Origin of the sequence: Nonomuraea sp. NPDC048881, from assembly GCF_040649795.1 — a bacterium.
Classification (GTDB): Bacteria; Actinomycetota; Actinomycetes; order Streptosporangiales; family Streptosporangiaceae; genus Nonomuraea.
In genome coordinates this window covers 393,213-448,750 of sequence record NZ_JBEZGC010000008.1, presented here as the reverse complement: position 1 = coordinate 448,750, position 55,538 = coordinate 393,213, and the positions used below count along the sequence as shown (strand labels likewise).

General features: G+C 73.6%; 53 protein-coding genes (2 of these 53 cut by a window edge). 26 read left to right on the top strand and 27 right to left on the bottom strand.

Features of this window, described 5'->3' with window-relative positions; translation table 11 throughout:
- Window positions 1-115, bottom strand: the 5' end (the start) of a protein-coding gene (locus AB0C33_RS29300) for an EamA family transporter (RefSeq protein ID WP_358293576.1). The gene continues 722 nt to the left of window position 1, outside the view; 115 of the gene's 837 nt are visible here — the first part of the coding sequence; its start codon is at window positions 113-115; its stop codon lies off the left edge, out of view.
- A gap of 117 nt (window positions 116-232) precedes the next feature.
- Here AB0C33_RS29300 and AB0C33_RS29295 point away from each other — a divergent pair, with 117 nt between their 5' ends.
- Complete coding sequence (locus AB0C33_RS29295; protein ID WP_358293575.1) at window positions 233-823, top strand: XRE family transcriptional regulator; 591 nt, start codon at window positions 233-235, stop codon at window positions 821-823.
- Window positions 824-836: 13 nt separating this feature from the next.
- On the opposite strand, the gene AB0C33_RS29290 is transcribed toward AB0C33_RS29295, so the two are convergent.
- Complete coding sequence (locus AB0C33_RS29290) at window positions 837-1,592, bottom strand: ZIP family zinc transporter (RefSeq protein ID WP_358293573.1); 756 nt, start codon at window positions 1,590-1,592, stop codon at window positions 837-839.
- A gap of 141 nt (window positions 1,593-1,733) precedes the next feature.
- Here AB0C33_RS29290 and AB0C33_RS29285 point away from each other — a divergent pair, with 141 nt between their 5' ends.
- From AB0C33_RS29285 to AB0C33_RS29275, 3 genes are all read left to right on the top strand, one after another.
- A complete protein-coding gene (locus AB0C33_RS29285; RefSeq protein WP_358293571.1) occupies window positions 1,734-1,961 on the top strand; it encodes a hypothetical protein in 228 nt (75 codons plus the stop codon).
- Window positions 1,958-2,674, top strand: coding sequence for a DUF2071 domain-containing protein (locus AB0C33_RS29280; protein ID WP_358293570.1), 717 nt, complete (start codon window positions 1,958-1,960; stop codon window positions 2,672-2,674). Before AB0C33_RS29285 ends, AB0C33_RS29280 begins: the two co-directional genes overlap by 4 nt.
- Before the next feature lie 157 nt (window positions 2,675-2,831).
- Window positions 2,832-4,370, top strand: coding sequence for an alpha/beta fold hydrolase (locus tag AB0C33_RS29275; RefSeq protein WP_358293569.1), 1,539 nt, complete (start codon window positions 2,832-2,834; stop codon window positions 4,368-4,370).
- Between the two features lie 47 nt (window positions 4,371-4,417).
- Here AB0C33_RS29275 and AB0C33_RS29270 read toward each other — a convergent pair whose 3' ends face one another.
- The gene (locus tag AB0C33_RS29270) at window positions 4,418-5,674 is read right to left on the bottom strand and encodes a cation:proton antiporter (protein ID WP_358293568.1); all 1,257 of its coding nucleotides are present in this window, start codon (window positions 5,672-5,674) and stop codon (window positions 4,418-4,420) included.
- A 189-nt stretch (window positions 5,675-5,863) separates the two neighbouring features.
- Between AB0C33_RS29270 and AB0C33_RS29265 the strand changes: the two genes are divergently transcribed.
- Both AB0C33_RS29265 and AB0C33_RS29260 read left to right on the top strand, forming a co-directional pair.
- Window positions 5,864-6,385 carry a snapalysin family zinc-dependent metalloprotease gene (locus tag AB0C33_RS29265; protein ID WP_358293566.1) on the top strand — a complete coding sequence of 174 codons (522 nt, stop codon included), beginning with the start codon at window positions 5,864-5,866 and terminating at the stop codon, window positions 6,383-6,385.
- A 124-nt stretch (window positions 6,386-6,509) separates the two neighbouring features.
- A complete protein-coding gene (locus tag AB0C33_RS29260) occupies window positions 6,510-7,931 on the top strand; it encodes a hypothetical protein (RefSeq protein ID WP_358293564.1) in 1,422 nt (473 codons plus the stop codon).
- Here the strand turns inward: AB0C33_RS29260 and AB0C33_RS29255 are convergent.
- Window positions 7,906-8,436, bottom strand: a complete 531-nt coding sequence (locus tag AB0C33_RS29255) for a GNAT family N-acetyltransferase (RefSeq protein ID WP_358293562.1) — start codon at window positions 8,434-8,436, stop codon at window positions 7,906-7,908. The genes AB0C33_RS29260 and AB0C33_RS29255 overlap by 26 nt on opposite strands.
- 64 nt (window positions 8,437-8,500) lie before the next feature.
- Window positions 8,501-9,100 carry a hypothetical protein gene (locus tag AB0C33_RS29250; protein ID WP_358293560.1) on the bottom strand — a complete coding sequence of 200 codons (600 nt, stop codon included), beginning with the start codon at window positions 9,098-9,100 and terminating at the stop codon, window positions 8,501-8,503.
- Between the two features lie 63 nt (window positions 9,101-9,163).
- On the opposite strand from AB0C33_RS29250, the gene AB0C33_RS29245 reads away from it, so the two are divergent.
- Window positions 9,164-9,778, top strand: coding sequence for a TetR/AcrR family transcriptional regulator (locus tag AB0C33_RS29245; RefSeq protein WP_358293559.1), 615 nt, complete (start codon window positions 9,164-9,166; stop codon window positions 9,776-9,778).
- A 110-nt stretch (window positions 9,779-9,888) separates the two neighbouring features.
- A complete protein-coding gene (locus AB0C33_RS29240; protein ID WP_358293557.1) occupies window positions 9,889-10,359 on the top strand; it encodes a nitroreductase family deazaflavin-dependent oxidoreductase in 471 nt (156 codons plus the stop codon).
- Window positions 10,360-10,468: 109 nt separating this feature from the next.
- Here the strand turns inward: AB0C33_RS29240 and AB0C33_RS29235 are convergent, their stop codons facing one another.
- Together AB0C33_RS29235 and AB0C33_RS29230 are read right to left on the bottom strand one after the other, a co-directional pair.
- Window positions 10,469-10,876, bottom strand: a complete 408-nt coding sequence (locus AB0C33_RS29235) for an ATP-binding protein (protein WP_358293555.1) — start codon at window positions 10,874-10,876, stop codon at window positions 10,469-10,471.
- Between the two features lie 184 nt (window positions 10,877-11,060).
- Window positions 11,061-11,612, bottom strand: coding sequence for a helix-turn-helix domain-containing protein (locus AB0C33_RS29230; protein ID WP_358293553.1), 552 nt, complete (start codon window positions 11,610-11,612; stop codon window positions 11,061-11,063).
- Between the two features lie 72 nt (window positions 11,613-11,684).
- On the opposite strand from AB0C33_RS29230, the gene AB0C33_RS29225 reads away from it, so the two are divergent.
- Complete coding sequence (locus AB0C33_RS29225) at window positions 11,685-12,521, top strand: alpha/beta hydrolase (RefSeq protein WP_358293552.1); 837 nt, start codon at window positions 11,685-11,687, stop codon at window positions 12,519-12,521.
- Here AB0C33_RS29225 and AB0C33_RS29220 read toward each other — a convergent pair.
- The 3 genes from AB0C33_RS29220 to AB0C33_RS29210 form a co-directional block, all read right to left on the bottom strand.
- Window positions 12,511-13,053: an isochorismatase family cysteine hydrolase gene (locus tag AB0C33_RS29220; RefSeq protein WP_358293550.1), complete on the bottom strand. Its 543-nt coding sequence runs from the start codon at window positions 13,051-13,053 to the stop codon at window positions 12,511-12,513. The two genes, AB0C33_RS29225 and AB0C33_RS29220, sit on opposite strands and share 11 nt — an antisense overlap.
- 64 nt (window positions 13,054-13,117) lie before the next feature.
- Window positions 13,118-14,866: a CBM35 domain-containing protein gene (locus AB0C33_RS29215; protein ID WP_358293548.1), complete on the bottom strand. Its 1,749-nt coding sequence runs from the start codon at window positions 14,864-14,866 to the stop codon at window positions 13,118-13,120.
- Window positions 14,867-14,882: 16 nt separating this feature from the next.
- A complete protein-coding gene (locus AB0C33_RS29210; protein WP_358293546.1) occupies window positions 14,883-17,291 on the bottom strand; it encodes a PQQ-dependent sugar dehydrogenase in 2,409 nt (802 codons plus the stop codon).
- Window positions 17,292-17,602: 311 nt separating this feature from the next.
- Here AB0C33_RS29210 and AB0C33_RS29205 point away from each other — a divergent pair, with 311 nt between their 5' ends.
- Window positions 17,603-18,076 (top strand): GNAT family N-acetyltransferase, encoded by a 474-nt coding sequence (locus tag AB0C33_RS29205; protein WP_358293544.1) that lies wholly within the window; start codon window positions 17,603-17,605, stop codon window positions 18,074-18,076.
- A 13-nt stretch (window positions 18,077-18,089) separates the two neighbouring features.
- Here AB0C33_RS29205 and AB0C33_RS29200 read toward each other — a convergent pair whose 3' ends face one another.
- Window positions 18,090-18,539 carry a DUF6789 family protein gene (locus tag AB0C33_RS29200; RefSeq protein ID WP_358293542.1) on the bottom strand — a complete coding sequence of 150 codons (450 nt, stop codon included), beginning with the start codon at window positions 18,537-18,539 and terminating at the stop codon, window positions 18,090-18,092.
- Window positions 18,540-18,661: 122 nt separating this feature from the next.
- Here AB0C33_RS29200 and AB0C33_RS29195 point away from each other — a divergent pair, with 122 nt between their 5' ends.
- On the top strand, window positions 18,662-20,299 hold the full coding sequence (locus tag AB0C33_RS29195; protein ID WP_358293540.1) for a RecQ family ATP-dependent DNA helicase: 1,638 nt from the start codon (window positions 18,662-18,664) through the stop codon (window positions 20,297-20,299).
- Here AB0C33_RS29195 and AB0C33_RS29190 read toward each other — a convergent pair.
- Together AB0C33_RS29190 and AB0C33_RS29185 are read right to left on the bottom strand one after the other, a co-directional pair.
- Window positions 20,296-20,772 carry a protein-tyrosine phosphatase family protein gene (locus tag AB0C33_RS29190; RefSeq protein ID WP_358293538.1) on the bottom strand — a complete coding sequence of 159 codons (477 nt, stop codon included), beginning with the start codon at window positions 20,770-20,772 and terminating at the stop codon, window positions 20,296-20,298. The genes AB0C33_RS29195 and AB0C33_RS29190 overlap by 4 nt on opposite strands.
- 29 nt (window positions 20,773-20,801) lie before the next feature.
- Window positions 20,802-21,866: a serine hydrolase domain-containing protein gene (locus AB0C33_RS29185; protein ID WP_358293536.1), complete on the bottom strand. Its 1,065-nt coding sequence runs from the start codon at window positions 21,864-21,866 to the stop codon at window positions 20,802-20,804.
- A 191-nt stretch (window positions 21,867-22,057) separates the two neighbouring features.
- On the opposite strand from AB0C33_RS29185, the gene AB0C33_RS29180 reads away from it, so the two are divergent.
- The 3 genes from AB0C33_RS29180 to AB0C33_RS29170 all read left to right on the top strand — a co-directional run bounded on the left by AB0C33_RS29180 (window position 22,058) and on the right by AB0C33_RS29170 (window position 25,553).
- Complete coding sequence (locus tag AB0C33_RS29180; RefSeq protein WP_358293535.1) at window positions 22,058-22,876, top strand: serine protease; 819 nt, start codon at window positions 22,058-22,060, stop codon at window positions 22,874-22,876.
- A gap of 188 nt (window positions 22,877-23,064) precedes the next feature.
- Window positions 23,065-24,507, top strand: a complete 1,443-nt coding sequence (locus AB0C33_RS29175) for an MFS transporter (protein WP_358293533.1) — start codon at window positions 23,065-23,067, stop codon at window positions 24,505-24,507.
- 62 nt (window positions 24,508-24,569) lie between these two features.
- The gene (locus AB0C33_RS29170; RefSeq protein WP_358293532.1) at window positions 24,570-25,553 is read left to right on the top strand and encodes a BtrH N-terminal domain-containing protein; all 984 of its coding nucleotides are present in this window, start codon (window positions 24,570-24,572) and stop codon (window positions 25,551-25,553) included.
- A 10-nt stretch (window positions 25,554-25,563) separates the two neighbouring features.
- Here the strand turns inward: AB0C33_RS29170 and AB0C33_RS29165 are convergent, their stop codons facing one another.
- Together AB0C33_RS29165 and AB0C33_RS29160 are read right to left on the bottom strand one after the other, a co-directional pair.
- Complete coding sequence (locus AB0C33_RS29165) at window positions 25,564-26,841, bottom strand: NAD(P)/FAD-dependent oxidoreductase (protein WP_358293530.1); 1,278 nt, start codon at window positions 26,839-26,841, stop codon at window positions 25,564-25,566.
- A gap of 111 nt (window positions 26,842-26,952) precedes the next feature.
- A complete protein-coding gene (locus AB0C33_RS29160) occupies window positions 26,953-28,806 on the bottom strand; it encodes a serine hydrolase domain-containing protein (protein ID WP_358293528.1) in 1,854 nt (617 codons plus the stop codon).
- A gap of 231 nt (window positions 28,807-29,037) precedes the next feature.
- Here AB0C33_RS29160 and AB0C33_RS29155 point away from each other — a divergent pair, with 231 nt between their 5' ends.
- Window positions 29,038-29,499, top strand: a complete 462-nt coding sequence (locus tag AB0C33_RS29155; protein ID WP_358293527.1) for a hypothetical protein — start codon at window positions 29,038-29,040, stop codon at window positions 29,497-29,499.
- A gap of 78 nt (window positions 29,500-29,577) precedes the next feature.
- Window positions 29,578-30,291: an SDR family NAD(P)-dependent oxidoreductase gene (locus tag AB0C33_RS29150; RefSeq protein ID WP_358293525.1), complete on the top strand. Its 714-nt coding sequence runs from the start codon at window positions 29,578-29,580 to the stop codon at window positions 30,289-30,291.
- A gap of 41 nt (window positions 30,292-30,332) precedes the next feature.
- Here the strand turns inward: AB0C33_RS29150 and AB0C33_RS29145 are convergent, their stop codons facing one another.
- From AB0C33_RS29145 to AB0C33_RS29110, 8 genes are all read right to left on the bottom strand, one after another.
- A complete protein-coding gene (locus AB0C33_RS29145) occupies window positions 30,333-31,310 on the bottom strand; it encodes a hypothetical protein (protein ID WP_358293523.1) in 978 nt (325 codons plus the stop codon).
- Window positions 31,307-31,867, bottom strand: a complete 561-nt coding sequence (locus tag AB0C33_RS29140) for an RNA polymerase sigma factor (protein WP_358293521.1) — start codon at window positions 31,865-31,867, stop codon at window positions 31,307-31,309. The genes AB0C33_RS29145 and AB0C33_RS29140 overlap by 4 nt, the downstream gene beginning before the upstream one ends.
- 119 nt (window positions 31,868-31,986) lie before the next feature.
- Window positions 31,987-32,874, bottom strand: a complete 888-nt coding sequence (locus AB0C33_RS29135; protein ID WP_358293520.1) for a hypothetical protein — start codon at window positions 32,872-32,874, stop codon at window positions 31,987-31,989.
- A complete protein-coding gene (locus AB0C33_RS29130) occupies window positions 32,867-33,466 on the bottom strand; it encodes an RNA polymerase sigma factor (protein WP_358293518.1) in 600 nt (199 codons plus the stop codon). Before AB0C33_RS29130 ends, AB0C33_RS29135 begins: the two co-directional genes overlap by 8 nt.
- A gap of 105 nt (window positions 33,467-33,571) precedes the next feature.
- Window positions 33,572-34,951 (bottom strand): amino acid adenylation domain-containing protein, encoded by a 1,380-nt coding sequence (locus tag AB0C33_RS29125; RefSeq protein WP_358293516.1) that lies wholly within the window; start codon window positions 34,949-34,951, stop codon window positions 33,572-33,574.
- Window positions 34,944-36,218 (bottom strand): condensation domain-containing protein, encoded by a 1,275-nt coding sequence (locus AB0C33_RS29120; protein WP_358293514.1) that lies wholly within the window; start codon window positions 36,216-36,218, stop codon window positions 34,944-34,946. Before AB0C33_RS29120 ends, AB0C33_RS29125 begins: the two co-directional genes overlap by 8 nt.
- Window positions 36,215-37,396, bottom strand: a complete 1,182-nt coding sequence (locus tag AB0C33_RS29115) for a cytochrome P450 (RefSeq protein ID WP_358293512.1) — start codon at window positions 37,394-37,396, stop codon at window positions 36,215-36,217. The genes AB0C33_RS29120 and AB0C33_RS29115 overlap by 4 nt, the downstream gene beginning before the upstream one ends.
- The gene (locus AB0C33_RS29110; RefSeq protein WP_352353844.1) at window positions 37,389-37,685 is read right to left on the bottom strand and encodes a phosphopantetheine-binding protein; all 297 of its coding nucleotides are present in this window, start codon (window positions 37,683-37,685) and stop codon (window positions 37,389-37,391) included. The genes AB0C33_RS29115 and AB0C33_RS29110 overlap by 8 nt, the downstream gene beginning before the upstream one ends.
- A 126-nt stretch (window positions 37,686-37,811) precedes the next feature.
- Between AB0C33_RS29110 and AB0C33_RS29105 the strand changes: the two genes are divergently transcribed.
- Together AB0C33_RS29105 and AB0C33_RS29100 are read left to right on the top strand one after the other, a co-directional pair.
- Entirely contained in the window at window positions 37,812-38,264 is a 453-nt protein-coding gene (locus AB0C33_RS29105; protein ID WP_358293510.1) for a hypothetical protein, read from the top strand.
- 280 nt (window positions 38,265-38,544) lie between these two features.
- On the top strand, window positions 38,545-40,044 hold the full coding sequence (locus AB0C33_RS29100) for an alpha-L-arabinofuranosidase B (protein WP_358293508.1): 1,500 nt from the start codon (window positions 38,545-38,547) through the stop codon (window positions 40,042-40,044).
- A gap of 40 nt (window positions 40,045-40,084) precedes the next feature.
- Here the strand turns inward: AB0C33_RS29100 and AB0C33_RS29095 are convergent, their stop codons facing one another.
- On the bottom strand, window positions 40,085-40,990 hold the full coding sequence (locus AB0C33_RS29095) for a polysaccharide deacetylase (RefSeq protein ID WP_358293507.1): 906 nt from the start codon (window positions 40,988-40,990) through the stop codon (window positions 40,085-40,087).
- A 107-nt stretch (window positions 40,991-41,097) separates the two neighbouring features.
- Between AB0C33_RS29095 and AB0C33_RS29090 the strand changes: the two genes are divergently transcribed.
- Window positions 41,098-41,655, top strand: coding sequence for a TIGR00730 family Rossman fold protein (locus AB0C33_RS29090; protein WP_358293506.1), 558 nt, complete (start codon window positions 41,098-41,100; stop codon window positions 41,653-41,655).
- An 80-nt stretch (window positions 41,656-41,735) separates the two neighbouring features.
- Window positions 41,736-43,787, top strand: a complete 2,052-nt coding sequence (locus AB0C33_RS29085; protein WP_358293505.1) for a SpoIIE family protein phosphatase — start codon at window positions 41,736-41,738, stop codon at window positions 43,785-43,787.
- On the opposite strand, the gene AB0C33_RS29080 is transcribed toward AB0C33_RS29085, so the two are convergent.
- Together AB0C33_RS29080 and AB0C33_RS29075 are read right to left on the bottom strand one after the other, a co-directional pair.
- Entirely contained in the window at window positions 43,788-46,487 is a 2,700-nt protein-coding gene (locus tag AB0C33_RS29080) for a M48 family metalloprotease (RefSeq protein ID WP_358293503.1), read from the bottom strand.
- 2 nt (window positions 46,488-46,489) lie between these two features.
- The gene (locus AB0C33_RS29075; RefSeq protein WP_358293502.1) at window positions 46,490-47,038 is read right to left on the bottom strand and encodes a hypothetical protein; all 549 of its coding nucleotides are present in this window, start codon (window positions 47,036-47,038) and stop codon (window positions 46,490-46,492) included.
- Window positions 47,039-47,223: 185 nt separating this feature from the next.
- On the opposite strand from AB0C33_RS29075, the gene AB0C33_RS29070 reads away from it, so the two are divergent.
- The 4 genes from AB0C33_RS29070 (at window position 47,224) to AB0C33_RS29055 (ending at window position 50,613) form a co-directional block, all read left to right on the top strand.
- Window positions 47,224-48,180, top strand: a complete 957-nt coding sequence (locus tag AB0C33_RS29070; protein WP_358293501.1) for an NAD-dependent epimerase/dehydratase family protein — start codon at window positions 47,224-47,226, stop codon at window positions 48,178-48,180.
- Window positions 48,181-48,232: 52 nt separating this feature from the next.
- Window positions 48,233-48,802 carry a hypothetical protein gene (locus tag AB0C33_RS29065; protein ID WP_358293500.1) on the top strand — a complete coding sequence of 190 codons (570 nt, stop codon included), beginning with the start codon at window positions 48,233-48,235 and terminating at the stop codon, window positions 48,800-48,802.
- 2 nt (window positions 48,803-48,804) lie between these two features.
- Window positions 48,805-49,263, top strand: coding sequence for a hypothetical protein (locus AB0C33_RS29060; RefSeq protein ID WP_358293499.1), 459 nt, complete (start codon window positions 48,805-48,807; stop codon window positions 49,261-49,263).
- Window positions 49,264-49,419: 156 nt separating this feature from the next.
- Entirely contained in the window at window positions 49,420-50,613 is a 1,194-nt protein-coding gene (locus tag AB0C33_RS29055; RefSeq protein ID WP_358293498.1) for an NAD(P)/FAD-dependent oxidoreductase, read from the top strand.
- A 169-nt stretch (window positions 50,614-50,782) separates the two neighbouring features.
- On the opposite strand, the gene AB0C33_RS29050 is transcribed toward AB0C33_RS29055, so the two are convergent.
- Complete coding sequence (locus tag AB0C33_RS29050) at window positions 50,783-52,630, bottom strand: S8 family serine peptidase (RefSeq protein WP_358293497.1); 1,848 nt, start codon at window positions 52,628-52,630, stop codon at window positions 50,783-50,785.
- Window positions 52,631-52,850: 220 nt separating this feature from the next.
- On the opposite strand from AB0C33_RS29050, the gene AB0C33_RS29045 reads away from it, so the two are divergent.
- Together AB0C33_RS29045 and AB0C33_RS29040 are read left to right on the top strand one after the other, a co-directional pair.
- Window positions 52,851-54,239, top strand: a complete 1,389-nt coding sequence (locus AB0C33_RS29045) for a serine hydrolase domain-containing protein (protein WP_358293495.1) — start codon at window positions 52,851-52,853, stop codon at window positions 54,237-54,239.
- 195 nt (window positions 54,240-54,434) lie between these two features.
- A protein-coding gene (locus AB0C33_RS29040; protein ID WP_358293493.1) for an ABC transporter ATP-binding protein crosses the window boundary here: on the top strand, window positions 54,435-55,538 show its 5' portion. 957 nt of this gene lie beyond the right edge of the window; only the first 1,104 of its 2,061 coding nucleotides appear in the window; the start codon lies at window positions 54,435-54,437; the stop codon falls past the right edge of the window.

Sequence of the window (55,538 nt, the reverse complement as noted above, 5' to 3'; positions counted from 1 at the left end):
GGGCCGCGACCATCACGGTACGCAGCACATGGGCCCTGCGGGCGCCCAGGCCGCCGAGGAAGTCGGCGCAGCCGTAGGCGAGCGAGCTGCCCAGGGCCAGCAGCAGAGCGATCACGACACCTCCCGGACATTCAGCGGAACGACCAAACAGTACATTAGAATGACTGCTGGAGGACAACGGACCGACCGCGCAGTACATTCCACCGGTCCGCCCCGCGAGGAAGGTGAACAGATGGCCGAGCCGGCCAGCGCCCTGCGCACGGTCGCCCACAACGTCAAGGCCGCCCGCACCCGCGCCGGCCTGTCCCTGGAGGAGCTCGGCCGGCGCGCCCAGGTCAGCAAGGGCGCGCTGGTGGCGCTGGAGAAGGCGCAGGGCAACCCCAACCTGGCCACGCTGGTCCGGCTGGCCGACACCCTCGGCATCTCGGTCTCCGCCCTGATGCAGGGGCCGCCGGAGGGCCGCCTGCGCGTGGTGGCCGCCGACGCCGTGGCCCCCTTGTGGACCGGGCCGCGCGGCGGCCAGGCCCGGCTCATGCTGACCACCACCGGCCCCGCCCCCGTCGAGGTCTGGCGCTGGCGGCTGGAACCCGGCGAGGAGTACCCCAGCCAGCCCCACCAGGCCGGGGTGGTGGAGACCCTCAGCGTCGTCTCCGGGCGGATGACGCTCGTCCTCGACGGCGCCGAGCACCCCGTCGAGGCGGGCCAGACCGCCACCTTCGACGGCGACGCCCCGCACGGCTACCGGGGCGAGGGCGACGGCGCCTGCGACATGATCATGACGGTCCACCTCCCTCCGGCCCCCTGGACCGCCGGCCGGCCGTGAGCTGCGCTCGCCGTCAGGAGGCCAGGCGCTCGATGGCGAAGGCGGACAGGAAGCCCACGGTGGTGATCAGCCCGGTGAGGACGTGCGCCTGCTCGAAGGCCTCCGGGATCATGGTGTCGGCCACCATGGCCAGGATGGCGCCGGCCGCGATCGCGGTGATCAGCGCGATCGCCTCGGGGGAGGCCGACCGGAGGGTCAGGTAGCCGATCATGGCCGCCACGCCGCTGACCACGGCGATGCCGCCCCAGACGCCGAACACGTACGCGGGGCTGCGCCCGGCCCGTCGCATGCCGGCGGCGCTGGACAGGCCCTCGGGGACGTTGGAGACGAACACCGCCGCCACGACGGCGAGGCCGATCTCGCCGCCGTGCAGCAGGGACAGCCCGAGCACCACCGACTCCGGGATGCCGTCGAGCAGCGCGCCGACGGCGATGGCGGCGCCGCTGCCCTGCGCGTCGGCCTCGCTGGGCTGCTGGTCGCCGGAGCGCTTGCGGTGCCGGGCGCCGTGCCGCGCCAGGATCGCGTTGGCCGCCACGTACGCGCAGGCTCCCGCCAGGAAGCCGACGGCGGTGGGCAGCAGCCCGCCGGACCGTTCGGCCTCGTCCAGCAGCTCGAAGGAGAGCGCGGAGATCAGCACCCCGGCACCGAAGGCCATGACGGCGGCGATCGCCCGCGCCGGGACCCGCACCAGCATCGCCACGGCCGCGCCGAGGACCAGCGCGCCTCCGGCGACCAGCCCCCACGTCCCCGCTTCCAGCCACTCAGGCATGTGCACCGATCCCTCTCGCGTCCTCGTCCCCAAGGTTCTCTCGCCCAAGCCCTTCCCGTCACGCGTTCCGGAGGCGGGGATTGGGGTGGAACGCCCCGGGTAGGGCAGGCGGCGGTCCGCCCCCGTCGTGAGGAGACTTGGATGGAGCACCGCCACACCCCCTGCACTCCGCGTCCGGCGCGACAGCTCTACGAGATCACCGTCCTGGACGCGGCGGGCGATCGCTGGCACACCATCGGCTGGGGGATCGACCAGGCGGAGGCCGAGTCGGCCGCGCGGGCGTGCGTCACCCGGCCGGTCCCGCCCTACCGGGCCGCCCGGATCCGGCGCGACGGCCGGGTCCTCGCCGAGCACCGCCGCAGCGCGTGAAGGCGCCGCCGTCGCCGCGCGTGGCGCTGCCGGTGATGTGCCACCGGTGGGCGCACATCACGTTCCTGCACTGGCGCTACCCCGTCGACGTGGTCCGTGAGCTGGTGCCGGACGAGCTCGCCGTCGAGACCATGGACGGGTCGGCGTGGGTGGGGGTGACGCCGTTCCTCATGGAGGACGTACGCGTGCCTGGCCTGCCCGCCGTGCCGTGGTTGTCGGCGTTCCCGGAGACCAACTGCCGCACGTACGTGCGGGACGCGCGCGGCCGTTCCGGCGTCTGGTTCCTGTCCCTGGACGCGGGACGGCTGCTGGCCGCGCTCGGCGGACGCTCCGGCTACCGGCTGCCCTACCACTGGTCCGACATGTCGGTCCGGATCGACCGGCGGCGCCGCCGCTACCGCTGCCGCCGGAGGTGGCCGGGGACGCGGGGCGTGCGGTGCGACGTCGAGGCGGAGGTGGGCGGCGTCCTGCGGGAGGACGAGCGGGACGAGCTCGCGCACTTCCTGACCGCCCGCCACCGGCTGTTCACCCGGGTGGCGGGCCGGCTGGCCGCGGCCGAGGTCGAGCACCCGCCGTGGCCGCTGCAGCACGTCGAGCTGACCGGCCTCGACCAGGACCTGCTGCGGGCCGCCGGCCTGCCCGGCCCGGCCGGCCCGCCCCTCCTGCACGCCTCCCCGGGCGTGGACGTCCGCGTCGGCATGTGGTCGCGGTGACCTGACGCGAGGCCCGCGCACGGGTCACCGGAAGAGGAAGCCGATCGCGGCGGCCGCGCGGAAGGTCCTCAGGGATGACTCCGGTCTCCTCCTCCAGTCGGATGGTCTTGTCGGAGGAACTGATCGATGATCAGGTCCCCGAACGATTGGAGTCGCGATGCGAAGACCAGTCCTGATCCTCACCCTCTTATCGGCCCTCGCGGCGCCGCTCGCGCCGGTCCCCGCGGCCGCCGCCACCGCCGGTGCCACAGCCGCCCCGGCCGTGCGGTGGGCGCCGTGCGCGGAGGACCCCGCGGCCGACTGCGGGACGCTGACCGTGCCGATCGACTGGAACGACCCGCGCGCCGGGACGTTCGAGCTGGCCCTGGCCCGGCGCCGGGCGAGCGACCCGGCCGCCCGCATCGGGTCGCTGGTGATCAACCCCGGCGGCCCCGGCGGCTCCGGCGTGGACGCCGTGGTGAACAACTGGCTCAGCTTCACCCCCGAGATCACCAGCCGCTTCGACGTGGTCGGCTTCGACCCGCGCGGCGTGGGCCGCAGCCATCCCGTCACCTGCTCGCTGGAGCTCGCCCAGCAGGCGCCCGACCCTCTGTCGATCAAGGACCAGGCCGGCTGGGACGCCCTGCTCGCCTTCAACCGGCGCTACGGCGAGGACTGCCGCCGGCGCACCGGCCCGCTGTTCGACAACGTCCACACCGGGTACGTGATCCGCGACCTCGACGCCCTGCGCGCCGCCCTCGGCGACGACAAGCTGACCTACTACGGCGTCTCGTACGGCACCCTGATCGGCCAGCTCTACGCCGAACGCTACCCGCGCCGCGTCCGCGCCCTCGCGCTGGACAGCAACATGGACCACAGCCTGGGCACCCAGGCGTTCCTGGACACCGAGGCCTGGACCTCCCAGGACTCCTTCAACGAGTTCGTGGCCTGGTGCGGCCGGACCGGCTCGTGCGCGCTGCACGGCAGGGACGTCCGCGCGGTGTGGCACGAGCTGCTGGCCAGGGCCGACCGGGGCGAGCTGACCTTCCCCGGGCAGCCGGACGTCAAGCTGCGCAGGCTCGACCTCATCGGCCTGGCCTTCGGCGCGTTCTACGGCCCGGCCTGGAGCCAGCTCGCCCAGCTGCTGGCCGCCATGGAGAGCGGCGCCGGCCCGGTCAGCCCGCTCTTCGCGCCGCCCGTCCGGGTCGCCGGGGAGACCGTCAACGACGCGAGCTTCGTCTTCTGCCAGGACTACGCGCTGCCCGTCCGCGGCTACCGCGACTGGGACCGGCTGCTCCGCAGGTCGGCGGCCGTCGCGCCGGACATGCTGGTCAGCGCCGCGGCGCACCCGCTCGCGCTGGCCTGCCAGGGCACGGCCACGCCCAACCGGCAGCACCGGCTCAGGGTGGACGGCTCGCCGGCGCTGCTGCTCGGCAACGCCCTGCACGACCCGGCCACGCCGTACGTGTGGGCGGCCTCCACGGCGCTGCAGGCCGGCCGGCAGGCCCGGCTGCTGACCTACGAAGGATGGGGGCACGGCATCTACGGGCGCGGCGAGTGCACGACGGCCGCCTTCGACCGCTACCTGCTCTCCCGCGACCTGCCCGCTCAGGGCGCTCGCTGCCCGGCCGTCCCGCCGGACGAGACGTCGCTCAGGCGGGTCCCGAGCCCGAGCCCGCTGCCCGGCCGCCCCGGGTGGACGTCCGTCCTGCGGTAGCCGGATGGTGACGCGGCCTCGCGGCCCCCTCTCCGCGAGGCCGCGTCCTACCCCCGCGCGCCCGTGGTCAGGCGCTCGCGGAGGGCGTCGAGGCGGGCCATGGCCGGGGTCGCGGTGATGCCGTGCAGGACGACCGAGAGCACCACGGTGAAGGCCGTCACCGCCCACAGCTCCTCGGGCGGCACGCCGAAGTCGGCGTGGCCGAGCGCGTACGCCAGGTAGAACAGCGACCCCACCCCCCGGATCCCGAACAGCGAGATGACCCGGCGCTCGCGGGGGCCGGCCGGGCCCCGGACCTGGGAGAGCCAGCCCGCCAGCGGCCGGATGACCAGGATCAGCAGCACCCCGACGAGGACGCCGCGCCAGGTGAGCGGGGCCAGGCCGCCGGCGGCGACGAATCCGCCGAGCAGGAGCAGCAGCCAGGAGGTGAAGAGCCGTTCGAGCTGCTCGACGAAGCCGTGCAGGACGTTGTTGTAGCCGTGTCCGTGCTCGACCCGGCGGATGGCGCAGGCGGCTACGAACACGGCGATGAAGCCGTAGCCGCTGACCAGCTCGGTGACCCCGTAGGCGAGCAGGGTGGCGCCCAGGGCGACGAAGCCGTCGCGGCGCTCGGCCAGGCGCAGCTCCTCGGCGGGGGAGTGGAAGAACAGCCGGCCGAGCAGGCGGCCGATCAGCAGGCCGCAGACGACCCCGGCGACGATCCGGTAGAGCACGTCCGTCAGCGCCCACTCGCCCGTCCAGCCCAGGCCGCCGGCGGTGGCCAGGGCGATGGCGGCGTACACGATGGGGAAGGCCAGCCCGTCGTTCAGGCCCGCCTCCGAGGTGAGGGCGAAGCGGACCTCGTCGTCGGCGTTCTCGGCGTCGGCGGGCTCGCCCACGCTGACGTCGGAGGCGAGCACCGGGTCGGTCGGCGCGAGCACGGCCCCCAGCAGCAGCGCGGCGGCGACGGGCCAGCCCAGCACGCCGGAGGCCGCCGCCGTGACCCCGGCGACGGTCAGCGGCATCGCCCAGCCGAGCAGCCGCCACGTCGTCGACCAGCTCCGTAACCCGATCCGCCGGTTGAGCGCCAGCCCCGCGCCCATGAGCGAGACCAGCACGCAGATCTCGGTGATGTGCTCGACGGCCGCCCGGTGGGCGACGGGATCGGGCTCGGGCAGCCCGATCGGCAGCAGGTACAGCCCCATGCCGCCGAGCAGGTAGACCAGGGGAGGGGAGAAGGCCCGGCGGGCGAGCAGGCCGGGCAGGACGGCGGCGAGCAGCGCGGCGGCGCCGCCGAGGGCCAGGACGAGATCGGGGGTGGACATCCCGGCCCCACTGCCCTGATCAACTCGGGACAATCTTCCTTTTATGCGCGCAACCCGCCCAGTATCGCTCGGATCGACAAGCCGGGGCCGTCGTCGGCATATCGCGGCAATATGCACTAATAGCTACTTTTCGCACCCCTGACTGCGCGCCTACCGTGACAGGACCCCCCAACTTCTGGAGGAGGATCCGTGTCAAGGTCTCTCCGTGTCACGCTCTCCGTCGTCCTCGCCCTCTCCTTCCTGCTGGTCACCTCCCCGGCCCAGGCCGCCGTGCTGGTCCGGGTGCTGCGGTACGACGCCTCCCGGTCGGCGGAGTTCGTCAACGTGATCGACCAGGCCGCCCAGGTCTGGAACGCGAACGTGGTGAACGTCCGGCTCATGCAGGGCACGCCCGCCAGCTTCGTCGTCCTGGCCGACAACAACTGGCCCAGGACGCTGCCCACCAGCCTCGGCCGCGGCACGATCTGGATGGGCCGCCAGGCGGTCAACCAGGGCTACTACCCGCTGCGGATCGCCACCCACGAGATCGGTCACATCCTCGGCCTGCCGGACCGGCGCACCGGGCTCTGCGGCGACCTGATGTCCGGCTCCAGCGCCCCCGTGAGCTGCACGAACGCCACCCCCAGCGTGGCCGAGCGGGCCGAGGTGGACCGCAACTTCGCCGGCAGCGCGCCCGCGGTCGAGTTCGGCCGCGTCCACGAGGACCGCTGACCTCCGACGCACCCGTCAGGCTGTCTCACTCCGCGCCGCCCCGCCGGTTCGTCCGGCGGGGTTGGCCGGAGGGCCGTGATCGTATTGTCTGGGAGCAATCGCCCCCCGACGTGAGGATCAGCGCATGCCCCGTTCGAGAGCCGTCCTGTCAGCCCTCGCCGCCGCGGCCTCGGTCCTGACGGCGGGCGGATCGGCCGAGGCGGCGGCGGACGTGCCGTTACCCTCGGCGGTCTTCCGCGCCACGCACAACAGCTACTCGGGCAACATCGCCGGCGCCAGGAACTCGATCGCCTACCAGCTCGACCACGGCGTCCGCTTCGTCGAGCTCGACGTGCACGACAACGGGTACGCCACCGCCCGCGACTACTCCGTCGGCCACGACGCCCCCGGCGACGAGGTGGACCACGCGGGCAACCCGGCCTCCAACCTCCTCGGCGACTGGCTCGCGGTGATCGCCGGCTGGTCGGCGGCCCATCCCGCGGCCGCGCCGATCGTCGTCGCCCTCGACCTCAAGGACGACCTGACCGACAACCCGTCCCACGCCGCGGGCAACCCGGCCGCGCTGAACGACGAGCTCGTCGCCGCCTTCGGGCCGCGGCTGCTGCGGGCCGAGGACTACCCCGCCGGCCCGCCCACCGTGGACGCGCTGCGCGGCCGCGTGCTCCCGGTGATCTCCGGCGACGGCACCACCCGCACGCTGTACAAGCGCGACCTCGGCTCGAACCCGGCCGTCGCGGCCAACGCCCGCGGCCAGGTCGTGGAGGTGCACGACTCGGGCGCCGGAGCGCTGTGGTACTGGACCGGCGCGTACGGCGCCGACGGCCGGGTGACCTGGCTGCGCCACGGCAGGTACGACAGCGGCGTCACCCCCGCCGTCGCCCTCAACGACAACGGCGACCTGGTCGAGGTCCACCAGTCGCAGAACGCCACCACCCTCTGGTACCGCGTGGGACGCCTGGACGCCGCCGGCGAGATCACCTGGTCCGCCGGCCGCCAGTACGACAACGGCGTCCTGCCGACCGTCCGCTTCACCGACGCGGGCGGGACCCGGCTCCGGGAGATCCACCGCAGCCAGAGCAACAGCCAGAACTGGGAGTGGTCCGGCACGCTCGACGCCGGCGCGGCGAGCGTCGCGTGGAGCGGCAACGCCAGGACCTCCGACGCCCGCCACGACAAGACCACCTCCTACGGCGGCGCGCCGCGCGTGCACGTGTGGACCGGCGCCGACGGCCCGACCCCGTCGCGGACCCTCCGGGTGGACACCGACGCGTTCACCGGCGACCGCATCCGCCACCGCCAGGTCGCCTTCGCCGAGTTCCAGCAGGGCGACAGCGCGGAGCTGCGGCAGGACGCGCTGTTCTACGCCGCGCCCGCCGGGCAGTCGTCGTTCATCACCGACGCGCGGCGGGCGGGCCGGCTCGTCCGCGGCTGGGACTTCGACTCGGCGGGCCAGGCGACCGATCCGCCGGCGAACTACCCGGCCACCAACCATCCCTACGACGCCTGGTACCAGGACCTGCTCACGCGGACGGGCGCGGTGGAGTGACCGGCGGACGGCGGCGGGTCAGCACGCGGGTGGTGCCGCCGTCGTCCTCGGTGATGTCGCGCACGTGCTCGAAGCCGAGTTTGCGCAGCACGGCCAGCGAGGCGAGGTTGTCCGGCGCGACGGTGGCGTGCACCTCGGTCAGGCCGAGGGCGTCGAAGCCGTGGCCGACGATCGCCTCGGCCAGCTCCCGGCCCAGGCCCGCCCCCCACACCGCGGGGACCAGCGCGTAGATGAGCTCGTGGCCCGACACGGTGTCGGTCGGCTTGATCTCGGCGTGCCCGACCAGTTCGCCGTCCCGGCGTACGGCCCAGACGGCGAACAGGTCCTGGGCGTAGACCTTGCTGAAGATGCGGCCGAACAGCGCGCGGTCCTCGGCCTCGGTGGCGGTGCCGTCCCCCATCCACCGCGTGACCCGTGGATCCTGGAACATGGCGACGAACGCGTCCTCGTCGGCGGGGACGTACGGCTCCAGCAGCAGCCGCTCGGTGCGCAGAGTAGGGGTCATGAACGGCGAACCTACTCGAACGCCGCGCGCCCCGACGACTCGTTTTCCGCCGGGGCGCCGCAGGTCACGCCTCCAGTTCGGCCGCCCGGCGCAGGTCCTTGGGCCGGCCCAGGGCGCGGCGCATCCGGATCAGGTCCTCCCGGGAGACGTAGTGGACCTCCAGGCCGCCGGGGCCGGTCGCGGTCAGCGCGCGGTCCAGGCACTCGCCGACCCGAAGCCCGCCCCAGGGGAGCGCCGGGGTGCAGCAGTCGCCGCCGGCCCCCGGCGAGGTGAATCGCGTCTTCGGGCGCAGCAGGGAGTCCGGGTGCAGGGGCAGCGGGCCGCCCGTCTCGTCGGCGAGCCGGGCGCCGACGGAGGCGAAGGCGGCGGCCAGGGCCGGGGCGTGGGCGGGGCGGCCGTCCCAGAGCAGGTCAAGGTCGCCGGTCAGCTCGGCGGAGCCGTGCATGATGCCGGCGACCTGCCCGATCACCACGGCCCGGACGCGATGCCGGTGCAGGGCTTCGAGCAGGGGGAACGGGTCGAAGCCGAGGGCGCCGTCGGTGCCGATCGTGCCGGCGTCGTCGTCGGCGTCCTCGTGGCCCACGCCGGTGGCCCCCCGGTCCAGGGCCAGTTCGCGGGTACGTCGTGCGGCGGCGCGGAGGCGGTCCAGCGGTTCGTCGATCATCCGGACATGCAACACCGGCCGCCGCCGTGGCGCACGCGATTTTCCCCGTGCTAACTTGGCCGTATGACCAACTTGGCCGATCGGCCAAATTCGGCGCGCGGCGACCGCCGTCGTGAGCAACTGGTGGAGACCGGGGTCGCGCTGCTGGGCGAGCACGGGTGGCCCGGCGTCACCACGCGGGCCGTCGCCGAGCGGGCCGGCACCAACCCCGGCCTGATCCACTACCACTTCGGCGGGCTGCCCGGCCTGCGTGAGGCGATCTTCCGCCACGCCACCGACCTCGTCGTCGGCCCGCTGGTCACCGAGCTGCTGGCCGCCGACGACGAGCGCGCCGCGCTGGCCCTGCTGCGCGGCCTGCCGGCCCAGGCGGCGGCCGACGGGCCGACGACCCGGCTGGCCGCCGAGCTGATCGTGGGCGCCACCCGCGATCCGGCCCTGGGCGCCGTCCTGCGCGACGAGCTCCGCCGGGCCCGCGGCCGCATCGCCGCCCGCCTCGGCCGCCTGCGCCCCGGCTGGCCGGCCGCCCGCCTCGACGGCGTCGCCACGCTCGTCACCGCCGCGATCGACGGGCTGATGCTGCACCACATGATCGACCCCGCCCTCCCCGTCGGCGCGGCGCTGTCGGCGGTGGAGGACCTGCTGGAGGCGGGCGAGCCGGCCGCGTCGCCGCCCGGCTGACGGAGACCGTCCTCGACCGGGCCGTCCGGGGCCCGTCACCCACCACGGAAGGAGACCGTCCTCGACCGGGCCGTCCGGGGCCCGCCACCCACCACGGAAGGAGACCGACCATGGAGATCGTCAGCAGACCGGACCCGCCGACCGGGCTGCGCCGCCGGCTGTGGCGGCTGCCCATCCTGCTGTACCGTCTCGGCCTCGGGCCGGTGCTCGGCGGCCGCGTCATGCTGCTCACCCACACCGGCCGCGTCTCGGGCCTGCCCCGCCGGGCCGTCATCGAGGTCGTCCAGCGCGACGGGCAGGGCTACGTGGCCGCCTCCGGCTTCGGCCCCAAAGCCGACTGGTACCGCAACGTCATGGCCACCCCGCAGGTGAGCCTGCAGGTCGGCGGCCGCCGCTGCCGTGCCACGGCGGTGCCGCTGGAGCCCGGCGAGGGCGCGGACATCATGGCCCGGTACGCCCCCCGCCACCCGGCCGCCGCCCGCCGGCTCTGCCGGATCATGGGCTTCGCCGTCGACGGCGGCGTGGACGACTACCGCGAGGTGGGCAGCCGCATCCCGTTCGTCCGGTTCGTTCCGGGGTGATCGGCGAAGCCGTCCAGGGCCTTCAGGATCTCGTCGCGGAAGGCGCCGCTCCCGGTGTGCCCGGAGTCCTCCACGACCACCAGTCGGGCATCGGGCCACGCCCAGGGGTTCACGGCTGCCCGTCCTGGTCCGCGGGGGCGCGGCGGATGAACAGCTCCAGCCGGGAGCGGCCGTCCGGGTGGTCGAGCGTCACCCGGTCGCACACGCGCTGCATCATCCACAGCCCCATGCCGCGCTGCGGCGGCCAGGCCGGGACGCGGTCGAGGTGGGCGTGCGTCAGGGTGCCGCGCTCGTCGATCACGTGCACCGTCACGCCGTCCTCGTCGCTGCGGGCGCTCACCGTGCCGGGCGCCTGGGCGTGTTCCAGGACGTTGCCGGCCGCCTCGCTGACCGCCAGCACCAGCCGTTCCACCCGCTGCCTGTCGAGCCCCGCCTCCAGGGCGAAAGCACTGACCAGGCCCCGCAGGTGAGCCAGGTTCGTACCGATCGGCACGTGCAGCCCGAAGGACTCGCCCATGGTCACCGCCTGATTCGTCCCGTTGGTCGGTACCGGCCCCCCGCCGCGAACGAGCGGAGTGTGTGCGGCCACTCATCCGTCAGTGAGCAAATCCTAGGCACCCTGATACGACATTCGGCCGGAAATCCCGTGAAACCCCTCCGGAAGGCGTGCCGCGCCTGCCCAGGATGGGGACGACCTCGGGCTAGAGGCCGGTTTCGGGCGCGGGCGGCTCGCCGGAGGGGAACAGGATCGCGCTGAGCAGGTAGGGGGCGCGGCCGGGGGCCGGGGCGTTGCCCAGCCGGTCGCCCAGCACCGCCAGCAGGTCGGTCAGCATCGCGGCGAGCTCGCCGGGACTGAGCCACACGGTGCCCTGCCGGTAGGAGACCGAGTCGGCGACCGGATCGACGCCCTCGCGGCGCAGGTAGGCGTCGAACTCGGCGATCAGGACGGCCATGGCGGCGGCGAACCCCCTGCGGTGGTCGTCGAGCGACATCGACGCGGCGGCCCCCGCGTCGATCGCGGGACGGTCCTGGCGCAGCCGGTAGCGGCGCTCGGTGGCCCCGCGTACGCGCTGCTCGCCCTCGACCTCCAGGAACCCGCCCTCGGTCAGATGCGCGACCTGGCGATAGACGGTGATCTTGGGAACCTCGGGCATACGGGCGCAGAGCTGCGCGATCGTCATCGTGCCCGCGGCCGCCACGGCGTGCACGATGCGCAGCCGTACGGGGTGCAGCAGCTGCTCGACAGGGTCCATGGCCTAACGATTTCATATGAGATACCGTTATCCAAAATGAAAACGTTAGGTTCGCGGAGCGGAGGAGGCGGCATGCGGGACGTCCCGGGGCGGACGGTGCCGGTGAACGGCCGGCACGTCTATGTCGAGGAGACCGGTGAAGGACCCTTACCGGTGGTGTTCGAGGCCGGCGGGGGCTGCGGGCGCACCTGCTGGGACGCGGTGACGCCGCTGCTGGCGAGCAGGGCGCGGCTGGTGACCTACGACCGGGCCGGGCGCGGGCGCAGCGGCCCCGCCACGGGGCCGCTCGGCATCGACGACCTGGCGGACGACCTGGTCGCGATGACCGAGGCCGTCGTGCCGGGGGAGTTCGTGCTGGTCGCGCACAGCATGGGCGGGCTGGTCGCGCGCCGTGCCGCCGAGCTGCTGGGGCCCCGGCTGCGGGGGCTGCTGCTGGCCGACGTCCTGCCGGAGACCTCGCCGGTGTACGACACCTGGGACCGGACCGCCGCGCAGGTCGACCGCGTGATGGCGGTGACGCAGGCGCTCAGCCGGTTCCGTCCGTCGGCGCGGCTGTTCAGCGGGAACGTCCGGCGGCTGTTCCCCGCCGACACCTACCGGACCATGCTCGCCGAGGACTTCACCCCCGCCGGGGTCGCCCGGACGCGCCAGGAGATCCGGGCCGTGGCCGCCGCCATCCCGGAGTTCCGGGCGCGACCCCCTCGGCCGCCGAGCTGCCCGACGATCGTGTTGTCGGTGACCCGGGCCGCCCGAGGGCGGGAGCGGCAGCACGCCGCCAACCGCGAGCACCAGCGCCGCTACGCCGACAGCCTGCCCGACGGGCGCCACGAGGACGTCCTCTCGGGCCATCTGGTCCAGGCCGAGCAGCCGCACCTCGTCGCCGACCGCACGGCCCGGCTCATCGGGTGAAGCAGTCGCCGGACGGGGTGAGCCGGGCGGACATGTTGCGTTCCATCATGTTCAGCGCGGCCTGCCCGAGATCGTGGTGGATGGCCGCCACGCAGTCGGGCGGCACGGTCAGCTCGTAGTGCCGCACGTACGCGTCCAGCGCGCTGTACAACACGCACTGCTCCGTCACCTGCCCGGCCAGGACGACCCGCTCGACCCCGCTGTGCGACAGCAGGTACTCCAGCGACGTGCCGAAGAACGCGCTGTGCCGCACCTTGGGCAGGAACGCGCACCCCGGCGGCGGCAGGACCGGCTGCACCAGGTCCGGCCGCCGGCCCTTCATCGCCCGCTCCTCGATCTCCCGCCGGTCGGCGGCGAAGTCGCCGTAGTTGTCGTTGACGTATACCAGCTCGACGTCGTCCCGCTCGCGGGCCCGCGCCACCAGGTCCGCGAGCGGCTCGACGATCGGCTCCACCTGCCGGACGAGCAGCTCGGCGTCCTGGTGCTCGTACGGGTTCAGCATGTCGATGACGACCAGCGCAGATCTTGCCATGACCCCTGTCCTGTCCAGCTACCTGCTGTTTTATCCAGGACAAATCAGGGCATGACGCGGTCGGTCAGTTGTCGTCGATGAACCGCTGGGCGAGGGTCCGGCCCAGCGTCACGGCCTGGGCGTGGTTCTCGATGGCGGCCACCTTCGTCCCGGAGCCGGTGAACGCGATGTACGTGACGCCGGAGTCGGTGCCGCCGTTGCTCGGGTCGGGGTTGATGCCCAGGTCGGCGGCGGTGCGGTAGGAGGCCTCGCCGATGATCCCCGACGGGCCCGTGTCGCCCGTGACCGCGTACTCGACCTGGCCGTTGTAGATGACCGCCACCACCGTCCCGCAGCCGATGCCCTTGGTCCGGTAGTCCCAGATCGAGCTCGGGCTCGGCACCACCACGTACGGGAGCTGCGCGGCGTTGAGCGGCGTGTCCGAGGTGGTGTGGCAGAACGTCTCGGCCTGGAAGCAGCAGTCGGTGCTCTCGTTGCACTGCGCGGTCCGGACGCCGTCGCAGTCGATGTCCAGGTCGCCCTTCCAGAACACGCCGCCGGTCTTGCCGCACACCGCGACGGTCCCGGCGGAGACGTCGGAGTCGGTCTTGTACTTGCCGTTGGAGATCTGGGCGCACGTGGTGAGCTCGGCGAGGAGCTGGTCGGCGGTGGGCCCGCCGGCGCCGCCGGTCGTGGTGCCGGTGACCGCGGCGCTGTGCCCGGACTCGTTGCCCGCGGCGTCCACCGCCGTGATCGTGTACGTGTGGGCGGACCCGGCGGCCAGCCCCGCCACCGTGGCGCTCGCGGTGGGCGAGGTCGCCACCACGGTCGTGCCCTCGTAGACGCGGTAGCCGGTGACGCCCACGTTGTCGGTGGAGTCCGTCCAGGCCAGGGAGATGCCGGTGGCCGAGACGCCGGTCACCCGCGGGCTCGCCGGCACGGTGGGCGCCTGACCGTCGGCGCCGCCGGCGCCGCTGACCGACAACCTGTCCACGTTCGGGCCGCCCTCGGCGCCGGTCCCGGTCGCGCGGACGGTGTTGACGCCGGCGTTCAGCGTCACCGTGGCGCGGACGTCGGCCCAGGTGTCCCAGCCGCCGGTGCCGGGGAAGGCCAGGCCGGTCACCGCCGTGACGCCGTTGACGGCGACGTCCATCGGGCGGCCGGCGGCGGTGCCGTTGGCGTAGCGGAAGGTCAGCGTGTGGCTGCCGGCCTCGGCCACGTTGACCGACCATTCGACCGAGCCGCCGGGGGCGTTGACGTAGTCGACGAACCCGGCGCCGGTGTAGCCGGTGTGGTTGGTGGCCACGCTCGCCCCCGTCAGCGTCGCGGCCTCGGCCTGGTACTCCGTGGCCGGGGCCTCGGCGGTCGTGGCCTCCAGGAAGTCGAGGTTGGGGTTGCCGCCCGCGGACGCCGCGGTGACCCGGATCTTGTTGTCGCCCCGGTTCAGGGCGGCGGTGAGGGTGGAGGTCGCCCAGGTGTCCCAGTTCGCGGTCGCGCCGAACGAACGCCCGGCGGACACGACCGTGCCGTTGACGGAGACGTCGGCGACGCGGGCCGAGCCGGTGCCGTTGGCGTACCTGATGGCCAGGGTGGCGGTGCCGGCCGCCGGGGCGTCCACGGTCCACTCCGTGTACGGGCCGGCCGCGTTGACGCTGTTGACGAAGCCGGTGCCGGAGAACCCGGCGTGGTTCGCCTCGACGGCGCCCTGGACGTTGGCGGCGTTCTCGGCCTCGTAGCGCACGGTCGCCGCGCGCGCGGGCAGCGCCACGAGCGCGGAGACGGCCAGGCACGCGGCGGCGACCGGGACGAGGGTGCGTAAGCGGGTTGCGAGCACGGTCACTCCCTCTGGGCTATTGGATGGCGGAGCGGCGGATCGTGTCGGCGCTGCCGTCGCCGTTGTTGTCGGAGTTGGTCGAGCCGAACCAGATGGCGGCGGCGCCCGGCACCTTCTCGACCAGGCGCAGCCTGCCGTACGTGCCGTTGAAGTAGGAGTTGACCGTCGAGACGTTCTCGCCGTTCAGGACGATGCGCCACAGCCGCTGCCCGCGCAGCGCCGCCATGAAGACGGTGTTGCCGACGATCGCGATGCCGCTCGGCGAGGCCTCGGCGACGCCCCAGGTGTACTTGGGGTTGGTCATGCCGGAGGCGGTGCAGGTGCCCTCGCAGGTGGGCCAGCCGTAGTTCTTGCCGGGCTGGATCAGGTTGAGCTCGTCGCGCGCGGAATTGCCCAGCTCCGACGACCACAGCCGGCCGGCGGAGTCCCAGGCCAGGCCCTGCGGGTTGCGGTGGCCGTAGCTGTAGACGCGGGTGCCGAACGGGTTGCCGGGCGCGGCGGCGCCGGTCCTGGTCAGGCGCAGGATCTTGCCGTTGAGCGAGTTCAGGTTGGGCGCGTTGGCCGACTGCTGGGCGTCGCCGGTGGTGGCGTACAGGTAGCCGTCGGGGCCGAAGCGGATGCGGCCGCCGTTGTGGTACCGGTTCTTGTCGATGCCCTGGAGGATCGTGGTGTAGCCGCTGAGCGTGCTGCCGTTGAAGTTCATCTTCGCGATGCGGTTGCCCTCGGCGGCGGTGTGCATGAAGAACACCTCCTGGTCGGTCGTGCCGTTCCAGGTGGGGGAGAGGTCCAGGCCCATCAGGCCGCCCTCGCCGTCGGTGGTCTGCACGTTCGGCACGGTCCCGACCTGCGTCTTCGTGCCCGACGGTGTCACCTTGAACACCTTGAACGTGTCCCGCTCGGTGACCAGCGCGAACGAGCCGTCCGGCGTCCAGGAGGCGTCCCAGGGCACGTCCCAGCCGCCCGCGACGGAGGTCGGCGTCTGGGGCACGGTCCCGCACCCGCCCGTGGTGAACGCGGTCGACGCCGCGCTCGGCGCGGAGAGCTGGCCGGCGGTGTCGCGGGCGACGACGTCGAGCTGGTAGGTGCGCGCGCACTCCAGCGGCACGCTCGTGCTGGTGGCGGGCGGCGCGCCGGTGACGGTGGCCAGCACGGCGCCGGAGGCGTGGTCGCGGACCAGGTAGGCCCGCACGCCGCCGTCGTCGGTGGAGGCGGCCCAGGTGACGGTCGCCGACGTGGGCTGGACGCCGCTGACCGCGGGCGTGCCGGGCGGCGAGGGCGGGTCGTCCGGCGGCGCGGGCAGCGTGTGGCAGGCGGCCTCGGGGCTGCTCAGCGAGACGTTGCCGGAGGCGTCCCTGGCGAACACCGACAGCTGGTAGCCGAAGTCGGGGGTCAGCCCGGTCAGCGTGGCCGGCGGCGCGGGGGCGGTGGCGATGAGCTGGCCCTGCTGGTAGATGTCGTAGGCGACGACGCCGATGTCGTCCGTGGCGGGCGGCCAGTCCAGCTTCAGGCTGTTGTGGGTGATCTCGCCGCACACCGGCTGGCCGGGCGCGGTCGGCTTCTGGGTGTCGGCCGGTCCGCTGACGCGCAGCCGGTCGAGGTTGGGGCCGCCGTCCGCGGTGGTCGCGGTGGCCCGTACGGTGTTGGCGCCCGCGTTCAGGGCGGCGTTGAGCGTGACCTCGTTCCAGGTGGTCCACGCGCCGGTGCCGGGGAAGGAACGGGTGCTCGCGGCGCCGTTCACCGAGATGCTCAGCGGCCGGTCGATCGTGGTGCCGTTGGCGTAGCGGAAGGTCAGGCTCTGCGGGCCGGTGGCCGCCGCGCTGACCTGGAACTCGACGTACGAGCCGGTCGCGTTGTCGTAGTTGACGAAGCCGGAGCCGGTGTAGCCGGCGTGGTTGGACTCCACGACGCCCCGCGCGATCGTGGCGGTCTCGGCCTGGTAGTCGGTGAAGCCGCTGACCTGGACGTCGGCGTCGAGGTAGTCCCAGTTGGGGTTGCCTCCGGCGGTGGCGGCGGTGGCCCTGATCGTGTTGGGGCCCGCCTTGACCTGGGCGGTCAGCGTGACCGTGGCCCAGGTGTCCCAGTTCGCGGTGGGGGCGAAGGCGCGGGAGGCGGCCACGACCGAGCCGTTGACGGCGAGGTCGGCGGGCCGGTCGCCGGTGGTGCCGTTGGCGTAGCGCAGGGCCAGCGTGGCGGTTCCGGCGCCGGGCGCGTTGACGGTCCACTCCGTGTAGGAGCCGGCGACGTTGTCGCCGTTCACGAAGCCGCTGCCGGAGTAGCCGGTGTGGTTGGACTCGACGGCTCCCTGCGAGAGCGTCGCGTTCTCGGCCTCGTACCTGGTGGGGGCGGCGTCGGCGGGGCCGGCGGGCACGGCCAGCGCGCCCGCGACCAGCGCGAGGACGCATAACCGGGGCTTCCACGAGTTCATCGGGTGGCTCCTGGGGGGTGAGCGGCTTTTCATCGTGTTCCCACAGGGAGTCACACCCGTCAACAAGTTGTCGATCTTGGAACGCTCCAACTTTAGGAAACTTTACTAACTCGGCCCGGAGGAGACATCGGAGGTGCGGACGGCCGTGGACAGACATCCGTGCGAGATGTATGCCTGAAGCAGATGGGAGGTCGGATCTGTGATCGTCACCCTTCGGCGGGAGCCCCGCGCCATGCGGCCCGGAAACCGACGTCAACGCTCACCCCCGGCGGCTGGACAGCCGCGCGGTGCTGCCGGGACGATACGTGATCATGGACCAGAACGACCCCGGGAAGCCGCGCCTGCGGCCGGCCGAGCCCGATGACCACGGCCGCATCGTCGCCGTGCTGGACGACTGGTGGGGACGGCCGATCAGCGCCGGGCTGCCGCGCCTGTTCCTCGACCACTTCCACCGCACCAGCCTGGTGGCGGAGGACGACGACGGCCTGGCCGGGTTCCTCGTCGGGATCCTGTCGCCCTCGACGCCCGGCCTCGCCTACGTGCACTTCGTCGGCGTCGCGCCGCGCCTGCGCGGCGGCGGCCTGGCCCGCCGCCTCTACCGGCGCTTCTTCGCGCTCGCCACGGCCGACGGGCGCGACCGGGTCAGGGCGATCACCTCCCCGGTCAACGGCGCGTCCATCGCCTTCCACGCCGCGATGGGCTTCACGGTCACCGGGCCCGTCCCGGACTACGACGGCCCCGGCGTCGACCGCGTCGTCTTCGAGCTGTGGCTCCCGCCCCGATGACGGCCGCGCCCGCTCATCCGGGGTCCGTACGGGCGTTGAGCCGGTTCAGGGTCGTCGCGAGGGCCGATCCGTAGACCACGTGCCCGAGGGCCATCACCGCGGGACGGCCGGGCCGGTCGCGGGAGACCGGCGGCAGGATGTCCAGGCTCGGGATCCAGCCCTCGTAACTGGCGATCCAGATCGTCAGCGCGTACCCGACGCCCAGCGCGGACGGGGTGCGGCGCCCGCGGGTGAGCAGGCCGTACAGGGCTCCGGCGGTGACGCCGAACCCCAGGTGGGCCAGCGCCCCCACGACGCCCTCGCCCGTCTTGGGGCGGTGCCGGTGGCCGGGCAGCAACGCCCGCGCGATGCGTTTCGGCGGCTGGTCCTCCATCAGGCCCGCCCGGCTGCCGGCGAGCATCACCACGCTCATCGCCGCGGTCGCCACGGCGCCGCCCGCGGCGCCTTTCATGAGGTTGCGCATGCGAAGCCGGTGCCCGGGACGGAACGCCGGAAACCGGCCATGACCCAGAACACGGCCGGCGGCTGACATGCCGGCCGGCCGGCGGGGCAGAAGGAACGGTCTTCCCGACCAGAGAGGACCGGATGGGCGACACGGCGGCGGAATGCGAGCGGGTGGCCAGGCAGGCGCTCGGCCTGACCGACCTGCGGCCCGGCCAGCTCCGGGCGATGACGGCCCTGGCCGAGGGCAGGGACACGCTGGTGGTGATGCCCACCGGGAGCGGCAAGTCGGCGATCTACCAGGTGCCGGCCCTGCTGCTGCGCGGCCCGACCCTGGTGGTCTCGCCGCTCATCGCCCTGCAGCGCGACCAGGTCGAGGCCCTGCGCGACCGCGACGAGGAGGCCGTCAGCCTGGACGCGGGAACGCGGGCCGCCGAGCGGGCCGAGACGTTCCAGGCGCTGCGGGCGGGTGAGACGGAGTTCCTGTTCTGCGCGCCCGAGCAGCTCGCCCGTCCCGACGTCCTGCGCGAGCTGGCCGCCGCGGCCCCCTCGCTCATGGTGGTGGACGAGGCCCACTGCGTCTCGGCCTGGGGGCACGACTTCCGCCCCGACTACCTGCGGCTCGGCGCGGTGGCCGACGCGCTCGGCCGTCCGGTCGTCGCGGCGCTGACGGCGACCGCCGCCCCGCCGGTACGGGCGGAGATCGCCGAGCGGCTGGGCATGCGGACGCCGGTGGAGATCGTCCAGGGGTTCGACCGGCCCAACATCTCGCTGGAGGTGCGCCGGGCGCTCGACGACCCCGCCGGCGACATCGTCACGACCGTCGCGGCGGCGAAGAAGCCCGGCATCGTCTACACGAGCTCGCGCAGGCAGACCGGACGGCTGAGCGGGCTGCTGGCCGAGGCCGGCGTACGGGCCGCCGCCTACCACGCCGGGCTGCGCCGGGCCGAACGGGACGCGGTGCACGACCGGTTCATGGCCGGTGACCTGGACGTCGTGGTCGCGACCAACGCCTTCGGCATGGGCATCGACAAACCGGACGTGCGTTTCGTCCTGCACGCCGAGATCCCCGGTTCGCCGGACGCGTACTACCAGGAGATCGGCCGGGCGGGCCGGGACGGCGAGCCGGCCGACGCCCTGCTGTTCTACCGGCCCGAGGACCTGGGGCTGCAGCGGTTCTTCACCGGCGGGACGCCCGACGAGGAACGGCTGGCGCGGGTCGCCGAGGCGGTCGCCGAGTCCGGCCCCGGCAGCGACCGCAAGGGCCTGGCCGAACGCGCCGGACTGTCGGCGCGACGCCTCACGGCGTTGCTGGACCTGCTGGAGAGAGCCGGCGCGGTACGCCTCGGCACCCGCAAGGTCGATCCCGTGCCCGGCCTCGACCCCAGGGCGGCGGCGAGCCGCGCCAGGGAGCTGGCCGAGCGCCGCCGGGACGTCGACCGCAGCCGCCTGGAGATGATGCGCCGCTACGCCGAGACCACCGACTGCCGCCGGCGTTTCCTGCTCGGCTACTTCGGTGAGGAGCTCGCCGACAACTGTGGCAACTGCGACGCCTGCCGCGCCGGGACCGCCGGGCAGGCGTCCCCGGAGAGCGGCCCCTTCCCGCTGCACGCCCGGGTGGAACACCGCGCGTGGGGGCCTGGCCAGGTCATCCAGCGCGGCGAGGACCGCCTGACGGTCCTGTTCGAGGACGCCGGATACCGCGAGCTCCAGCTCGACGTGGTCCTCGAAGAGGGCCTACTCACCGAGCCCCGGACCGGCGAGACACGCGGACCGGCCTAGCGCCGCGCCGGGCCCGGGAAGCGCAGGATCCAGCGGCGCTGCCACGGGGTCTCGACCGCCCGGGGATGGTGGTGCTCGCGCGTCCAGGCGACGGCGTCGGCCGGGTCGAGACCGGACAGGACGGCCAGGCAGGCGACGACGGTGCCGGTGCGGCCCACGCCGCCCCCGCACGCCACCTCGACCGCCTCGCCCGCCCGCGCCCGCCGGTGCAGGTCGCCGATCCGCTCCACGGCCGCGTCGCGGTCGCGGGGCAGCAGGAAGTCGGGCCACTCGATCCACTCGTGCGGCCAGCGCAGCCCGTCCTCGTGGCGGCGGGTGAGCCGCGCCGACCCCAGGTAGAGGCCGAAGCCGGGCGCCGGGCCGTCCGGCAGCGGGTGGCGCAGGCCCCGGCCGCGGATCCAGGAGCCGTCCGGGAGCCGGAAGGCGCCCGCGAGCGGCGGCTCGCCCGGCGGGCCGTCCGTCGGAGTCGTCACGGGTCCTCCTCGTGGTCTCGGGGGCCTGCTCAGCCCGCGGTCCCGCAGAATACCTTGACGGCCATGCCCATGATCTCCGCCGTGGACGGGTTCCTGGTCGAGGGGTTGAGCGACAGGGTCAGCGACTTGCCCGAGTCCGAGCGGAACGCGAACGTCAGGTAGCCGATCAGCTCCCCGCTGTGCCCCCACACCGTGCCGCACGGCAGCGCGTACGCCTGAAGCCCGAGGCCGTAGCGGAACCCGGCGCCCGTCTCGACGGTCGTGCGCATGGCCTTCAGGGACGCGGCGCTGGTGAGCCTGCCGCCCAGCAGGGCGGACATGAACCGCTCCAGGTCCGCGGCGGTCGAGATCATCTCCCCCGCGGCCCAGTCCAGCGAGGGGTTCATCCGGGTGGCGTCCACGAGGCCGGGCATCGGCTCGTACCCCTTGGCGTGGGGGGACGGCAGGCCCGCCCGGTCGCCGGGGACCAGCGTGTGGCGCAGGCCCAGCGGGCGCAGGATCCGGCGGGCGACCTCCTCGCCGTACGTGTGGCCGGTCAGCTTCTCCACCAGCAGGCCGAGCACCACGTAGTTGGTGTTGGAGTAGTGCCACTTGCCGTCGTCGGGGAGCTTCTTGGCGAAGGCCACCTTGAGCAGCTCGCCCGGCCGGTAGGAGCGGAAGCGGGCCTCGCCGCGCCAGCGGTTGGTGGAGTAGCCGGGCTCGCTCATGTAGTCGTACAGGTGGCTGGTGTGGTCGAGGAGGCCGCGGACCGTGATCCGGTCGCCGCCTGGGACCAGGCCGGGCAGGTGGTCGCCGATCGGGTCGTCCAGCTTCAGCTTCCCCTCGTCCACGAGCTGGAGCACCACGGTGGCGACGAAGGTCTTGGTCACGCTGCCGATCCGGAAGTAGCCGCCCGGCGAGGGGCGTCCGCCGCGCCCGACGTCGCGGACGCCCGCCGCGCCCGTCCAGGTGCCGCGCTCGTCGGTGACCCGGGCCAGGGCCGCCGTCGCGCCCTGTCCCGCCACGATCCCGGCCAGCTCCTTGCCCACTCCGGCGCCCGGCGCGCCCGCCGCCATCGTCGCCGCCACCAGCACGTTCATCATCGTCTGCATCATGCGGTCAACGTTAGGAAGATCGGCCGCACGGCGGAATGCGGTGCTCCGTCCAGTCCTGCTGCGGAAAACCACAGCACGTCGTGAGGGGGGTTGTCCCTACCGCGGGTTGGCGTGCTGGCGTACTGATGCGGGCGAATTCTTCGCAGATAGCGTGTTTTCATCGTAATCACGCACTGAAATGGATAAATCCGTTGTTTAGTGGTAAATCGCTGGGTCGTGTCCTGGGCCGTTCCGCCGTCGTCGCCGTGGCGGGCGCCGCCTGTCTCGCCGTCACCGCCGGCGGCGCCGGGGCGATCGTCAACGGCGGGAAGGCCACGGAGGCGTACCCGTTCATGGCCTCGATCCCGATCAAGGCCCCGGCCATGGGGCTCACGGACGGCGTGTGCGGAGCGGCGCTGATCGCGCCGCAGTGGGTGGTGACCGCGGCCCACTGCCTGGACATGGAGATCGGGTCGATCCCGAAGGGAACCGTCCGCGTCGGCAGCGACCAGCGCAAGTCCGGCGGGGAGGTGCGCGAGATCGCCCAGGCCGTGCTCCACCCCCGCTACTCCCAGAACACGCCCAACAGGAACGACATCGCCCTGGTCCGCCTCGACCGTCCGGTCACCCAGAAGCCCGTGCCGATCGCCGCGCGGCCGGGACGGCCCGGCACCCCGACCCGGATCATCGGCTTCGGCGTCACCGAGTCCAAGCCCGACCCGGCCGACTGGAAGATGTCCCCGCGGCTCAACCAGCTCGACACGCGCCGCGGCGCTCCGTCCGAGTGCGGGCCCGGATACGCGAGCGGCACCCGCCTGTGCACGGTCAGCCGGGTGCCCAAGGCGATGGCGTGCAACGGCGACTCCGGCTCCCCGCAGTTGCAGCGGGGCAGGAACGGCCGATGGGAGCTCATCGGGGTCACCTCGGGACCCGGCGCCAAGAGCCCGTCCTGCGCGGAAGGCCCCGGTCTGTACACCAGCGTGCCGGCGTACGCGGAGTGGCTCGACCGGACGATCCGCGCCTACAGCTGACCGGCGGGGCTGCACCGGCGGTTGAGGGCGCGCCGCCCGGCGGCCCAGCGCCGCCCGCCGCACCCGGCGCGAAGCTTCCGGGAGCGGTTCAACGACAGCCTTGAAGTCATGAGAACCGAAACCGAGCCCGCGCACGGGACGCCGGTCCCGCCGCCGCCCCCGCCCGCCCGCACGGCCGAGGCACGCGGATGAGCCGCGCGCAGGAGGCCCCCGCCACCTGGCGGGAGCTGCTGGGACGGGAGCATCTCGGGGCCGCCGTCGTGCCGGCCGGGGGAGTGCTCGCCGGCGCGATCAACATCTACCTGGCGGCCGGGCTGCTGCCGACCGCGGTGGCCGAGCTCGGCGGGGCGAGCTTCTACGCCTGGAACATGACCGTCTACCTGGTCGCCATGGTGATCGCCACCATGCTCACCGCCCGGTCGCTGTCGGCGTGGGGGACCGTCGGCTCCTACCTCGCCGGGTTCGCCACGTTCACCGCGGGCTCGCTGGCCTGCGCGGTGAGCCCGGCGATGGCGGTGCTGCTGGTGTCGCGCGGGGTGCAGGGGCTCGGCGCCGGGCTGCTGTCGGGGCTCGGGTTCGCCGTCGTCCGGTCGGCCATGCCGGCCCGGCTCTGGACGCGCGGCACCGCGCTCATGTCGGCGATGTACGGCGTCGGCAACTTCGCCGGACCGGCGCTCGGCGGGCTGTTCGCGCAGTTCGGGGCGTGGCGGCCGGCGTTCGCGGCGATGGCGGTGATCGGGGCCGGCTGCGGCCTGGTCGTCCCGCGGGCCCTGCGCGGCCGGGGCGACGCGTCGCGCGACGGCGGTGCCGGCCGGGTGCGGGTGCCGGTGGGCTCGTCGATGCTGGTGACGGCGGTCGCGGGGGCGGTGAGCGTGGCGGCGGTGGTCGCCGGCACGCTCGCCAAGACCGCCGTCCTCGCAGTGGCGCTGCTGGCGGCCGTGGGGTTCGTCGTCCACGAGCGGCGCAGCGAGCACAGGGTCCTCCCGGCGGAGACCTACCGGCCGGGTTCGCCGCTGAAGTGGGTCTACCTGACGATCGGGGTGCTGACCTTCGGCGTCGCGGTCGAGTCGTTCCTGCCGCTGTTCGCGCAGCGGCTGGCCGGGCTGCCGCCGCTGGTGGCCGGGTTCTTCGCCGCGGCCGTCTCGTTCGGCTGGTCGGCGACCCAGATCGGCAGCTCGTCCGTGGGCGGGCGGCGCGCGGTGCGGCGGCTGCGGGTGGTCGGCCCGCTGCTGCTCGCGGCCGGTCTGCTCGTCCAGGGGCTGGTGCAGCGTACGGACCCGCCGGGATGGCTGGTGCTGGTCTGGGTGCCGGTGCTGTTCGCGGCCGGCGCGGGGATCGGCCTGGCCTACCCGCACCTGTCCGTGGCCGTGCTGACCGGCACGCCGGACCCGGCCGAAGGCGGCCGGGCGGCCGCGGCGATCGCCACCGTGACCAGCCTGTCCGTCGCGTTCGGCACGGCGGTCGCCGGCATCCTGGTCAACCTCGGCGGCGCCTCCATGCTCGACTCGGCCCGGTACGTGCTGTTCGGCTTCGCGGCCCTCTGCGCGACCGGCGCCCTCACCGCCCACCGGGCCGCGCGGCGGGAGCGGGACGATGGACTCTCCCCCCGTGGGAGGCCGCAGGCTGCCTGACGGGACCGGACCGGCCGGCGGCCCCGCGCCCGATGATCGAACCGGCCAGAGGAGAGCGACGCATGACCATCGTGGAAGGCATCGAGGCTCGCGGCATGGAGCACTGCGAGACGACGGCGCTGGGGGTGCTGCTCCGCCACCAGGGGCTCGACCTGTCCGAGCCCATGCTGTTCGGGCTCGGCTCGGGCCTGTCCTTCGTCTACTGGGACGCCAAGGGCATGGACGTCCCGTTCCTGGGCGGCCGGGTCAAGCCCTTCGAGCTCACCAGGAACCTGGCCGCCAGGCTCGGGCTGACCCTGGACGTGGCCGAGACCGGCTCGGCCCGCAGGGCCTGGGACGACGTGGCCGCCCGCATCGACGACGGCCTGCCGGTCGGCCTCCAGCTCGACAGCCACCACCTGGACTACTTCGGCTCGAAGGTGCACTTCGGCGGCCACGTCGTCGCGATGTACGGCTACGACGAGCGGCAGGCGTACCTGGTGGACACCGCGCAACAGGGCGGCGCGGTGCGGACGAGCCGGGACAGCCTGGCGGCGGCGCGGTCCGAACGCGGCCCGATGACCGCCAGGAACCGGTCCTTCACCCTCACCCTGCCGGGCGGCCCGCCCGCCTGGCGGGAGCGGGCTGTCCCGGCGATCAGGGCGTGCGCGGAGGCGTTCCTCGCCGCGCCCATCGCCAACCTGGGCCACCGCGGCATCGACAAGGCCGCCCGCCTGGTGCCCAAGTGGCTGGACCGCGTGGCCGAGCCCGCGCGTGACCTGTCGACGGCCGCCCTCCTCATGGAGAGGGGCGGCACCGGCGGCGGCCTGTTCCGCGCCCTCTACCGGGACTTCCTCGGCGAGTGCGCCGGATTCGTCGACGACGACCGCCTGCGCGCCGGCCACCGCCTGTACGCCGAGGCCGCCGCCCTGTGGACGGACGTGGCCGCCCTGATCGCCAAGGCCGGCGAGGGGCGCGAGGCGGCGTACCTGGAACAGGCCGGGACCGTCCTGCACGACCTCGCGCGCATCGAACGCGAGGCCATGCAGGCCCTGCGCGAGCTGTGAGCGCGGGCCGCTAGAGCGCCGCCCGGTCGAGGGCGGCCAGGCTTTCGGCGCGCAGCGACCGAAGGTCGTCGAGCACGGCGTCGGCCGCGCGCCGGCCGGACACCAGCGCCCCCTGCAGGGAGCCGGTGTCGCGGTGGTCGCCGCACACGTACAGGCCGGCCCGCAGCCGCACGGGCCTGCGCAGCGGGTACGGCGGCCGCATCGCCGGCAGCGCCGCCGGCACCTGGTACGTCGCCACGTGCTCCCAGCCGGAGGTGTCGCCGTAGATCTCGGTCAGGCGGCGGCGGACCGCGCGTTCGTCGTCGGCCAGGCCCAGGACCGACGTGGACACCAGCGCCCGCCCGTCGGCGGAGTACCCGGGGGCCGCGTCGGTGAGCACCAGGGTGTCGGTGACGGCCCCGGTGGCGTCCACGACCTGGATCGGCTCGCGCATGGGGGAGCGGGGCGCGGCGTGGTAGAAGGTGGTCACCGCGCGCATCTCCGGCGTCTCGATCCCGCTCAGCAGGCGGCCCGCGGCAGCCGGGTCGGCGGCCACCACCACGGCCCGGCCCCCGACCGTGGCGCCGTCGGCGAGCCGCACGCCGCTGGGGCTCACCTCGATGACACGGGCGCCGAGCGTGACGGTGCCCGGCGGCAGCCGGTCGGCGAGCCGGCGCGGGATCTCGCCCATGCCCAGGGCGGGCACCGCGATGGTGCCGCGGGCGAACGACCGCCAGAACAGGTGGAAGATCCGGCTGGAGGTCTCCAGGTCGCGTTCCAGGAGCACCCCGGCCAGGAAGGGACGCATCAGGCAGTCGATCATCTTCTCCGACATGCCCCAGGCGCGCAGCTCGTCGTCGGTGCGCCGGTCGGGCCCGCCGCGCAGCCGGGACGCGGGCAGCACCAGGTCACGGGCTGTGAGGGCGGCGAGCACGGCGTCGTCGCGCGGCGTGCCGAGGCCGGTCAGCAGCCCGCTCAGCGCGTGCCGGGGATGCCGCCACGGCAGCATCACCCTGGCCCTGGCCCGCGTCCCCTGGACGATCACGCCCGAGGCGAACGGGCGCAGGTCGAGCGCGTCCAGGTCGAGCAGCCGGCGGGCCTCGGGGTAGGCGGTGTTGAACACCTGGTAGCCGCGGTCCAGCCGGAACCCGTCCACGACGTCGGTGCGCACCCGGCCGCCCACCCCGTCGGACGCCTCCAGCACCCGTACCGGCACACCGGCCTCGTGCAGCCGCACCGCGCAGGCCAGCCCCGCCATCCCGGCCCCCACGACGATGACGGTCCCAGCCGTTCTCCGCTCGTTGTCCATGCCAGGGGCCCTACCCGCGACCTCGCAGCTCAGACGCGGCGAGTCGTGATCGGCCTGGGCGTGGCCCAGGCCGACGACTGCTGAGGGACGCCCTCGCCGCCTCGCCGTGCCCTACGCCCAGCCGTAGACCGACCTGACGGCCGCGGCGACCTCGTTGACCAGCGCCGTGTCGTTGCCGTTGGCCAGCACGGCGTAGCCCGCGCCGAGCTCCGGATAGCCCTTGAACACCGATCTGAAGCCGTAGTTGGAGCCGTCGTGGGTGTAGGAGAAGTTCTGGGTGCCGGAGCCGGCGACGAACAGGCCGCGTCCCATCCCGGGCTGCGGGCCCTCGGTGAGCAGCGAGCGCACCGACGCGCGGGTGAGCGGCCCGGCGATGTCGCCGGTGGCGGTCCAGGCCCGGTTGAGGTACGACACCAGGCGGCACAGGTCGAGCACGTTCGTGTAGAGGCCGGCGGCGGCGGACTCGGGATACCGGTTGTGGCCGCCCGGGATGACCGTCCCGGTGGAGGTGTGGCCGGAGGCGAGCTCGAAGGCGGGGGAGAGCGCGTACGAGCTGCCCGCCATGCCCAGCGGGGCGAACACCTCCTGGCCCATGTAGTCGGCCAGCGACCTGCCGGTCAGCTCCTCCACCATGCGCTGCAGCAGCACGTACCCGGCGCCGGAGTAGTGGTACTCGGCGCCCGGCTCCGTGGACAGCTCGATCCTGGGGGAGTTGCCCTCGCCGTTCATGACCTGGAGCAGTGACGGGATAGTGGCGGCGGCGCCGTACCCGGCGAAGCCGCCGCCGCCGGCGTCGAAGCCGGAGCAGGCTCCGGCGGGCGAGGTGGAGCCGCGCCCGACGACCCCGGCCCGGTGCGTCAGCAGCTGCTCGACGGTCGGCACCGCCGTCGGTGACACGCACGAGCGGGCCGGCAGCGTCCAGCCGAGATGCGGGCGGACGTCGGCGGTGAGCGCGATCTTGCGCGTCTGGAGCAGCCGCAGCACGCCCACCGCGGCCACGGCCTTGCTGATGGAGGCGGCCTGGAACGCGCTCTCCGGATGCGCGGCGGGGGCGCCGCCGGCGGCGAGCCGCCCGTAGCCGGTGGACCAGGCGATCTTGTTGCCGACGACCACCGCGACCGCCACGCCCGGCGTCTTGTACGCGCTCATCCGCTGCCAGATGGTCGAGCCGCCGACCGCGTTCTCGAACTGGCGCACCCGGTCGGCGGGCAGCGCGGGCGCCTTCCCCCGGGAGCACAGCGCCCAGCCGCCGCCCGGCCGGAAGGCCACGTTGTGCAGCTGCCAGCCGCCGCCGGCCAGGCTCTTCATCTTCGCGAAGCAGGCGTCGTCGATGCCGCGGGCGTGGAACTCGTCCTGCGCGACCAGGGCCCAGCCGCCCGCCTTGGGGAAGGCGACGCGGGTCAGCCGGCGGCCGCCCTGGGTCAGGTTGCGCATCATCTGGTAGCACTCGTCGTCCACGCCGTTGGCCTGGAAGGCGCCGGACGCGACGACCGTCCAGCGGTCGCCCCCGGCGGGCGGGAAGGCCACGTCCACGACCTGCTGCCCGGCGGTGTAGTACGCCTTGATCCGGCTGAGGCACGCCGCGGGCAGGCCGCGGGACGACACGCCCTTGTCGGTGGTGATCACCCAGCGGTCGCCGCCCTCCGGCGGGAAGGCGATGGCGTTGACCTTCCGGCCGGCCTTGACCAGCGCCCCCAACTCCGTGAAGCAGGCGTCGGGGATGCCGCGGGCGAAGTACCGCCCGTCCTGCGTGACCATGACCCAGCCGCCGGACGGCGTGAAGGCGAGCGCCGTGACGCCGTAGGGAGCCAGCTCGGCCAGCTTGGCGTGCGCCTCGGCGGTCAGCCCGGCGTCCGCGGACGGGTAGGCCGCCGCGAAGGCGGGCGCGGCGGGCACTGCGGCGGGCACTGTGGCGGCCGCCAGTCCGGCGACACCGGTCAGGGTGAGAAAACGTCTCCTGTCCACAGGGCTCCTCGGTCAAGGCGGGGGCGAAACACGGTGATCTTGGCAGAGATGTCCGGCCAGGGCCAACCGCGACCGGCTCCGGCGGGGGCCGGGGGTGTATCCGAATCGGGTCAATTCCATGCGATGAGGGTCGATCTGATGGATCATGATCAGCGCATCGGAACAGGCGGAGGAGATCGATGACGCCCTCTCCCCGCATTCGGCCGTAGGAGCGGGAAGGACGAGGGGTTGATGATGAGAAAGCTGCTCGCGACGCTGGCCGCCCTGCTCCTGGTGTGCTGTGGTGCGGGCTGTTCCACCTGCTCCGTCGCGCAGGGGCCGCCGGTCACCATGCCGAAGAGGGACGCGGCCGCCGATGTGGTGGTGCGCGCGTATCTGGCGGCCATCGCCGCCCGTGACGACGAAGCGGTCCGTCTTCTGTCGGCGCCGGCTCATTACCGGCGTGTCCACAGCTGGCCCGACGACCCGCTGGACGCATGGGCCGACGTGCAGGTTTCCGACGTCGGCGAGCCGACACCTGACGAGTACGGCCCCGGCGGGTATCGGCAGGTACGAAGCGTCGCCGTCGTCCTCGAGGTGCGCCGGTGCGATGAGGACCCGCCGAACGACGACAGGCACTGGCCGCGCATGTTTCTCATGGGCCGGCAGTCGGACGACGCTCCCTGGAAGGTCATCGGGTTCGGCGCGGGCTGAGGGCCGCCGGAGCGCCCGTGCCAAGGACCATCAGGGCGAATTGACTTCGAGCGCGCTCGAATTCCTAGCGTCGCGTCCATGACGACGACACTGATCACAGGGGCCAACAAGGGGCTCGGGTTCGAGACCGCGCGGCGGCTCGTCGGCGCGGGGCACACCGTCTACGTCGCGAGCCGGGACGCCGGACGTGGACGGCTGGCCGCCGAGCGGCTGGGCGCGCGGGCGGTGGCGCTGGACGTCACCGACGACGCGTCCGTGGCGGCGGCGGCGCGGGCCGTCGAGGCGGACGGAGGGCTGGACGTGCTGGTCAACAACGCCGGCATCCAGGTGGAGTCGGGGGACGACGGCCAGGTGGTGGCCGGGGCGGCGGAGGTGACCGCCGAGATGATGCGGCGCACGTTCGAGACGAACGTGTTCGGCATGGTGCGCGTGCTCCACGCCTTCCTGCCGCTGCTGCGGCGATCCGGCGCGCCGGTCGTCGTCAACGTGAGCAGCGGCCTGGCCTCGCTGTCCCGGATGACCGACCCCGGCAGGCCCGGCCATCCCTACGCGGGCGTCGCCTACCCGGCCTCGAAGGCGGCCGTCAACATGGTCACCGTCCAGTACGCGAAGGCGTTCCCGCAGATGCGGATCAACGCGGTCGAACCCGGCTTCACCCGTACCGACCTGAACGGCAACAGCGGCCGGCAGACCGTCGAGCAGGGCGCCGAGATCATCGTGCGCATGGCCCAGGTGGGACCGGACGGCCCCACCGGCGGCTACTTCGACGCCGAGGGGCCGCTCGCCTGGTGACCGTCCCGCGCGCCTCCCCGGGAGGCGCGCGGGACCGCCGGTCAGTCCTTGATGACCGCGTCGCGGGGGCCGCCGTAGACCGGGTTCTTGTCCAGGCGCTCCTCCGTCACGAGCAGCTGGATCACCCCCTTGGCGTTCTCCTCCGCCTCCCAGACCACCCAGTTGTCGCCGACGGGCGTGCTCTGGGTGCGGTCGATGCCGTACCCTCCCGGGTTGCCGGGCGGGACGGAGATGACGGCGAAGATCACCTTCTTGCCGCGCTTCCGCAGCTCGGGCAGCACCTCGCCGACCGTCTTCTCGTCCACCCGCAGGCCCGCCAGCGAGCGGCCCTTGTCGGTGGCGACGCGGAACTCCGGCTCGATCTGCCGCGGCGTGGGCGCGGGCACCGGCTCGCAGGGCGACACCGGGCCCTCCATCAGGTACGTCGTGGTCAGGCCGGTCTTGCCGCTGATGGTCCAGACGAACGTCTGGCCCGGACCGAACAGCTTGCTGTTGATGCGCATCTGCCAGCCCTCGGTCTCGCCCGGGATGTTCTCCGGCACGCTGTAGAGACCGCGTGGGATGTTCTCCACGTGCTTCCCGCGCGGTTCGCGGCACATCATGCCCGTGGGGACGTGGTCCACCATCGCGGGCACACCCAGCTCCTTCAGCCGCCGCTCCAGCTCCGGCGCGTCGTCGAAGTCGCGGATCTGGATCGTCACCGTCCCGTCGTCCAGGTTGACGGCCCACGAGGTGGGCGCGCCGTCCTTCAGCGCGATCGGGACCGTCACCACACCCGCGGCCAGCGCGACCGAGGCGGCCAGCCCGAACGCCAGCCGCCTCGGCCTGACGCCCCGCCGCACCCGTGGGGCCGGGCCCGGCCCCGGCCCCGGCTCTTCGGCGGTGATCGCGGCCAGCAGCGCCCGCGCCCCCGCGCCGGACGGCTCACCTCCCCGCTCGCCCGGCGCGACCCGGGCCAACGCCCTGATCGCCGCGATCTCGTCGACCTTCTTCACGGTGTCCTTCTCGGTGTCCTTCACAGCGCTCCCCCCAACGGCCTCTCCGCCGGGACCAGCCGGCTCTCTGCGGTGACGTGCACGCCCGCCGACGTCAGAGCGCGCGACAGGCGCTTGCGGGCGCGGTGCAGCCTGATGCGCACGGCGTTGCGGGACAGCCCCAGCGCCTTCGCGATCTCCTCGCGCTCCAGCCCCTCCCAGGCGACCAGGGACAGCAGCTCCCGGTCGTCGTCGGGCAGGCTGCGGAACGCCCGGCCGATCGCGTCCAGCTCGACCTGGGTGTCGGGCGAGTGGCCGTACCGGTCGGCCAGTTCGGCGTCGAGCTCGGCCGTGCGCTCCCTGCGGAGGTTGTCGCCCCGGAAGTGGTTGGCCAGCACCTTGCGCGCCACCCCGTACAGCCAGAGGGTGGCCTCCGGGCCCTCCGGCAGCTCGTCCACCCGCCGCCAGGCGACGGTGAAGGTCTCGGCCACCACGTCGGCGGCGTCCTGAGGCGAGTCGCACCGGCGTACGGCGTAGGCGGTGATCTGGCCGTAGGCCCGGTCGTAGGCGGCCTCGAACCTGGCCGACCGCTCGTCATCCACGGGCGGTTCCCATGGCGGATCTCCTCATCGAATCATTTGTTCGGACACCTCTGCCTATGTGCGCTCATGGGCCATCATTTCGCCGGAAATAGCGGAGAGGTGTGAGAGGAGACGCGAGGTCACTCGCCGCTCACCGGGTTCCTCGGCACGCGCTTCTCCGACACCAGGAGCCGCACCGCGCCCTGCCGTTGCGGCTCGGCGGCCCACACCACCCAGTGGCCGCCCACCTTCGCCGACTGCTCGCGCGGGTTCACCGAGAAGCCGTTCCCGTCGGGAGCGGGTTCGATGATCTGGAACGTCACCTCCAGCCCCCGCCTGCGCGTCTCGGCCAGGACCTCGGCGACCGTGCGGCCGTCCGCGACGTACCCCTCCAGGGCCTCGCCCTTCCGGCCGGCGTCTCCGTTGTTCTGGTACGGCTCGCCGGGCCTGGCGGGGCGGCCCAGGTAGAGCACGCCCTTGCCGCCGAAGCCCTTGGAGACGGTGACGGTGAGAGCGCAGCCGGGCCGTCCGGGGGTGCAGCCCTTCGGACGCAGGGTGCCGCCGATGCGGTCGCTCTCGGTCGTGCCGCTGAAGCCGAGCCGGAAGACCTCGCCGACCGCCGTGGGGGACGCGGGCCGCAGGTCGAGGGCGACGTCCAGGCCCATCGCCCGGAACGCCTCGTTGTAGAGGGCGTGGTCGGCGAACGGGTCCTTGATCGTGGCCACGTACTCGTCGCCGCGCAGCTCGATGTCGATGGCGGCGTTGGCGTACGCGGCGGGACGGGCGTCGCGACCGGCCACCACCGGCCCCAGCACGGCCACGGCGGCAAGCACGGCGGCGAGCACGGCGGCCGCCAGCAGCCCCGCGAGCAGGAAGCGGCCGCGCCGGGGAACGCGCGGCGCGGCCGGGGAGCGGTCCCCCTCCGCGGCCAGCGCGGCCAGGAAGCGGCCCTCCTGCGCGGCCAGCGCGTCCGCGGCGGGCGCGGGCACCTCGGAGCGGAGGCGTTCGAGCTCGGTCATCTCATTCATGGACGGGCTCCTCGCTGACGATGGCCATGGGGTTGACTCCGCCGAGCTCCCCGCGCAACTTCTCCCTGGCCCGGTTGATCCGCGACCGCACGGTTCCGACGCGTACGTCCAGCGCCTCGGCGGCCTCGGGGTACGTCAGCCCGGCCCAGACGACCAGGAGCAGCGCGTCCCGGTGCCCCCGGGGCAGCGTCGCCAGCGCCCCGGCCAGGCGGCGGCGGGCCGCCGCGGCGCTGACCCGGTCGTCGCTGCGGTCGGTGAAGGAGGCCGTGACCGGGTCGGTGCCGGTGCGTTCGAGCACGCGCAGCTGGTGCACCTCGGTGCGCACGTGGCGGCCCATCAGGTTGGTGGCGATGCCGTACAGCCAGGGACGGGCGTGCGGGCGGGACAGGTCGTAACGGCCGCGCTGCCGGAACGCCGTCAGGAACGTCTCCGCCACGACGTCGTCCGCGGCGTCGGCCCCCAGCCTTCTGGTGACGTACCGGGTGATGCCGGAGGCGTGCCGGCGGAACAGCTCGGCGAAGGCTTCCGGTTCGTGCAGGGAGCGTTGGACATGGGAGGCGTCATCACCTTCCGTAGGGTTCGGGGCGCTCACTTCGTGGCCTTTCGGCGATGAATCAGGACAACTGTTGTTGCCTGACCGGCCGCGAGCGGTTCCCGGCGACCGCGTACGGAACGCCCCCATCATCCCGGGAGGCGGTCAGCCGCCGTCGAGGGCGTTGTAGTCGACCTTGCCGTTGGGCAGCCGCGGCAGCGCGTCCAGCCGCTGGAACACCGTCGGGACGGCCACGATCGGCAGCCGGTCCAGCAGGTGGGCGCGCAGGGCCCGGCGGTCGATCCGGTCCTCGCCGGTGACGAGGTAGCCCTTCAGCCGGGCCGGTCCGGAACCGGCCCGCGCGACCCCGACGGCGGCGGCCAGCACGCCGGGGAAGCCCGCCATGGCGTGCTCGATCTCCGCCCGTTCCAGCCGCGCGCCGCCCAGCTTGAGCTGGTGGTCGGCGCGGCCGTGGAACAGCAGCTCGCCGTCCTGGCGCAGGGAGACCAGGTCGCCGGTACGGTAGGCGTCCCCGATGCCCTCGGCCAGGCCGGGGCCGGAGATCACCAGCTCCCCGACGCCGTCCGGGCCGGGATCGGCGATCGACACCCGCGCCCCCGGGACCGGGCGGCCGATCGGCACCCGGGCCGCCGCCGCGTCCTCGGGGACGCAGCGGTGGACCGTGCTCCAGACGGTGCACTCGGTGGGGCCGTACTCGTTGTGCAGCACCGCGCCGGGCAGCGCCGCGTAGTGCTCCCCGACCAGCGCGGGCGGGCACGTCTCGCCCGCGACGATCACCGTGCCGAGCGACCCGAACGCGTCGGCCAGGCCGTTGCGGAGCGCCAGCCCGTAGAACGACGGCACCATGAGCAGGTGCGAGGGCCGGTGCTCGACGGCGAAGCGCGCGACGGCGGCCAGGTCGGACGGGCGCTGGCTCGGGATGACCAGCCTGCCGCCGCAGGCCAGCGTCCAGTAGATGCCGGCGACCGAGCTGTCGAACGAGATGGACGAGCACAGCAGGAACCCGGTGACCGGCGCCGCGTAGTGGGCCAGCCGGGCCCGGGTCGACCAGGCCAGGGCGGCGCGCGAGACGGTGACGGGCTTCGGCGTGCCCGTCGAGCCGCTGGTGAAGCAGGTGTAGGCGAGCCGCGCCGAGGTCGCGGGCAGCGGCCCGTCCGGCAGTTCCGTGCCGGACATCTCCACGCGACGGGCCGGGCCGGTCAGCGGGACGATCATGTCGGGCTCGATGAGCGCGATCCGGGCCCCGCACGCCTGCGCGACGTCCTGCTGGCGCTGGAAGGGGAAGGCGGCGTCGATGGCCACGTAACGGCCGCCGGCCCGCAGGACGGCGAGCATGCCGATCACCGCCCACCGGGACAGATGCGCGTGGATCACCACGGGCTCGTCGGGGCGCAGGCCCGCGTCCAGCAACACCCTGGCCAGCCCGGCGCTGATCCGGTCCAGGTCCCGGTAGGACAGCTCGCCCTCGCGGTCGGCGATCGCCGTGGCCGCGCCGCCCAGGTGCGGCTCGATGAGCTCAAGCATCGGCCAGCCGCTCCAGCACGCGCAGGAACCCGGCGACCTTCGCCTCCACCCAGTCCCGGCCGAACATCGCGGCCTCGTAGGCGACGATGCCGACCACCTCCTCGTCCACCCGCATCGACCACAGCAGGTGCACCGGCATCACGGGCGCGGGCTGCCGCTCCTCCGGCACGGGCGTCAGCACCAGCGCCGGGTCCTCGGCGGTGGGGGCGAACGGCGTCCTGGGGATGAGCTGGAACACCGGGAAGGTGCGCTCGACGACCTCCGACGGGTCGAACATCACGGCCGCCAGCTCCGGCGCCTCGGGCAGCACCCGCAGCAGCGGCACGTCGTGCCGGTAGGCCGCCCGGCACGCCTCGTCGGCGCGGCGGCTCAGCTCGTCCAGGTCGGCGGGGTCGCCGGTGGTGATCCGCAGCCACAACATGTTGAGCATGAACCCGGCCGTGTACCACTCCGACGGCTTGCGCCCCGCGGTGATGACCGGCACGACCGCGTCGTGGCGCCCGGCCCAGACCGACGCGGTGAACGCCGTCAGCAGCAGGGTGAACGGCGTGGTCCGGCGGCGGCGGGCCACCCGGCCCAGGTCCCGCCACAGCGGGCCGGGCACGGGGAAGCGGCACGTCCGCTGGTCGCCGCGCCTGCCGGGCGTCGGCACCGGCATGGCGAGCTCCGCCACGCCGTCCAGCCGCTCCTTCCAGTACGGCAGCGCGTCGGTGATCGTCCGCTCCCAGGCGGGCGAGAAGTCGTCGGCGGCGACCTCGGCGTACCCCATGACGGCGGAGCCGGGCGGCGGCCCGCCGCGCAGCCGGGCGGTGTAGGCGTCCGACAGGTCGCGCGCCAGCAGCGGCAGCGACCAGGCGTCGGAGGTGAGGTGGTGGGCGACGATCACCAGCAGGCTCGTGCCGTCCGCGCACCGGCCCAGGTGCACCCACAACAACGGCGGCTCCTCCGGCGGGTACGCCGATCCGGTGGCCATCGCGAGGAAGGCGTCCTCGTCGTCCACGTCGTGCACCAGCAGGCGGCCCGGCGCGCTCTCGTGCACCCGCGCCCGGACCTCGCCGTCCGGGTCGCGCGACACGGCCGTGCGCAGCGCGTCGTGCCTGGCCACGACGTCGTCCACGGCCAGGCGCAGCACGCCGGCGTCCACCTCGTGCGCCACCCGGTAGGCCGCCCGCACGATGAACGTCGAGTTGACGACGCTCCCCGGCACGGCCTGCTCCAGCCCGAGCAGCAGCTGCTGGGCGTAGGTGAACGGGATCTCTGTCGTCATTGGCCTCTCCTGGGCGTCCCCGAGATGATCAGCTTCTTGAAACCGGTGAGGAAGGTCGATCGCACCCGGACCGGTTCGCCGGCCACCTCGACGTCGGCGAAGGTCGCGAAGAGCGTCGCGAAGAACAGCCGCAGCGTCAGCCGGGCCAGGTGGGATCCGATGCAGTAGTGGTGTCCGCTGCCGAAGGCGAGGTGGCGGTTGGGCGTGCGGGCCGGGTCGAACGTGTCGGGGTCGGCGAAGACGGCGGGGTCGCGGTTGGCCGAGCCGATCCAGGCGACCACGGGCTCGCCCGCCGCGAGCTCCACGCCCGACAGCCGCACCGGCCGGGTCGTGTGCCGCATGAAGTGACTGCCGGGCGACGCCCAGCGCAACGCCTCCTCGACCCCGTCGCGCAGCAGGTCCGGACGGCCGGCCCAATCGCGGTAGCCGCCGCCCCTGGCCAGCTCGAACACCGTCGAACTGGCCACGTTCGGCAGGGTGACGCTCGCTCCCAGCAGCAGGCTGTAGCAGTTCGAGACGGCGGTGCCGGGGTCCATCCGGCCGCCGTCCTGCGACACCATCAGGCTGATCAGGTCGTCGCCCGGTTTGCGGGCGCGCTCCCGCACCAGGTGCAGGAAGTAGGCGAACAGCTCGCGGTGCGCCCGGCGCAGCGTCCCGGACGCGTCGCCGGCGAGCTGGTAGTCGGGGTCGTCCTCGGCGCTGGCCGCCATGACCAGCGTCAGCAGGCGCGGACGGTCGTCGCGGGGCAGCTCCAGCAGCGGCCCGACCAGCGCCAGCGGCAGCCCCCGTACGGCGGCGGCCAGGTCGAACTCCGGCCCGTCCAGGCCGGGGGCGAGCAGGGCGGTGATCGCCGCGATGACGGACGGCTCGTAGGCCGCGGCCGAGCGCATGCCCATGACCTTCTGCAGCGGGGCGCGCATCCGGTCGTGCTCGGGCGGGTCGGTGGCGGCGAGCTGCCGCCCGGCGGCCGGGTCGGCGCGGCCCAGGAGGTTGAGCAGGGTGCCGCGCTCGCTGGTGAAGCACGTGTGGTCGCGCAGGACGCGGTCCACGTCGGCGTACCGGGTGACCGACCAGAAGCCCCGGTCGTGCCGGTGCACCGGGTCGTTCTCGCGCAACCACCGCCAGGTCTCGTGCTGCCCGCCCGCCTCGAACAGGCCGGGGTCGGCGAGGTCACGCATGGTCGAGCGGGGCCGGCGAGCCGATCACCTCGGCCAGCTCGGCGATGGTCGGCGACAGGAACAGCGTCCAGGCGGGCACCTCGAAGCCGAACTCCCGGTCGATCGCGAACTGCACGTCGGCCGCCAGCAGGGAGTCGCCGCCCAGCTCGAAGAAGTCGTCCTCGATGCCGACGGGCGCGACGCCCAGCTTGGCCGACCACAGGCCGGCCAGCCGCCGTTCGATGTCGGTGCGCGGAGCCTCGTACGCCGATTCCAGTTCGAGGTCGTCCCGTGACGTGACAGTGGTCATCCCAGCTCCGTGGTGAGGTGAACGCGAAGACCCGGCCACCCTGCCCCCAAGGATGTTGAGCCCCCGTTGAGAATCCGTTGATCACCCCCGCCCTCCGCCCGGCTAGACTCCCGCCGGGAGGTGACCGTGAACGGTCCGCGCACGAGGAACGCGCTGCTGGCCCTCTGCCTGTCGGCCGCCCTCACCGCCTGCGGAACCCAGTGGTTCCCCCATCGCCTCCAGGCCGACCCGGCGGCCCTCGCCCAGGTCCGGGAGATCGGCCGGACAGTGCGACAGGAGCAGGCGGAGCTGGCCCATGACGGCACGATCCAGGTCGAGGACATCGTGGTGCTGGACCTCGGCGCCGCCACCTTCGAGGAGGCCCTGCGCCTGGCGCACGACCGCCTGCGGCGGCGCGGCTGGCAGGACGGCGCGGACGGGCCGGATCGCTTCTTGATGAGCTCGCCCGCCTGGAAGCAGGCGTCACTCACCGTCGGCTCCCTCTGGAGCGCCGGCACCCACCGGATGCAGGCGGACGCCTACGCCGGTCGGTTGAAGTCCGATGCGGTCGTCGTGGTGCGGCTGTGTGAAACGGCGTGAGCCGGGCCCGCTGAAACGAGCAGAACAGAGCTTGACGGGTTGCGGGATTTCGTTTCATAGTGGGCCGGTCAAGTCCCTTACGTATGCCCGGAGGTTCTTGCCGGTAATTATGTTAGCGATAACATCGCCGCCGTCTATTCGGTGACGCAGCAGGTCGGGTGGGCATTTCTGGCGTGCGCGAGTGCGCCTTCTCATGCCTGGAATTTCCGAGGAAAGCGGAGGTCCATTGATGAGGTCCCGGTCCGGATCAAGCATTCTCGAAAAGGCGGGAGCCGCCGTCGTGCTCGTCGCCGGGCTGCTCGCCGGCGCCCCCTCGGCGGCGTTGGCCGCCGCCCAGCAGTCGTGCGACATCTACGCCGCCGGCGGCACCCCCTGCGTCGCGGCCCACAGCACGACCCGCGCCCTGTACGCCGCCTACAACGGCCCGCTCTACCAGGTCCGCCGCTCCTCCGACAACGCCACCCGTGACATCGGCCTGCTCGCCGCGGGCGGTTACGCCGACGCCGCCGCCCAGGACACGTTCTGCGCCGGCACGACCTGCCTCATCACGGTCCTCTACGACCAGTCCGGACGGGGCAACCACCTCACCCAGGCGCCCCCCGGCGGCTTCCCCGGCCCGGCGCCCGGCGGGTACGACAACCTCGCGATCGCGACCGCCGCCCCGACCATGGTCAACGGCCACAAGGCGTACGGCGTGCGCGTCGCCCCCGGCACCGGCTACCGCGACAACGTCACCAACGGCATCGCCAAGGGCGACCAGCCCGAAGGCATGTACGCCGTCTTCGACGGCACCCACCACAACGGCGGCTGCTGCTTCGACTACGGCAACGCCGAGACCAACAGCCGCGACAACGGCAACGGCACCATGGAGGCCATCTACTTCGGCGACATCAAGGTCTGGGGCTACGGCACCGGCAACGGCCCCTGGGTCATGGCCGACCTGGAGAACGGCCTGTTCTCCGGCGTGAACCCGGGCTACAACCCGGGCGACCCCAGCGTCAGCCACCGCTACCTGACCGCCGTCGTCAAGGGCGAGCCGAACCACTGGGCGATCCGCGCCGGGAACGCCCAGTCCGGCGGCCTGTCCACCTACTACGACGGCCCCCGTCCCAACGCCCCCGGCTACAACCCCATGAAGAAGGAGGGCGCGATCATCCTCGGGATCGGCGGCGACAACAGCAACGGCTCCGCGGGCACCTTCTACGAGGGCGTGATGACCGCCGGCTACCCCTCGAACGCCACCGAGAACGCCGTGCAGGCGAACATCGTCGCCGCCGGCTACACCACCGCGGGCGGCGGCGCGGACGGGACGCTCACCCCCGGCGCGTCCGTCTCGCTGCGCGCGACCACGGCCTGCTGCACCACCCGCTACCTGCGCCACCAGAACGACCAGGTGGTCACGTCGGTGATCGGTTCCGGCAGCTCGTCGCTGGACAGGAGCGACGCCACGTGGATCGTCCGCAGCGGCCTGGCCGGGGGCTCGTGCGTGTCGTTCGAGTCGCGGAACTACCCCGGCGACTACCTGCGGCACCGCAATTACCAGCTCTACCGGCAGCACGACGACGGCAGCGCGCTGTTCGCCGCCGACGCCACCTTCTGCCCGCAGGCCGGCAAGAGCGGCCAGGGCACGTCGTTCGCCGCCGCCAACTTCCCCGACCGGTTCCTGCGCCACTACGACAACACCCTCTACATCGCGAGCAACGGCGGCTCGCACACCTTCGACAACGCCGCCTCCTGGGCGGCGGACGTGAGCTGGGTCGTCGGCCCGCCCTGGGCCTAGGCGGGGGCCGAGCCGTCCCCGGCCCGCGGCCGGGGACGGCTCAGTGCATGTCGGCCGGGCGCGCCCGCCCGTCGAAGGGGAAACGGGCGCGGAAGTCGATCTCGGCCTCGGCCATCGACATGAACGTGACCCCCTTGTGCCCGCGCATGTACGCGATGAGCCGCTCCAGCATCAGCAGCACCTGGGGACGCCCGCTGACGTCGGGATGCAGCGTGACGGGGAAGACCGCGTAGTCCAGCTCGCGGTAGACCCAGTCGAACTGGTCGCGCCACTGCTGTTCGAGGTCGCGCGGATTGACGAAGCCGTGGCTGTTCGGCGAGCTCTTGATGAACATCATCGGCGGCAGGTCGTCGAGGTACCAGTTGGCCGAGAACTCCACCAGGTCCACCTCCTGGCCGGGCACGAGCGGCTTCATCCAGGACGAGGCGGCCTGCTCGTAGTCGATGTGCGTCCACTGCTCGCCCTTGCGGGCGTAGAAGGGCTGGAAGTCGCGGTAGGACTGCGAGTGGTCGTAGCCGAAGCCGTAGCGCAGCAGCAGCTCGACGGTCCGCGCGGACATCTCCCACCACGGCGCCACATAGCCCCGGGGCCGGACGCCGAGCACCTTGTCCAGCACCTCCAGGCTGCGCGCCAGGACGTCCTCCTCCTGCTGGGCGGACATCGCGACCGGGTTCTCGTGCATGTAGCCGTGCGCGCCGACGTCGTGCCCGGCCTCGACGATCCGCCGCATCTGGTCGGGGAACGACTCCGCCGAATGCCCGGGGACGAACCAGCTCGTCCTGATCCCCTCGCGGGCGAACAGGCGCAGCAGCCTCGGGGTCCCGACCTCGGCGGCGAACACGCCCCGCTGGATGTCGTTGGGCGAGTCCTGGCCGCCGTACGAGCCGATCCAGCCCGCCACGGCGTCCACGTCCACGCCGAAGCAGACGTTGATGGCTTTCTTCATGGACCAGGACGTACCCCCGCCATGAGGGACGGGCACCGGACTCGACGGATCTTGGGCAGATCCTTCCCAGGTGCCCTGGCCTGGACAGGTTCGCCTACAGTTACGGCGTGAACATCTGCGTCTTCTGCTCCGCCGCCGACCTCGACGAGCGTTACACCCGCCCCGCCCGCGAGTTCGCCGAGCTCATCGGCAAGGGCGGGCACACCCTGGTGTGGGGCGGCTCCGACAGCGGCCTGATGAAGGTCATGGCCGACGGCGTGCAGGAGGCCGGCGGCCGCCTGGTGGGCGTCTCGGTCGAGTTCCTGGCGCACAAGGCCCGTCCGGGCGCCGACGAGATGATGATCACCCGCGACCTGGCCGAGCGCAAGGCGCAGCTCCTGTCCCGCGCCGACGGCTTCGTCATCATGGTGGGCGGCAGCGGCACGCTCGACGAGGCCACCGAGATCCTGGAGCTGCGCAAGCACGGCCTGCACAGCAAGCCGGTCGTGCTGCTGAACACCGCGGGCTTCTACGACGGGCTCAAGCAGCAGTTCCAGCGCATGGAGGCGGAGGGTTTCCTGCCGTTGCCCCTCACCGAGCTGGTGTTCTTCGCCGAGGAGGCGGTCGGGGCGATCGCCTACCTGGAGGAGCAGTCGGGCCTGGTCCCGCCGGGCGCCGGCGGCTGACCGGCCCCCGCGGCGCGCGTTCGGAGCGGATCGTGCGCGGGTAGGGGGGAGGGAGGCTGTGGCCGTCGGGGGAGGTCACGATGGGGGCTGACGGCGAGCCCGCGGGCAGCGGGCTGGCGTTCGAGGTGCTGGAACCGGCGCCGGTCGGCGTGGCGGTCGCGCGCGGCCCCGACCACCGCCTGGTCTACACCAACGCCGCCTACCGCTCCCTGTTCGCCGACACTCGCACCGGCCTGCCGATCGAGGAGGCGTTCGCGGAGTTCGTCGAGGTGCACTTCCGCGAGCAGTTCGACCGGGTCTACGCCACCGGCGAGCCGTTCGTCACCACGGCGGAGCCGGAGTACGTCGTCGGGCCGCAGTGCGAGGAGCGGCGGTTCTTCACCTCCAGCCTGTCGCGCGTGGTCTTCGGGCCGGGCGACTACGGCGTGCTCGAAGTGGTGATGGACGTGACCGACCAGGTCACCGCGGCCCGCCGGATCGAGGCCCTGGCCGAGGAGCGCCGCCGCATCCTGCGCCGCTACGAGAGCCTGATGAAGGTCAGCGCCCAGATCGTCTGGGTGACCACCCGCGACGGCTACGTGAAGGAGCCCAGCCCGAGCTGGGAGCGGGTCACCGGGCAGCCGTGGGAGAGGCACCGCGGGCAGGGCTGGCTGAAGATGGTCCATCCCGACGACCGCCAGGACACGATCAGGTCGTGGGCCGGGGCGGTCAGCAGGGCCACCGAGACCTGGGAGCACGTCTACCGGCTGCACACCGCCGACGGCTCCTACCGGCACTTCCAGATGCGGGCCGTGCCCATCTGCGAGAACGGCCAGGTCGTGGAGTGGGTGGGGTCGTGCACCGACATCGAGGAGCAGTGGCAGGAGCAGCGGCGGCAGCGCCTGCTCGACAGCGCCGCGGCGGCCACGGCCCAGCTCACCAGCCTGGAGGAGATGCTCGGCGCGCTGTCGGAGGTCATCGTGCCCGAGCTGGCCGACGGCTGCGGCGTCTACCTCATCACCGACCTCACCGGCGAGCGGCACGGCGGGACGCCGTTCGTCGTCGAGCGGCTGGTCACCGCGGTACGTCGCGGCCTGGTGCCGCTGTCGCCGTACAGCGAGGAGCAGCTCGACGACGGCAACGCCTTCGTGACGGTCGTCCGCCGGCGGCGGCCCGTGCTGCAGACGTTCCCCGCCGGGTGCCCGCCGCCCGACCTGGCGCCGGCCGGCACCCGCGCGTGGCTGGCGGCCAGCGGCGCCAACAGCATGCTGGTCCTGCCGGTCGTGGTCGACGGCGCGGTGCCCGCCGTGGTCGGGGTGGTGACGTGCGGCGACCGTCCGGCGATCAACCGGGCCGACATCACGCTGCTGGGCAACATGTTCGGCCACGCCCACGACGCCCTGAGCCGGGCCATCCGCTTCCAGCGCACCCAGCAGGTCGCGCTGGCCCTGCAGTACAGCCTGCTCGCCGAGCCGCCGCGCCTGCCCGGCCTGCGGATCGTGGCCCGCTACCGGGCCAGCCCCAGCGCCGCCGAGGTGGGCGGCGACTGGTACGACTCCTTCGTCCTGCCCGACGGCGTCCCGGCGCTGGTCATCGGCGACGTGGCGGGGCACGACCTGTCGGCGGCCGTCCTGATGAGCCAGTTGCGCAACATGTTGCGGGCGCTGGCGATGGACCGCCGCGAGCCGCCCGGCGAGATCCTGACCCGGCTCAACGTCGCGATGGGGTCGTTGTCCTCCGAGGTCACGGCCACGTGCGTGTTCGCACGCGTGGAGGAGGGCGACGGCGGACACCGGCTGCGGTACGCGGTGGCCGGCCATCCGCCGCCCCTGTTGGTCACCGCCCAGGGCCACGGACGTTTCCTGGAAGAAGCCGTCAGCCCGCTGCTCGGTTTCCCCGACGACGGGACCCGCGCCTCCAGGACCGAGCCGCTGCCGCCGGGCAGCACGGTGCTGCTCTACACCGACGGGCTCATCGAACGTTCGGGCGAGCACCTGGACCTCGGTCTCGAACGGCTGCGCCGGGTGGCGGAGTCGCTCGCCGCCGAGCCGCTGGAGAGCTTCTGCGACCAGGTGCTCAGCGGCCTGCCCAGCACCGGCCTCGACGACATCGCCGTCATCGCCCTGCGGCTGCCGCCCGCGCAGGAGGAGTGATCACGAGGGCAGCACGCCCGTGACCACGCACAGGTTGCGCAGAGCGTTATGGTCGAGGATCGCCCGTGCGGAGTCCCCGGCCAGCAGGGCGGCCGCGGTCTCGCGTCCCATGGCCTGGACGGCCGGGTCGCGCGCGGCCATGGCGTACCCGGCGCTCCTGGCCATGCCCGCGATGACGCGGGAGAAGTCGTCGAGGGTGTCGGTGAACAGCAGTCCGGAGCTGACCGCGTCGACGGCCGAGCAGGCGCGGGCCGGCGGCACCGGACCCCGGGGAGCCGCGCTGAGCTCGCGGGTCACGGCCGCGCGATCGACGGCCACCGGCCTGTCGCCCGCGGCGGCCACCATGTTGACGGCCAGGTAGCCGAAGAGCAGCGTGGCGAGCGCGGTGGGGACGAGCGACAACACGGCGCCGACCGGTCGCCCGGTGACGCCGTTCCACGGACGCGCTCCCCAAGGCCGGGGGCCCGCGGCGGACAGCGCCTGCGCGGCGCCGCGCAGGGCGCTGCCCAGCCACGCGGCGGCGGCGCCCACGACGATCAGCCCGGCGAACCCGACCGAGAAGAACGGCCCGCTCTGCGACAGGTCGAACACGCGCGGAAAAGAAGCCATGCAGGAGGAGAACAACTCGGCGCCGCACACCGCGGCGACCAGATGGGCCACGAACAGCGCTCCTAGGCCGAACACGGCGAGCAACATCAGAACCCCGGCGCCCGCCACGACCGGCGCGGTGCCGCCCCGCCCTCCGGCCGCCACGCCGAAGCAGAACGCCCCGGCCAGAGCCACGATGACCGCCACGATCAGCAACGGGGTGAAGTGACCGGCTGCCTCCGCCGTGGGGACGGCCCCCTTGGGCGGCATGCCGCCGAGGACCGAGCGCAGCCATCCGTAGAAGGGGATCATCACCCCGGCGTAGACGAGGCAGATCGCCAGCGCGGTGACGTTGACCGCCGGCAGCGGCATGCGGGGGGCCGCCAGACGGCTCGGCGGGGCGTCCCGCCAGACGGCCGCGAGGGGCCGGGGCGGCAGGCCGCGCCGCACCGCCCAGCCGATCGACGCGGTGGCGCAGGCCAGCACGACGCAGAGCTGCAACGCCGGGCTGACAGCGGCGGTGTACAGGCCGTACCAGAGAATGTCCCAGCTCGCCGCGCTGTCGATCATCGACGCGATCATGTCGAACCAGTGGCTCAGCCACGCCCCGAAGATCACCGCCGACAGCGCCGAGCCGGCCAGCGCGGCCGTCCGGACCCGCCGGGCCAGCGGCAGCCACACCGACGCGCACAGGACCGCCCACCTCAGCATGAGCTGGAACAGGACGGCGAGCAGCGCCGCCAGCACGACCGCGATCACGGGGGAGCCGGCCAGGACGTCGGCCCACGAGCCGGCGGCGGTCGCCAGCGGCGGCGCGACGAGCTGACCGGTCACCATCCCCGCCGTCAGCGCCAGCGCGGCGGGCAGCGTGGACGGCGGACGCGTGTGCGTGGCCTGCGCCAGCAGCCCGGCCCGCCACACGGTGCCGGCGACCGCCCCGGTGGCCAGCGCCCCGAACAGCACCCCGACGGCCAGGCGCGCCGGGCTGAACGGGGAGGCCACGGGCACCGTGAAGGTCATCTCCACGAGCTGGACGCACGGCGAGTACCCCAGTCCGAGCAGCGCGCCGGCGGCCGCGGACTCCACCACGCCGATCCGGAACAGCCGGGGCGCGCCGCGGATGACGCCCGCCCGCTCCTCGTCGCCCGGGTGGAAGGACCACGGTCCCCGGTCCCGTCGGCGCCGCCGGTTGTGCGGCCGTGACGGGCCCAGGGTGTCCAGGAGCAGCCGCTCGCCGTCCGGTGTGGCGCAGCCGCGCAGGTCGGCGTAGTACTCCCTGGTCCTGAGCACCGAGGTGCGGGCGAACCACAGCAGGGCCAGCACGGCCGCCAGCCGCCACGGCAGGACGGCGAGCAGGCCCGGCTCGACCGCCGCCAGCAGCAGCAGGGGCAGCGCGACGACCAGCAGGTACGCCCACCAGACCGCGAAGGCGAACGTGGTCAGGCCGACGTCCTTGTTGCGCAGATGGGCCAGCTCGTGGGCGAGGACGGTGTCGAGTTGCCCGGGGTCGGCGTCGGCCGCGCGCAGCAGCCCGAGGTCGAGGATGATCCGGTACCGGGGACGACGGCCGAAGGCCCGGCCGCTCGCGCTCGCGCGCAGGGTCGCGACGTACACCTCCGTCCCTGGGGCCAGGGCCCGTACGGTGTCCTCGACGCGCCGCACCACGGCGGCCATGCCCTCGTCCACCGCGAACTGGGCCAGCGGTCGGGGACCGGAGAGCATGACCAGGCGCGGGTGCAGGAGGTGGATCACGACGGCCACGGCCAGCAGCCCGGCCACCATGCCGATCACCACCCACCCGGTGCGCGCCGAATACCGCTGGACACAGTCGATGTAGGCCGAGACCAGGACGCCGTCGGGGATCCCTCCCGCGCCGGATCCCGCGGCCAGGGCGCAGGCACGATAGCCGCGGTCAGGGCTGCCGGCGGCGTACCGGTCGAGCAGGACCAGGTACAGGTGCACGGCGCTGGTGACCGCGACGACGATCATGAGCAGGAAGCGGGCCGTGGTCGCAGCCGGCAGCGCGAACGGGTCCAGCCGCGGAGGAGGCGGCGTCGCGGGCGTGCCGGCCCGCGCCGTCGCCTGCCGGAAGGGGCCGGCGGGCGGGCCCACGGTCAGGGCCGCGGGTCGATGAGGGCCGCGGCGAGCAGCGTGTTCACGCGCTGGGCCAGCTCCTCGGGCATCCCCGCCGCCAGCACGATCTCGGCCGCCTGCGCGCCGATCGCCGCCGCCTCCACCGCGCTGACCCTGGGCAACGGCGTGCGCTCGCCCTGCGGGGCGACGGCCGAGGTCAGCGCCCTGCGACGGCGGCGCGCCCGCCACCGGGCCCGCAGCCGGTCGACCCGTTCGGTCGTCATGCCCGTCAGCACCTCGCAGGCCACGCCGTTGAGCAGGGTCAGGACCACGCCGAGCACGAGCTGCATGCCCTCGCCCGCGTCGAAGCCGGTGGGCTGGTCGCGTTCGCGTCCGCGCAGCGTGGCGCGGACCGCGCGTCTGCGGGCGGCCGGGTTGCCGAAGAAGTCGGCGCAGGCCAGGGGCAGGAAGCGCACGTCCTCGGGGGCCACGTCGAGCAGGATCGTCCGGGCGGCCTCTTCGATGGTCGGCGCCGTACGACGGGAGTCGCCGCCGGAAATGCCGGGTTCTGGGGAGCCTGGTTCGGGCATGTCTCCTCGCCTGACTTGAACTGAGTCCCCGAATCACCCCTATGAGAGCATGTCCGCCGCTCTGCGGATACATGACCGCTGAAGGCGATCGGCCCCCTTCCGCGGACGTCCCGCCGCCGGGGGAGTGTTGCGCTGGAAGTGAAGAGCGGGGGTCCGGACGGGCCGGGTGGGCCAGGATGGCAGGCATGCGGACACTTGTTCTCGGCGGCACGAGGTTTCTGTCCAGGGAGATCGCGCGGCAGGCCCGCGACCGCGGGCACGAGGTGGTGTGCGCGGCGCGCGGCGTGGCCGGCGAGCCGCCCTCGGGCGTGGAGTTCGTCCGGGTCGACCGGGCCGAAGACGACGGGCTCGCGCCGCTGAAGGGGGCCTTCGACCTGGTCGTCGACGTCGCCAGGCTGCCCAGCCAGGTGCGGCGCGCGGTCACGGAGCTGGCGGGCCGGGCCGGTCACTACACGTTCGTGTCGTCGTGCAGCGTCTACTCCGACGCGACCCGGGTCGATCAGGTGCTGCACGACCCGTTGCCCGCCGGAGCCGACGAGAGCGACCCGGAGAACTACGGGCCGGCCAAGGTGGCGTGCGAGCAGATCCTCGGCGACGGCGCCCTGCACGTACGGGCCGGGCTGATCGTCGGCCCCGAGGACCAGTCCGACCGGTTCACCTACTGGGTCGAGCGGCTGGCGCGCGGCGGCCGCGTGCTGGCTCCCGGCTCGCCCGGCGATCTGGTGCAGCTCGTCGACGTACGCGATCTCGCGGCCTGGACGCTCGACGCGGCCCAGGCCGGGCTGACCGGCCCTTACGACGGCATCTCCATGCCCTTCACCAGGGGGGAGATGCTGGCGGGCATCGCCGAGGGGCTGGCGGTGGCGCCGGAGCTCGTCTGGGCGGGCCAGGAGTTCCTCACCGGGCACAAGGTCGAGCCGTGGGCCGGGCCGCGTTCGCTGCCGCTGTGGTTGCCGTTGCCGGAATACGCCGGGTTCATGGCCCGGGACACCTCCGCCACGCTGGCCGCCGGGCTGCGCATCCGCCCGGTCGCCGACACCGCCCGCGACACGCTCGCCTGGCTACGCGCCTCTGGCCACCAGGTGACCCGCGCCGGCCTCACCACCGACGAAGAATCCGAACTCCTCCACCTACTTCCCTGACCCCCGACCCCCGGCCGCTCGCGGGGGCGCCGTGGCCGGGATCATGGACGGTGTGTTGCGCGTGGCGATGAACGACTCCGCGGCCGGTCTGCTCGGTGTGCCGGGCGGCCCGGCCCTGCCGGCACCGCCGGGCGGCCTCGCTCCCGGCCTGCGGGAACGGGTGGCCCAGGGGCTGGTCCGGCGGGGTGAGGTGCTCGGCTGGGCCGCCTCGACGGACGGCGCCGAACGTGCCCCCGCGCCCTTCCACGACCTCACCGGCTGGGAGTGCGACCGGAGTTCTGTGCATCTGGAGGACTTCGTCCCGGTCGAGGTCGTCACCGTCGATCACGCGCCGGTGATCGGCGACGACGGCCAGCGCGTGCTGCTGCTGCACGGCGTGGCGCTCGCCCTGGAGGTCGTCCGGCTCGCCCGCGCCCTGCACCCGCGCGGCCCGGTGCGCTGCGTCGTGACCGCGAACGAGACCAGCGCGACGTTCCGGTTCCACCAGATCAGGCCGGGCGAGAGCTGGAACGCCGCTGACCTGGACGGGTACGCCGGCGACAAGGTGATCGTGGTCGATCGGGGGCCGTTCGCCGCACTCCAGGAGCATCCGGACGTGCCGGGCGCCGCGTACGATTCCTGATCGTGTCGATGAGGTTGAACCTCGCGAAGATCGAGGCCGCGCTGCTGGAGTCCGTACGGGCCGACCCCGCCCTCATCGGGGCCGTCCTTGAGGGCCGGTCGCGCGGTCTCCCTCCAGAGACGGACGTGTTCGCGGACGACCACCGCTCGCTCACCGCCATCGCCGAGGGACGCGCCGAGGCCGAGCACGGCACCGCGCGATGGGGGCAGTGCTTCCCCTGGCTGGCGGCGGCCACCGGCGAGGACGGCGCGAACGACGTGGCCGGGTGCGAGGTCGGCTATGGTCCGCCGTTCGCGCTGGATCCCGATCAGGTGGCGGCGGTCGCGCGGGGCCTGGCCGAGGAGGGGTGGAGGTTCGGCGCCGGTCACGCGGGCGGGACGTACGAAGGGCTGGAGGCGCTGGCGCCGTTCTACGCGGCGGCGGCCCGCGAGGGCAAGGCGGTCGTGGGGGCGGTGCGCTGACGTCCTTCGCCCGTGGGCGCGATGCTCGGCCCTGACTGCCGGCCTCGGGCCTCTGTGTGAACGTGCGGCCGGTGGTGTGGTGGGGGTGTGCAGGTTGGGGGCGGGTACCGTGCAGACTGCCCCTTGGGTGGTGGTTCGGGCCTAACGTCCCGGAATATGCAGACAGTGGACGTTCTGGTGGTGGGGGCGGGGCTGGCCGGGTTGAGCACCGCCCGCCTGCTGGCCCGGCGGGGGCTGAACGTCATGGTCGTCGATCGCCGCAGGTCGTTGTCGGCCGGCGTCCGGACCACCGGGATCTTCGTACGCCGCACGCTCGACGACTTCGACCTGCCCGGCCACCTGCTCGGGCCCGGTGTCCGGGACGTCCTGCTGTATCCGCCGTCGCGGCGCTCGCCGATCCGGCTCACCAGCGACCGGGACGAGTTCCGGGTGGCCGACATGGCCGCCGTCTACGAGCACGCCCGCCGCGCGGCGGAGTCGGCCGGCGCCCGCGTCCTGCTGGGCGTCCGGTACACGGGCAGCTCATCGGGCCTCGTACGCCTGGAGCGCACAAGCCGCGCCGAGGGCGTGGACGGCGTGGACGGCGTTGTGGGGGTTGTGGGGGTGGAGGTGATGGGGGTCAGGTTCGTCGTGGGGGCGGATGGGGCGCGGTCGCGGGTGGCGCGTGACCTCGGTCTCGACGTCAACCGGCGCTTTCTCGTCGGCGCCGAGATCGTCCATGCCGTCGCGCCGGGTTCGGGCGTTCCGGCGTTCCACTGCGTGCTGGATCCCCGGGTGGCTCCGGGGTACCTCGGGTGGGTGGTGGACGACGGGCGGCACGCCCATGTGGGGGTCGCGGGGGAGCCGGGGGCGATGCGGGCCGGCGTCCGCCGTCTGCTGGACGCCTTCGCCGCCGACGCGCCCGGTCGCGCGACGCCCGTCGGGCCGGTCGAGCGCCGGGGAGGCCCGATCCCGGTCGGGGGCGTGCTGCGGCGACTGGCGTGCCCGGACGGGCTGCTGGTCGGGGACGCGGCGGGCGCGGTGTCGCCCCTGACGGCCGGTGGGCTGGACCCTTGCCTGCGGATGTCCGAGCTGGCCGCGTCGGTGATCGCCGACCATCTGCGTACCGGTGACCGAGAGGTGCTGAAGCGGTACGACGGGGCCGCGCTGCGGGCCCGGTTCCGGGGCCGGTTGTTGCTGCGGCGGCTGTCGGCGGGGATCCGGTCGCCGGTCGCGGCGGAGGCCGCGGTGACCGTCCTGCGCACCCGTCCTGGCCGGGCGCTGGCGGCGCGGATCCTGTTCGGCGACGGCTCCTTCCCCGAGCTCGAACCCCGGCTCGCGGCGGGAGTGGGCACGGTCCGGCGACCCTGACGATCTCCGGCGGGTCAGGCTCGTGAGCGGCCGCGGCGGGGCCGGGCGCGGCGTGCCCGAGATCGGGTCGGCACGCGGACGGGGGAGCGCGATCCCGTGTGGGAGAACGTGGGAGGCCGGAGAACGGGGGGCGACCCCGTGCGGGGCACGGGGTCGCGGAGGTGTGGGGCTACGGCTTGGTGTAGCCGCCCGTGTAGGCGCCGCTTCCGCTGTACGCGTACACGCGGATGCGGTAGGTGCCCGCCGTGCCGTTGTAGGTCAGCGACTCGTCAGGTCCGCTGCCCGCGCTGCTGGCCACCGTGGTCCAGCCGAGGATGCCCTGCTTCTGCAGGTACAGGTCGAAGTCCACGCCGGAGGGCCCGTCGAGGCACGCCCGGTGCGTCCCGGCGGCGGCCGTGTAGCCGGAGCTGTTCGGGTAGTACACGTTCTGCCCGCTGGTCAGGTTGCCGGAGAACGGCGTCTGGTAGCCGGTGCAGTTCCCGGGGGTGGTCCCGACCGTGATGCTCTTGCTGGTGGAGTTCGTGGCCCCGCCGTTGTCGGTCACGGTGAGGGCCACGGTGTACGTGCCCGCGGCGGCGTAGGTGTGCGACACGGTCGCGCCGCTGCCGGTGGAGCCGTCGCCGAAGGTCCACGCGTAGGAGGCGATGCTGCCGTCCGGGTCGCTGGAGCCGGAGCCGTTGAACGAGCACGCCCGCGTGGTGTTGTCGCACGACTGGGTGAAGCTGGCCGCCGGCGGCTGGTTGCCACCGGTCGTCGGCGGGTACTGCGTTGCGTCGTGCACGTCGAGCAGCGGCTCCTTGACCCCGTCGCTGGCGTCGTCGGTCCAGTTGAGGTTGCCCGTGGCCTTGAGCTTGTCCCGTACGGCCAGCGCCCCCGCCCGGGTGGTGGGCTTGTTCGAGCCGCTGGTCAGCACGGCCGCGGCGCCCGCGACGTGCGGGCTGGCCATGGAGGTGCCGCTGATGGTGTTGTAGCCGCCGTTCATCCACGTGGAGTAGATGCAGGTGCCGGGGGCGGCGACCTCGACCGTGGTGCCGTAGTTGGAGAACCAGGCGAGGGTGTCGTCGGTGTCGGTCGCGCCGTCGGTGCGGCACGGCACGGTGATCGTGCCGACCAGGCCGCCGGGCTGGCCGTCGAAGTCGGTCACGGCCGAGACGGTGACGACGTCGGGGTGGTTGGCGGGGAAGAAGCCGGAGGCGTCGGCCGAGCTGTTGCCGGCGGCCACGACGACGACGATGCCCGCGTTGGTGGCGTTCGTGATCGCGTTGCTGATCGCGGAGCTGCTGCAGCCCTGGCAGCCGAGGCTCAGGTTGATGACCTCGATCGTGCTCGCCCTGGCCACGACCCAGTCGAGACCGGCGGCGATGCCGGCCAGCGTGCCGGAGCCCGCCGAGTTGAGCACCTTGACGGCGTGGATGCGGGCGCCGGGGGCGACGCCGACCGCGCCGACGGAGTTGTCGATGGCGCCGATCGTGCCGGCCACGTGGCTGCCGTGCCCGTTGTCGTCGTCGCCGGTGCCCGAGCAGACGCCGCTGGTGCAGTTGGTGCTGGCCACCACGTTCAGGTCGGGGTGGTCGAGGTCGACGCCGGTGTCCACGACCGCCGCGTCCACGTCGACGCGGACGTCGTCGGTGCCGTCGATGTCGAGGTTGATGTTCTGGTCGGCGTAGATGCGCTTGATGCCGCTCGGTACGGTCTGCGCGAAGGCGTGCACCTCGTGGTCGGGCTCGACGGTGAGCACACCGGGATCGCCCTTCAGCTTGGCGGCCTCCTCGGGGGTGAAGAGGGCCGAGTAGCCGTTGAAGGCGTACCGGTAGGTTCCCACCAGCACGCCCTTGTGCGCCGTGACCTGCTGCTGCGCCTCGTTCGCCACCTGCGCCCGCGACACGCCAGAGAGCTGGACGATGTAGCGCTGCTGGCCGGCGGCGGCCGGGGAGTCGGCCTCGGCGGCGGTGGCCCAGCCGGACAGTGCCAGGCAGACGCCGGAGGCCAGGGCTAACAGGGTTGAGATTCGACGCATGGAAACGCCTTTCTCCGGGGGTGACATGAGCTGTGCTCATGCGGCTTGTGAGCGGAACATCGCATATGACAGCGAGTCAGGCAATACTGAAATATCTGTCATAGATCACATCGGTCTGGGTCGTTCCGACGAAGAACCGGGGCCGTCATAGTGGCGGTGGACGAACCGGGCGGTCCCCGCCGGCTCTAGGGTCGGGCGGAGTCGACCAGAGGGGACACCGGTGCCGGAGCTGGAGGAGATCGATGCGTGGCTGCGTCACCGGCTGGCGGGACTGCTCGCCGAGAACCAGGTGCCCGGGGCCGCCGTCGCGGTCCACGCGGGCGGCCGGACGGTCGAGGTCGCGGCCGGGACGCTGAGCACGGCGACGGGCGTCGAGGCGACCCCCGGCTCCCTGTTCCAGATCGGCTCGATCACCAAGGTGCTGACCGCGACGCTGGCCATGCAACTGGCCGACGAGGGCCTGCTCGACCTGGACGCGCCCGTGCGCGACCGCCTCCCGGCGTTCCGGATCGGCGACGAGCGGGCCGCCCGGCGGATCACCCCGCGCCAGCTCATGTGCCACGTCGCGGGCTTCGAGGGGGACGTCTTCACCGACACCGGCAAGGGCGACGACTGCGTCGAACGGTTCCTGGACGTCCTGCACGACGTGCCGCAGCTGTTCGAGCCCGGCGAGATGTTCTCCTACAACAACGCCGGCTACTGCGTGCTGGGCCGGATCATCGAGGTCGTGCGGGGCAAGCCGTTCGACGCGTGCCTGCGCGACCACCTGCTCACGCCGCTCGGCATGACCCACGCCGCCTGCGACCCGTACGAGGCGATCGTGCACCGCACGGCGGTCGGCCACGTCCAGCGCACGCCGGACGGCCCCTACCGCCCGACCCCGGTGTGGGCGCTGGCCCGCTCGAACGCGCCCGCCGGGTCGATGCTGGCGATGCCGCCGCGTGACCTGCTGGCCTTCGCCCGCATGCACCTCGCCGGCGGCACCGGCCCGGACGGAGCCCGCGTGCTGAGCGCGGCGAGCGTCGCGGAGATGCGGCGGCCGCAGGTCAGGCTGCCCGACTTCGCCCAGGGCACGGCCTGGGGCCTGGGCTGGGAGCTCTTCGACCGGCCCGGCGGCGCGGTCTTCGGCCACGACGGCAGCACCGTCGGCCAGGCGGCGTGCCTGCGCGTGGCGCCAGCGCGCGACGTGGCCGTGGTCGTCGTCGCCAACGGCGGGCGGACGCGGCCCGTGTTCGCCGAGATCACCGGCCGCGTGCTGGGCGAGCTGGCCGGGGTCGAGGTGCCCGCGCCCCCCGCGCCCGGCCCGGCCCCCGTCCCGCCCGCGAACGCGGCCCGGTACGCCGGCACGTACACGTCGAGCACCTGCGAGACGGAGGTGACCCTGGACGGCGCCGGGCGGCTGTGGCTGCGCCGGACGCCCGTGGGCATCACCGCCGACCTGGACGAGGTGCCGTACCGCACCGAGCTGGCCGCCTGGCGCGACGACGTGCTGATCCCCCTCGAACCCGAGCGCGGCGCGCACGCCCCGATCGCCTTCCTCGGCGACGACGGGACCGGCCGCGCCCTCTACCTGCACGACGGCCGCGCCGACCGCCGCACGTCCGGCTGACCCCGCGAGGACGGCCCGCCCGCGCACAGCGCCGGCGGGCCGTTCTCATGCCCGCCCCCGGTCTCCGCACCGCGCTGATCAGTGCTGATCAGTGCTGATCAGTGCTGATCAGTTGGTCCGCCCGGACGAACCCCGGCCCCAACGTTCGATGTCCGCGACGAACACCGCCGGGGACGCGGGTCCCACTATCGTCGGATGGATTTGGAGAGCGATCGCGTGCTGGCGATCCAGGATCTGTCGGTCGAGATCCGGCGCGGCGACAGGGTCGTCCGCCCGGTCTCGGACGTCAGTCTGGTGCTGAACCGCGGCGAGACCCTGGGGATCGTCGGCGAGACCGGGTCCGGCAAGTCCATGACCGGTCTCGCGATCATGGGCATGCTGCCGGTCGGCGGCCGGGTGACCGACGGCTCGATCGACTTCGGCGGCGAGGAGCTGGTCGGCCTGCCCGCCGCGCGCTACCGGGCCCTGCGCGGCAACGAGATCGCGATGGTGTTCCAGGACTCGCTGACGGCGCTGAACCCGACCCGGCGCATCGGCGAGCAGGTCGCCGAGCCGGTCCGGCTGCACCACGGAGCCTCCAGGCGGGCCGCCCGCGACCGCGCCGCCGAGGTGCTCGCCCTGGTCGGCCTGCCCCGCCCGGCCGAGCGCATGGACGACTACCCGCACCAGCTCTCCGGCGGCATGCGGCAGCGCGTGATGATCGCGATGGCGCTGGCCTGCGAGCCGCGGGTCGTCATCGCCGACGAGCCCACCACGGCGCTCGACGTCACCATCCAGGCCGAGATCCTCGACCTCCTGGACGGCCTGCGCTCCCGGCTCGGCATGTCGATGATCCTCATCACCCACGACATGGGCGTCATCGCCCGGCACGCCGACCGCGTCGGCGTCATGTACGCCGGCCGCCTGGCCGAGACCGCCCCCACCCCCGTGCTCTTCGCCCGGACCCGGCACCGCTACACGCACGCGCTGCTGGCCTCGATCCCCTCGCTCACCCACGACCGGGACGAGCGGCTGTTCAGCATCCCCGGCGCGCCGCCCGACCTGACCGCGGCCGGGCCCGGCTGCCCGTTCGCGCCGCGCTGCGACGCCGCCACCGACCGGTGCCGCGAAGAGCGTCCGGCCCCCGCCGTCGAGGACGACGGGCACGTCCACGCCTGCCACCACCCGGCCACCGGACCGGCCGACCGGGTCCAGAGCCGCTTCCGCACCCGACCGGTGGAGCCCGCGGCGTCTGCGGAGCGCGCGCCGCGGCTGCGCGTCGTCGACCTCAGGCGCGAGTACCCGGTCGGCGGCAGGGGC

Bases quoted from the DNA above. Each gene is read 5' to 3' on its own strand.
- AB0C33_RS29295 (WP_358293575.1), top strand. From the start codon at position 233: ATGGCCGAGCCGGCCAGCGCCCTGCGCACGGTCGCCCACAACGTCAAG.
- AB0C33_RS29070 (WP_358293501.1), top strand. From the start codon at position 47,224: ATGCGGACACTTGTTCTCGGCGGCACGAGGTTTCTGTCCAGGGAGATC.
- AB0C33_RS29135 (WP_358293520.1), bottom strand. From the start codon at position 32,874: ATGAATGAGATGACCGAGCTCGAACGCCTCCGCTCCGAGGTGCCCGCG.
- AB0C33_RS29260 (WP_358293564.1), top strand. From the start codon at position 6,510: ATGCCCCGTTCGAGAGCCGTCCTGTCAGCCCTCGCCGCCGCGGCCTCG.
- AB0C33_RS29230 (WP_358293553.1), bottom strand. From the start codon at position 11,612: ATGGACCCTGTCGAGCAGCTGCTGCACCCCGTACGGCTGCGCATCGTG.
- AB0C33_RS29095 (WP_358293507.1), bottom strand. From the start codon at position 40,990: ATGAAGAAAGCCATCAACGTCTGCTTCGGCGTGGACGTGGACGCCGTG.
- AB0C33_RS29245 (WP_358293559.1), top strand. From the start codon at position 9,164: ATGACCAACTTGGCCGATCGGCCAAATTCGGCGCGCGGCGACCGCCGT.
- AB0C33_RS29275 (WP_358293569.1), top strand. From the start codon at position 2,832: ATGCGAAGACCAGTCCTGATCCTCACCCTCTTATCGGCCCTCGCGGCG.
- AB0C33_RS29285 (WP_358293571.1), top strand. From the start codon at position 1,734: ATGGAGCACCGCCACACCCCCTGCACTCCGCGTCCGGCGCGACAGCTC.
- AB0C33_RS29235 (WP_358293555.1), bottom strand. From the start codon at position 10,876: ATGGGCGAGTCCTTCGGGCTGCACGTGCCGATCGGTACGAACCTGGCT.
- AB0C33_RS29270 (WP_358293568.1), bottom strand. From the start codon at position 5,674: ATGTCCACCCCCGATCTCGTCCTGGCCCTCGGCGGCGCCGCCGCGCTG.
- AB0C33_RS29055 (WP_358293498.1), top strand. From the start codon at position 49,420: ATGCAGACAGTGGACGTTCTGGTGGTGGGGGCGGGGCTGGCCGGGTTG.
- AB0C33_RS29255 (WP_358293562.1), bottom strand. From the start codon at position 8,436: ATGACCCCTACTCTGCGCACCGAGCGGCTGCTGCTGGAGCCGTACGTC.
- AB0C33_RS29075 (WP_358293502.1), bottom strand. From the start codon at position 47,038: ATGCCCGAACCAGGCTCCCCAGAACCCGGCATTTCCGGCGGCGACTCC.
- AB0C33_RS29155 (WP_358293527.1), top strand. From the start codon at position 29,038: ATGATGAGAAAGCTGCTCGCGACGCTGGCCGCCCTGCTCCTGGTGTGC.
- AB0C33_RS29195 (WP_358293540.1), top strand. From the start codon at position 18,662: ATGGGCGACACGGCGGCGGAATGCGAGCGGGTGGCCAGGCAGGCGCTC.
- AB0C33_RS29200 (WP_358293542.1), bottom strand. From the start codon at position 18,539: ATGCGCAACCTCATGAAAGGCGCCGCGGGCGGCGCCGTGGCGACCGCG.
- AB0C33_RS29250 (WP_358293560.1), bottom strand. From the start codon at position 9,100: ATGATCGACGAACCGCTGGACCGCCTCCGCGCCGCCGCACGACGTACC.
- AB0C33_RS29125 (WP_358293516.1), bottom strand. From the start codon at position 34,951: ATGCTTGAGCTCATCGAGCCGCACCTGGGCGGCGCGGCCACGGCGATC.
- AB0C33_RS29165 (WP_358293530.1), bottom strand. From the start codon at position 26,841: ATGGACAACGAGCGGAGAACGGCTGGGACCGTCATCGTCGTGGGGGCC.
- AB0C33_RS29050 (WP_358293497.1), bottom strand. From the start codon at position 52,630: ATGCGTCGAATCTCAACCCTGTTAGCCCTGGCCTCCGGCGTCTGCCTG.
- AB0C33_RS29175 (WP_358293533.1), top strand. From the start codon at position 23,065: ATGAGCCGCGCGCAGGAGGCCCCCGCCACCTGGCGGGAGCTGCTGGGA.
- AB0C33_RS29120 (WP_358293514.1), bottom strand. From the start codon at position 36,218: ATGACGACAGAGATCCCGTTCACCTACGCCCAGCAGCTGCTGCTCGGG.
- AB0C33_RS29150 (WP_358293525.1), top strand. From the start codon at position 29,578: ATGACGACGACACTGATCACAGGGGCCAACAAGGGGCTCGGGTTCGAG.
- AB0C33_RS29205 (WP_358293544.1), top strand. From the start codon at position 17,603: ATGGACCAGAACGACCCCGGGAAGCCGCGCCTGCGGCCGGCCGAGCCC.
- AB0C33_RS29170 (WP_358293532.1), top strand. From the start codon at position 24,570: ATGACCATCGTGGAAGGCATCGAGGCTCGCGGCATGGAGCACTGCGAG.
- AB0C33_RS29290 (WP_358293573.1), bottom strand. From the start codon at position 1,592: ATGCCTGAGTGGCTGGAAGCGGGGACGTGGGGGCTGGTCGCCGGAGGC.
- AB0C33_RS29240 (WP_358293557.1), top strand. From the start codon at position 9,889: ATGGAGATCGTCAGCAGACCGGACCCGCCGACCGGGCTGCGCCGCCGG.
- AB0C33_RS29210 (WP_358293546.1), bottom strand. From the start codon at position 17,291: ATGAACTCGTGGAAGCCCCGGTTATGCGTCCTCGCGCTGGTCGCGGGC.
- AB0C33_RS29085 (WP_358293505.1), top strand. From the start codon at position 41,736: ATGGGGGCTGACGGCGAGCCCGCGGGCAGCGGGCTGGCGTTCGAGGTG.
- AB0C33_RS29225 (WP_358293552.1), top strand. From the start codon at position 11,685: ATGCGGGACGTCCCGGGGCGGACGGTGCCGGTGAACGGCCGGCACGTC.
- AB0C33_RS29115 (WP_358293512.1), bottom strand. From the start codon at position 37,396: ATGCGTGACCTCGCCGACCCCGGCCTGTTCGAGGCGGGCGGGCAGCAC.
- AB0C33_RS29185 (WP_358293536.1), bottom strand. From the start codon at position 21,866: ATGATGCAGACGATGATGAACGTGCTGGTGGCGGCGACGATGGCGGCG.
- AB0C33_RS29220 (WP_358293550.1), bottom strand. From the start codon at position 13,053: ATGGCAAGATCTGCGCTGGTCGTCATCGACATGCTGAACCCGTACGAG.
- AB0C33_RS29110 (WP_352353844.1), bottom strand. From the start codon at position 37,685: ATGACCACTGTCACGTCACGGGACGACCTCGAACTGGAATCGGCGTAC.